The sequence below is a fragment of the Phenylobacterium sp. genome (assembly GCF_030679875.1).
Classification (GTDB): domain Bacteria; phylum Pseudomonadota; class Alphaproteobacteria; order Caulobacterales; family Caulobacteraceae; genus Phenylobacterium.
The window spans coordinates 1-55833 of the sequence record NZ_JAUXSP010000032.1; the positions used below are offsets into that span (position 1 = coordinate 1).

Annotated in this window: 52 protein-coding genes; 23 read left to right on the plus strand and 29 right to left on the minus strand. The window is 66.9% G+C overall.

The window, feature by feature from the left end; all coding sequences use genetic code 11:
• Together Q8K84_RS16965 and Q8K84_RS16970 are read left to right on the plus strand one after the other, a co-directional pair.
• Positions 1–341 (plus strand): hypothetical protein (locus tag Q8K84_RS16965; RefSeq protein WP_305283931.1); only part of this gene is annotated, 341 nt, incomplete at its 5' end.
• A gap of 128 nt (positions 342–469) precedes the next feature.
• The gene (locus tag Q8K84_RS16970) at positions 470–910 is read left to right on the plus strand and encodes an Rrf2 family transcriptional regulator (RefSeq protein ID WP_305283932.1); all 441 of its coding nucleotides are present in this window, start codon (positions 470–472) and stop codon (positions 908–910) included.
• Here Q8K84_RS16970 and Q8K84_RS16975 read toward each other — a convergent pair.
• The 3 genes from Q8K84_RS16975 to Q8K84_RS16985 form a co-directional block, all read right to left on the minus strand.
• Positions 850–1449, minus strand: coding sequence for a GNAT family N-acetyltransferase (locus Q8K84_RS16975; protein WP_305283933.1), 600 nt, complete (start codon positions 1447–1449; stop codon positions 850–852). The genes Q8K84_RS16970 and Q8K84_RS16975 overlap by 61 nt on opposite strands.
• A 34-nt stretch (positions 1450–1483) precedes the next feature.
• A complete protein-coding gene (locus tag Q8K84_RS16980; protein ID WP_305283934.1) occupies positions 1484–1912 on the minus strand; it encodes a CBS domain-containing protein in 429 nt (142 codons plus the stop codon).
• A gap of 65 nt (positions 1913–1977) precedes the next feature.
• Positions 1978–2661, minus strand: a complete 684-nt coding sequence (locus tag Q8K84_RS16985; RefSeq protein ID WP_305283935.1) for a rhomboid family intramembrane serine protease — start codon at positions 2659–2661, stop codon at positions 1978–1980.
• 148 nt (positions 2662–2809) lie between these two features.
• Here Q8K84_RS16985 and hfaA point away from each other — a divergent pair, with 148 nt between their 5' ends.
• The 4 genes from hfaA (at position 2810) to Q8K84_RS17005 (ending at position 8392) form a co-directional block, all read left to right on the plus strand.
• On the plus strand, positions 2810–3247 hold the full coding sequence (gene hfaA, locus Q8K84_RS16990; RefSeq protein WP_305283936.1) for a holdfast anchoring protein HfaA: 438 nt from the start codon (positions 2810–2812) through the stop codon (positions 3245–3247).
• Entirely contained in the window at positions 3237–4241 is a 1005-nt protein-coding gene (gene hfaB, locus Q8K84_RS16995; protein WP_305283938.1) for a holdfast anchoring protein HfaB, read from the plus strand. The genes hfaA and hfaB overlap by 11 nt, the downstream gene beginning before the upstream one ends.
• The gene (hfaD, locus tag Q8K84_RS17000) at positions 4171–5409 is read left to right on the plus strand and encodes a holdfast anchor protein HfaD (protein ID WP_305283939.1); all 1239 of its coding nucleotides are present in this window, start codon (positions 4171–4173) and stop codon (positions 5407–5409) included. Before hfaB ends, hfaD begins: the two co-directional genes overlap by 71 nt.
• Before the next feature lie 97 nt (positions 5410–5506).
• Positions 5507–8392: a pitrilysin family protein gene (locus tag Q8K84_RS17005; RefSeq protein ID WP_305283940.1), complete on the plus strand. Its 2886-nt coding sequence runs from the start codon at positions 5507–5509 to the stop codon at positions 8390–8392.
• An 11-nt stretch (positions 8393–8403) separates the two neighbouring features.
• On the opposite strand, the gene Q8K84_RS17010 is transcribed toward Q8K84_RS17005, so the two are convergent.
• The gene (locus Q8K84_RS17010) at positions 8404–9291 is read right to left on the minus strand and encodes a hypothetical protein (RefSeq protein ID WP_305283941.1); all 888 of its coding nucleotides are present in this window, start codon (positions 9289–9291) and stop codon (positions 8404–8406) included.
• Between the two features lie 174 nt (positions 9292–9465).
• Here Q8K84_RS17010 and Q8K84_RS17015 point away from each other — a divergent pair, with 174 nt between their 5' ends.
• Entirely contained in the window at positions 9466–10011 is a 546-nt protein-coding gene (locus Q8K84_RS17015; protein ID WP_305284014.1) for a PAS domain-containing protein, read from the plus strand.
• An 18-nt stretch (positions 10012–10029) separates the two neighbouring features.
• Here the strand turns inward: Q8K84_RS17015 and Q8K84_RS17020 are convergent, their stop codons facing one another.
• From Q8K84_RS17020 to Q8K84_RS17045, 6 genes are all read right to left on the minus strand, one after another.
• Positions 10030–10785: a sulfite exporter TauE/SafE family protein gene (locus tag Q8K84_RS17020; RefSeq protein ID WP_305283942.1), complete on the minus strand. Its 756-nt coding sequence runs from the start codon at positions 10783–10785 to the stop codon at positions 10030–10032.
• Positions 10786–10798: 13 nt separating this feature from the next.
• Positions 10799–11224 carry a nucleoside diphosphate kinase regulator gene (gene rnk / locus Q8K84_RS17025; RefSeq protein WP_305283943.1) on the minus strand — a complete coding sequence of 142 codons (426 nt, stop codon included), beginning with the start codon at positions 11222–11224 and terminating at the stop codon, positions 10799–10801.
• A gap of 224 nt (positions 11225–11448) precedes the next feature.
• Positions 11449–12399 (minus strand): aldo/keto reductase, encoded by a 951-nt coding sequence (locus tag Q8K84_RS17030; RefSeq protein ID WP_305283944.1) that lies wholly within the window; start codon positions 12397–12399, stop codon positions 11449–11451.
• A gap of 25 nt (positions 12400–12424) precedes the next feature.
• Positions 12425–14083: a choline dehydrogenase gene (locus Q8K84_RS17035; protein WP_305283945.1), complete on the minus strand. Its 1659-nt coding sequence runs from the start codon at positions 14081–14083 to the stop codon at positions 12425–12427.
• Positions 14084–14144: 61 nt separating this feature from the next.
• Positions 14145–14927, minus strand: coding sequence for an enoyl-CoA hydratase-related protein (locus Q8K84_RS17040; protein ID WP_305283947.1), 783 nt, complete (start codon positions 14925–14927; stop codon positions 14145–14147).
• Positions 14928–15009: 82 nt separating this feature from the next.
• The gene (locus Q8K84_RS17045) at positions 15010–16455 is read right to left on the minus strand and encodes a S10 family peptidase (RefSeq protein WP_305283948.1); all 1446 of its coding nucleotides are present in this window, start codon (positions 16453–16455) and stop codon (positions 15010–15012) included.
• A gap of 257 nt (positions 16456–16712) precedes the next feature.
• On the opposite strand from Q8K84_RS17045, the gene Q8K84_RS17050 reads away from it, so the two are divergent.
• Together Q8K84_RS17050 and Q8K84_RS17055 are read left to right on the plus strand one after the other, a co-directional pair.
• On the plus strand, positions 16713–18251 hold the full coding sequence (locus tag Q8K84_RS17050; protein WP_305283949.1) for a hypothetical protein: 1539 nt from the start codon (positions 16713–16715) through the stop codon (positions 18249–18251).
• Positions 18252–18260: 9 nt separating this feature from the next.
• Positions 18261–20285, plus strand: a complete 2025-nt coding sequence (locus Q8K84_RS17055) for an amidohydrolase family protein (RefSeq protein WP_305283950.1) — start codon at positions 18261–18263, stop codon at positions 20283–20285.
• Positions 20286–20330: 45 nt separating this feature from the next.
• Here the strand turns inward: Q8K84_RS17055 and Q8K84_RS17060 are convergent, their stop codons facing one another.
• The 7 genes from Q8K84_RS17060 to Q8K84_RS17090 all read right to left on the minus strand — a co-directional run bounded on the left by Q8K84_RS17060 (position 20331) and on the right by Q8K84_RS17090 (position 30463).
• Complete coding sequence (locus Q8K84_RS17060) at positions 20331–20948, minus strand: YceI family protein (RefSeq protein WP_305283951.1); 618 nt, start codon at positions 20946–20948, stop codon at positions 20331–20333.
• A gap of 105 nt (positions 20949–21053) precedes the next feature.
• Entirely contained in the window at positions 21054–22751 is a 1698-nt protein-coding gene (locus Q8K84_RS17065; RefSeq protein WP_305283952.1) for a hypothetical protein, read from the minus strand.
• 9 nt (positions 22752–22760) lie between these two features.
• Complete coding sequence (locus Q8K84_RS17070; RefSeq protein ID WP_305283953.1) at positions 22761–23699, minus strand: ornithine cyclodeaminase family protein; 939 nt, start codon at positions 23697–23699, stop codon at positions 22761–22763.
• Entirely contained in the window at positions 23699–25024 is a 1326-nt protein-coding gene (locus Q8K84_RS17075) for an APC family permease (protein ID WP_305283954.1), read from the minus strand. Before Q8K84_RS17075 ends, Q8K84_RS17070 begins: the two co-directional genes overlap by 1 nt.
• Complete coding sequence (locus tag Q8K84_RS17080; RefSeq protein WP_305283955.1) at positions 25021–25959, minus strand: ornithine cyclodeaminase family protein; 939 nt, start codon at positions 25957–25959, stop codon at positions 25021–25023. Before Q8K84_RS17080 ends, Q8K84_RS17075 begins: the two co-directional genes overlap by 4 nt.
• Positions 25960–26070: 111 nt before the next feature.
• Complete coding sequence (locus Q8K84_RS17085; RefSeq protein WP_305283956.1) at positions 26071–29016, minus strand: TonB-dependent receptor domain-containing protein; 2946 nt, start codon at positions 29014–29016, stop codon at positions 26071–26073.
• Between the two features lie 277 nt (positions 29017–29293).
• Positions 29294–30463, minus strand: coding sequence for a pyridoxal phosphate-dependent aminotransferase (locus tag Q8K84_RS17090; RefSeq protein ID WP_305283957.1), 1170 nt, complete (start codon positions 30461–30463; stop codon positions 29294–29296).
• Positions 30464–30624: 161 nt separating this feature from the next.
• Between Q8K84_RS17090 and Q8K84_RS17095 the strand changes: the two genes are divergently transcribed.
• From Q8K84_RS17095 to Q8K84_RS17115, 5 genes are all read left to right on the plus strand, one after another.
• Positions 30625–31107, plus strand: coding sequence for an Lrp/AsnC family transcriptional regulator (locus tag Q8K84_RS17095; RefSeq protein WP_305283958.1), 483 nt, complete (start codon positions 30625–30627; stop codon positions 31105–31107).
• Between the two features lie 107 nt (positions 31108–31214).
• Positions 31215–32714, plus strand: a complete 1500-nt coding sequence (locus Q8K84_RS17100) for a S10 family peptidase (protein ID WP_305283959.1) — start codon at positions 31215–31217, stop codon at positions 32712–32714.
• Complete coding sequence (locus Q8K84_RS17105; RefSeq protein WP_305283960.1) at positions 32711–34204, plus strand: S10 family peptidase; 1494 nt, start codon at positions 32711–32713, stop codon at positions 34202–34204. The genes Q8K84_RS17100 and Q8K84_RS17105 overlap by 4 nt, the downstream gene beginning before the upstream one ends.
• Before the next feature lie 96 nt (positions 34205–34300).
• Positions 34301–34543 carry a type II toxin-antitoxin system Phd/YefM family antitoxin gene (locus Q8K84_RS17110; RefSeq protein ID WP_305283961.1) on the plus strand — a complete coding sequence of 81 codons (243 nt, stop codon included), beginning with the start codon at positions 34301–34303 and terminating at the stop codon, positions 34541–34543.
• On the plus strand, positions 34540–34926 hold the full coding sequence (locus Q8K84_RS17115) for a type II toxin-antitoxin system VapC family toxin (RefSeq protein WP_305283962.1): 387 nt from the start codon (positions 34540–34542) through the stop codon (positions 34924–34926). Before Q8K84_RS17110 ends, Q8K84_RS17115 begins: the two co-directional genes overlap by 4 nt.
• Before the next feature lie 4 nt (positions 34927–34930).
• Here Q8K84_RS17115 and Q8K84_RS17120 read toward each other — a convergent pair whose 3' ends face one another.
• Together Q8K84_RS17120 and Q8K84_RS17125 are read right to left on the minus strand one after the other, a co-directional pair.
• Entirely contained in the window at positions 34931–35362 is a 432-nt protein-coding gene (locus Q8K84_RS17120; RefSeq protein WP_305283963.1) for a hypothetical protein, read from the minus strand.
• Positions 35359–36201 carry a TIGR02587 family membrane protein gene (locus Q8K84_RS17125; protein ID WP_305283964.1) on the minus strand — a complete coding sequence of 281 codons (843 nt, stop codon included), beginning with the start codon at positions 36199–36201 and terminating at the stop codon, positions 35359–35361. The genes Q8K84_RS17120 and Q8K84_RS17125 overlap by 4 nt, the downstream gene beginning before the upstream one ends.
• Positions 36202–36421: 220 nt before the next feature.
• Here Q8K84_RS17125 and Q8K84_RS17130 point away from each other — a divergent pair, with 220 nt between their 5' ends.
• From Q8K84_RS17130 to Q8K84_RS17140, 3 genes are all read left to right on the plus strand, one after another.
• Positions 36422–36904 (plus strand): Lrp/AsnC family transcriptional regulator, encoded by a 483-nt coding sequence (locus Q8K84_RS17130; RefSeq protein WP_305283966.1) that lies wholly within the window; start codon positions 36422–36424, stop codon positions 36902–36904.
• Positions 36905–37025: 121 nt separating this feature from the next.
• Positions 37026–38276 carry an aminotransferase class V-fold PLP-dependent enzyme gene (locus tag Q8K84_RS17135; protein ID WP_305283967.1) on the plus strand — a complete coding sequence of 417 codons (1251 nt, stop codon included), beginning with the start codon at positions 37026–37028 and terminating at the stop codon, positions 38274–38276.
• Between the two features lie 103 nt (positions 38277–38379).
• Positions 38380–39183, plus strand: a complete 804-nt coding sequence (locus tag Q8K84_RS17140; RefSeq protein ID WP_305283968.1) for an acyl-CoA thioesterase II — start codon at positions 38380–38382, stop codon at positions 39181–39183.
• An 11-nt stretch (positions 39184–39194) separates the two neighbouring features.
• Here Q8K84_RS17140 and Q8K84_RS17145 read toward each other — a convergent pair whose 3' ends face one another.
• A complete protein-coding gene (locus Q8K84_RS17145) occupies positions 39195–39725 on the minus strand; it encodes a gamma carbonic anhydrase family protein (protein ID WP_305283970.1) in 531 nt (176 codons plus the stop codon).
• A gap of 312 nt (positions 39726–40037) precedes the next feature.
• Here Q8K84_RS17145 and Q8K84_RS17150 point away from each other — a divergent pair, with 312 nt between their 5' ends.
• Complete coding sequence (locus tag Q8K84_RS17150; RefSeq protein WP_305283971.1) at positions 40038–40811, plus strand: PhoH family protein; 774 nt, start codon at positions 40038–40040, stop codon at positions 40809–40811.
• Positions 40812–40848: 37 nt separating this feature from the next.
• Here the strand turns inward: Q8K84_RS17150 and Q8K84_RS17155 are convergent, their stop codons facing one another.
• Positions 40849–41421, minus strand: coding sequence for a TetR/AcrR family transcriptional regulator (locus tag Q8K84_RS17155; RefSeq protein ID WP_305283972.1), 573 nt, complete (start codon positions 41419–41421; stop codon positions 40849–40851).
• Positions 41422–41516: 95 nt separating this feature from the next.
• On the opposite strand from Q8K84_RS17155, the gene Q8K84_RS17160 reads away from it, so the two are divergent.
• Positions 41517–42371 carry a metal-dependent hydrolase gene (locus Q8K84_RS17160; protein ID WP_305283973.1) on the plus strand — a complete coding sequence of 285 codons (855 nt, stop codon included), beginning with the start codon at positions 41517–41519 and terminating at the stop codon, positions 42369–42371.
• Here the strand turns inward: Q8K84_RS17160 and Q8K84_RS17165 are convergent.
• From Q8K84_RS17165 to Q8K84_RS17185, 5 genes are all read right to left on the minus strand, one after another.
• Positions 42368–43333 (minus strand): alpha/beta fold hydrolase, encoded by a 966-nt coding sequence (locus Q8K84_RS17165; RefSeq protein ID WP_305283974.1) that lies wholly within the window; start codon positions 43331–43333, stop codon positions 42368–42370. The genes Q8K84_RS17160 and Q8K84_RS17165 overlap by 4 nt on opposite strands.
• A gap of 44 nt (positions 43334–43377) precedes the next feature.
• Positions 43378–46254 (minus strand): response regulator, encoded by a 2877-nt coding sequence (locus Q8K84_RS17170; RefSeq protein WP_305283976.1) that lies wholly within the window; start codon positions 46252–46254, stop codon positions 43378–43380.
• A gap of 108 nt (positions 46255–46362) precedes the next feature.
• Entirely contained in the window at positions 46363–46554 is a 192-nt protein-coding gene (locus Q8K84_RS17175) for a DUF3126 family protein (protein ID WP_370867887.1), read from the minus strand.
• 98 nt (positions 46555–46652) lie between these two features.
• Positions 46653–47495 (minus strand): serine O-acetyltransferase, encoded by an 843-nt coding sequence (gene cysE, locus Q8K84_RS17180; protein WP_305283977.1) that lies wholly within the window; start codon positions 47493–47495, stop codon positions 46653–46655.
• A gap of 11 nt (positions 47496–47506) precedes the next feature.
• Positions 47507–48115 carry an NUDIX hydrolase gene (locus Q8K84_RS17185; RefSeq protein WP_305283978.1) on the minus strand — a complete coding sequence of 203 codons (609 nt, stop codon included), beginning with the start codon at positions 48113–48115 and terminating at the stop codon, positions 47507–47509.
• Between the two features lie 116 nt (positions 48116–48231).
• Here Q8K84_RS17185 and Q8K84_RS17190 point away from each other — a divergent pair, with 116 nt between their 5' ends.
• A complete protein-coding gene (locus Q8K84_RS17190; protein WP_305283979.1) occupies positions 48232–48801 on the plus strand; it encodes a nitroreductase family protein in 570 nt (189 codons plus the stop codon).
• Between the two features lie 249 nt (positions 48802–49050).
• Here the strand turns inward: Q8K84_RS17190 and queF are convergent, their stop codons facing one another.
• Positions 49051–49506 carry a preQ(1) synthase gene (gene queF, locus Q8K84_RS17195; RefSeq protein ID WP_305283980.1) on the minus strand — a complete coding sequence of 152 codons (456 nt, stop codon included), beginning with the start codon at positions 49504–49506 and terminating at the stop codon, positions 49051–49053.
• Between the two features lie 126 nt (positions 49507–49632).
• Here queF and Q8K84_RS17200 point away from each other — a divergent pair, with 126 nt between their 5' ends.
• From Q8K84_RS17200 to Q8K84_RS17210, 3 genes are all read left to right on the plus strand, one after another.
• The gene (locus Q8K84_RS17200; protein WP_305283981.1) at positions 49633–50436 is read left to right on the plus strand and encodes an SDR family NAD(P)-dependent oxidoreductase; all 804 of its coding nucleotides are present in this window, start codon (positions 49633–49635) and stop codon (positions 50434–50436) included.
• A 188-nt stretch (positions 50437–50624) separates the two neighbouring features.
• Positions 50625–51311 carry a TorF family putative porin gene (locus Q8K84_RS17205; RefSeq protein WP_305283982.1) on the plus strand — a complete coding sequence of 229 codons (687 nt, stop codon included), beginning with the start codon at positions 50625–50627 and terminating at the stop codon, positions 51309–51311.
• 213 nt (positions 51312–51524) lie between these two features.
• Positions 51525–53462 (plus strand): nucleoside-diphosphate sugar epimerase/dehydratase, encoded by a 1938-nt coding sequence (locus tag Q8K84_RS17210; protein WP_305283984.1) that lies wholly within the window; start codon positions 51525–51527, stop codon positions 53460–53462.
• A gap of 114 nt (positions 53463–53576) precedes the next feature.
• On the opposite strand, the gene Q8K84_RS17215 is transcribed toward Q8K84_RS17210, so the two are convergent.
• The gene (locus Q8K84_RS17215; RefSeq protein ID WP_305283985.1) at positions 53577–53786 is read right to left on the minus strand and encodes a hypothetical protein; all 210 of its coding nucleotides are present in this window, start codon (positions 53784–53786) and stop codon (positions 53577–53579) included.
• 129 nt (positions 53787–53915) lie between these two features.
• On the minus strand, positions 53916–55772 hold the full coding sequence (locus tag Q8K84_RS17220; RefSeq protein ID WP_305283986.1) for a phosphoenolpyruvate carboxykinase (GTP): 1857 nt from the start codon (positions 55770–55772) through the stop codon (positions 53916–53918).
• Positions 55773–55833 lie beyond the last annotated feature (61 nt).

Here is a 55833-nt window from a genome sequence, read left to right on the forward strand (position 1 = left end):
ATCGCCAGAACACCGCCGCCTGCGTTTCTCTTTCCAATTCAACAATGTCAAAGACCAAAACCGGCTTCCGCCAGCCCCGCCAACCAATCCGTCGGCGGCGAGGAGCGGCGTATCTAGTCGCCACCCCGAAGTGTGTCAATCGATCCTTTCGGACTTTTCTGCGTTACTTTCCCGAGGGAATTTGGCGCAAAAATCACTTCGGGCCGCCGAGGGGCTGCCCTCATTTGTCCGCAGCGATTCGATTGAAGGACCGGAACCTAGCCACCGGTGAAGAAAAGGTCAAGAGCCTTTCGGCCATCACCTGTTTCCGCCCGGCGCTGTGTCCAGAGGTCGTTATCTAGGTGGCAGGACCGGCGGAGTCAATGCACGCCTCCCCTGCCCTCGCCGCTCGCCAAGCATCACAGCGGCTTGCCCCACAGGCTTCCTACTCCCTATGAGGGAGAGGCGCACGGGGAGGCGCGGGTCCTAGATGCTGTCGCAGAAGACAAGATACGCCCTTCGGGCCCTGGTGGAGTTAGCCCGGGTTGAAGGCGCTCAGCTGACCTCCGGCGAACTCGCCCTGCGCGCCGACGCCCCGCGAAAGTTCCTGGAAGCCATCCTTCTTGAGCTCTCGCGCCATCGCCTCGTGGTGAGCCGGCGGGGAAAGTTCGGGGGCTATACCTTGGCCAGGCCCGCCAGCGACATCGCCTTCGCCGAGGTGATTCGGGTGATCGAGGGCCCCCTCGCCCTTGCCCCCTGCGTCAGCCGGACGGCGTTTCGCAAGTGCGATGACTGTACAGATCTCGCCACCTGCACCCTGCGCGAGGCCCTCCTGCGGGCCCGGGACGCCACCGCCAGCGTCCTTGAAGGCTATAGTCTGGCTGACGCAGCCGCCGGCTCCGGGGGCGAAGTGTTCCGGCCCGCGCCCTGAGGCGCGTCGAGGACTCCGGTGATCTGGAGCCAGGGGGGCTCGGGGCTGGAATTGCGGACGATGCGCATCCCCAGGCGGCGCATCACGGCGATCGAGGCGACATTGTCGTACTCGGTCCCCGCCAGGATTCGCTGCAGTTCCAGGGCTTCGAACATCCAGGCGCTGAGGAGCCGGGCGGCGCCGGTGGCCAGTCCACGCCCCTGCCAGGCCGGCCTCAGGGCCCAGAACATGCCGACCTCGGCGCTCCGCCGCGCCAGGGGGTCATCTCCCAAGCCGGGCAGACGGCCAAAGGGCTCCAGCCGCGGGACAATGCCGATCAGACCGGCGAACTGACCCTGCGCATCACAGATGACGCGATCGCCATAGGGGGGTTGGTGAAGGGCCGCCAGTTGCTGGTCATTGCGCACTGACCAGTCCAGCCAGTCTCGGCGCAGCGCCAGATTTTCGGCCTCATTCCGGGCCGGGTCGTTCCACGCGATCTCCTGATAGAGGCGGTGGCAACATTCCAGGTCGCCTGGCTGCAGAGGGCGAATACTCACCCCCTGCCCCGTCAGAGGCGGCCCGGTCACGACATCACCCGGCGGCGATATAGGCCTTCAGGCCGTCGGCTTCGGCCACGACCTCAGAGATCTTATGCTTCACCAGGTCGCCGATGGAGACAATGCCGAGCAGCTTGTCGTCCTGGCAGACTGGCAGGTGGCGCACCCGCCGATCGGTCATTCGCTCCAGGAGCGCATCGACCGTTTCCCCCGGCGCCGCAAACAGAACGTCACACGTCATGCAACCGGAGGTCGGCTTGTCCAGGGCCGAAGCCCCCTGCTCAGCAACGATTCGCACCACGTCACGCTCAGAGACGATTCCTACCACCCGGCCGCCATCCACGACCACGAGCGCGCCAACCCGGCGGGAATGCAACAGGGCTGACACCGCACTGACGGTATCGGAGGGCGTCACGGTGAAGACCAGGTCACCCTTGGTCTTCAGGATCTGGGACACAAGCATAGGTCGTTTTCTCCCTCATCCCCTAGGCGAGCAGCCTGTCGCATAACGCGGGTCCTGGCAATCGCTCACATCGGGGGATCAGAAGGTGGCGCGTCCTGCGGCGCGCTCACAGGCGGCTCTGGGGAAACACGACGGGCGAGGCCCGCCGCCGGGCCAGCCAGGAGAAGCCCCGCCAGGAAGCCGGCGATGTGGGCCTCCCAGGCCACGGCGCCCTCCAGGCCTGGCGCAAACCCCAGTACGGCGACCACCAGGTTCAACCCGATCCAGGCCGCGCTCATGAACAGGACGCGGGAGTCCAGCAGGGGCGCCAGGCGGCCAGCCCCGGCCAGTATCCGGGTCGCTCCGCCGATGAGGCCGAACACCGCCCCCGAGGCGCCGACCAGCAGGATCTCTTCGCCGGGGTGCAGCTTGGCGAAGGCGAGGTTGGCCAGGACCCCACAGGCGAGATAGTAGCCCAGGAAGATCAGGGCCCCCTGCGGCCTGAGGCCAAACAGCCGCGCGACCGGGCTGCCAAAGGCCAGGGCGCCGGCGGCGTTCATCGCCGCATGGACCCAGCCCCCATGCACAAAGAGCGCGGTGACCAGGCCGATGCGCGCGCCGGCCTCATAGCCAGCCGGCGAGAAACCAAACCGGCGATAGGCCTCATCTCCGATCAGGAGCGCCTGCAGAATGTAGGCGCCCAAGATGGCGCCGACCATGACCATGGCTGGCCAGGGAGCCTTGAAGATCGGCTCGCGGTGATCCGACAAAAAAACGTCCTCCTGCGGCGTTCAGGGCAATACGGCCTCAGCCTTAACGAAATCGCGAGGGTTAGGCCTCTTAGATGGCGCTGCGTCCAAGTCTGGCGCGTGGTTTGCTTAACGAACCCCGCGCCCTGTCCCCGGAGTTCGCCAACAAATGGCTCTCGTCACCCCCGCACAGCCCGCCGCCTGGCTCGCCGCCATCCTCGTCGGAGCCTTCTGCGCGAGCGCCGCCCAAGCGCAGCAGATGACCACCAACTCAGCAGATTTCAACGCCGGGTGGGGCCGTTACGCCGGCAGCGAGAACCAGCCTGTCAATATTTCGACCCGCGACGCGAACGGCAATCGGGTCATTGTTGACGGCCTGATCCTCACCGGAGAGGACCAGTCCTCCTTCAGCCGATCCTCGGGATCGGCCGACGCCTATGCCGGGGTCGGCGCAAGCGCTGGCGGCGCCAGCGCCATCGGCAATAACCTCGTGGTGGTGACCCAGGGCAATTACAATACGGTCATCGTCAATTCGAGCCAGGTGAACAACGGCGCCGTCTCAGCCGGAACCCAGATGACGTCCGGCGGGGTGGGTGATGCCCAGTAAATCCGCCCTGCGGCTCAGCGGCGCGGTAAGCGCCATCGCCCTGACGCTCTCGGCCTGCGCCACCCCCGTGGCCGGACCCGGCGGCAACTACAGCCGACCGATCGGCAGCGCGCCGGTGACAGCCAATCCGACCCCCTATTCAACCGCCTTGGTCTGCCTTGCCGGCTATGCCCGCACCTCGAACCTGACGGCGCCGCGGATCGCCGTCGGCCGCATCGCCGACTACACCGGCAAGACCGAGTCGGACGGGAGCGGGCGCAAGATCACCCAGGGCGCCTCACTGATGGCGATGTCGGCCTTCGCCAAGGCGGGCATGCCGCTGGTCGAGCGGTTCGACACCTCAGTGTCGGAGCTGGAGCTGAAATACGCCAACAACAAGCTGATCTCCGACCAGCCCAACGCCGCGCCCAACATGCCCGCGGAGTACCGCAGGATTCTGTCGGGTCAGGTGCCCGGGTCGGACTTCTATGTGGCCGGCGGTCTGACGGAGCTGAACTTCAACATCCGCTCGTCAGGGTTCGACGTCGGCGCGGGCGATCCTGACCCTCAGGATCTGAAGGGGAATATCCGCGGTCGGCTGTTCATCATGAACATCGGCCTCGACCTGCGGCTGATCAACACCCGCACGCTGGAGGTGGTCGATGTCATCTCCTACCAGAAGCAGGTCATTGGCCGTGAAGTCGGCGTCGGTCTGTTCGACTTCCTGGGGGGCAACGTGTTCGACGTCTCCGCAGGCACCGGCGCGCTTGAGCCAATGCAGCTGGCGGTCCGTTCGCTGGTGGAGCGGGCGGTGATCGAGATGAGCGCCAACCTCTACGGCATGCCCGGTCCTCAGGCCTGTCTGACCTCCGACCCCCTGGGCGGGAGCACGGTGGGGACCACCGGAGCCTATGTCCCGGCCTACAACAATCTGGGGACCAACAATGCGCAGACTCGCCAAGATCCTAATCGCTGGAACGTCAACCGCGATCCTGACGTCCGCGGTCGCTACTAGCCAGACCTACGACAGCGTCATCGTCAGCGACCAGGTGCAGACCGGCGACATTTTCGCCGGCCAGACCCTCGACGTCGTCGAAATCACCGAAGCGACCACGGCGGTCACAACGGCGACCGGCGCGGCGTTCAATGGTTCGGCTGACAGCGTGACGCTGGACGTGCGCGCCAACCAGAACCTTCAGGCCAATGTCACGGCCGACACCCGCCTCAATGCGGCGGTCAGCTCGGGCGCATCAACCAGCCTGACGACGACGGCCACCGGGGTCACCAGCGAGTCCAACATCTATGGGGGCACGCTGACCGGCGTCTACAACCAGCAGACCGGGCCGGGGCGGATCTACAGCCATAGCCATGTGGAGGCCCCGGACGCCGAGACGGGCGATGTCACCGCCTCGACTGAGGCCATCGGGATCCACCAGGGCTTTGGCGCGAGTTACAGCGTCATTGGCGCCCGGGTGAACCAGACCAACCAGGCTGACGTGGTCGCCGACGGCGGTGGCACCTACGGCTATGTGGAAGGTGCGGCGACCTTTGTCGGCGCGGCCACCGGCGCGAACGTCACCAGCTCCGGCGCTGGGGGTTCTGGCGAGCGCTACATCATCAACCAGACCAATGCCGCAGCGCTGACCCAGGCGAGCCAGTTCACCGCGCACGGCAACGCCTATCTCAGCACCACAAGCGCCACGGCCAGCGGCGGAAACATCAACCTCTACAATGAGGGCGGTTTGCTGGACGTGACCAGCGACCAGAGCAACCAGGCCTATGTGCGGGCCCAGACTGGGGCGTCGGCCTACCAGTTCGGTTCGGCCGCCAGCATCGCCTACGGGGTCGGCAACTCGTTCCTGGCCGGCAATTTTGGATCCGAAACTCTCATTGACGCCGTGCAGCTGAATGACGGCGGCGGGGTCGAGGTCATCGCCGATTTCACCGGCGCCGAGGGCTATGACGCCACGGCCAACGCCACAGCTATCGGCAATGCGGCCACCGGCTATGTCTGCAGCGATTGCGAGGGGCGACTGGTGGCCACGAGCCAGCAGGTGAACAACGCCGATGTGGGCGCCTCGACCTCGGTCACCGTGACCGGGTACGCCCGCTCGGCCACCGGCGTGGCCACCGCGGTAGGCAACACCGCCACCTACTATGTGAGCCGTCCCACCGGACACTAGCCGCCGCCCCTGTCGGGCGACCGCCGCCATCGCGCCTTGCCCTCGCCTCATCACGCGGCGATGGTGACGCCTGTTCTGGTGTTCTGCGGACGTCTCAATGATCGGTTTCTCCCGGGCGGCGCTTGCCCTCTCCGCCGCCCTCGCCCTTGCTGGGTTCGCCGGCGCAGCGCCCCTAGACTCCCAGCCCGCCCCCCTATCAAGCGCGGACGCGTCCCAGCTCAGTCGAGCCCCAGCCCTGGCTCCAGGGCAGTGGCCGCAGGCCCTGGTCGATGTCGCGCCGGACCCTGAGGTCCGATTCGGAGCCCTGCCCAACGGCATGCGCTACGCGCTCCGCCGCCAGACCATCCCCGAGGGCCAGGCCGCCCTGCGTCTGCGGATCGACGCCGGCTCCCTGATGGAGGCGGATGACCAGCTGGGCCTGGCCCATTTCCTCGAGCACATGGCGTTCAACGGCTCGAAGGCCGTTCCGGAAGGGGAGATGGTCAAGATTCTCGAGCGGCTGGGGCTGGCCTTCGGCGCCGACACCAATGCGTCCACGGGGTTTGATGAGACCATCTACAAGCTCGACCTGCCCCGAACCGACGCCGAGACCGTGTCCACCAGCCTGATGCTGCTGCGCGAAACGGCGATGAATCTGCTGATCGAGCAGGCCGCCGTCGACCGCGAGCGCGGCATCATCCTGTCCGAAGAGCGGGCCCGGGACACGCCCCCCTACCGCATCTACCAGAACCGCTTGGCCTTCCTGCTGAAGGATCAGCGCCTGAACGACCGCTATCCTATCGGCGAGGTGGAGATACTCCGCACCGCCCCGGCCACGCGGATTCGTGACTTCTACGAGACCTATTACCGGCCCGAACGGACCCTGCTGGTGGCCGCGGGCGACTTTGACCTCGACGCTATGGAAGCGCAGATCATCGAGGCCTTCGGCGCCTGGAGCGTCACTGGCGACGGCGAACAGGACCCTGACCTTGGGGCGGTGCGCCCCCGGGGCCTGGAGGCCAAGGTGGCCGTGGAGCCTGGCGTGCAGGCGGCCCTGCAGATGGCCTGGATCCGCCCCCCGGATCTCAGCGCAGACTCAGAGGCCCGTCGCCAGGCCGACCTGATCGAGCAGCTGGGCTTTTCGGTCCTGAACCGCCGCCTGTCTGCCCTGTCGCGGGCGGCCGACCCGCCCTTCCTGGGCGCCGGCGCCTTCGTGAATGATGAGTTTGGCGCGGCCGAGACCACCAGCATTCTGGCCAACGCCCAGGAGGGACGCTGGCGCGAAGCGCTGAGCGCCATTGAGGCTGAGCAGCGTCGCGCCGTGCAGCATGGTGTGAGGCAGGACGAGCTAGATCGGGAAATCGCCGAATATCGCGCTCGCCTGCAGGCCAGCGTCGCCGGCGCCGCCACGCGGCGGCCCTCGACCCTGGCTCAGCAGATTCTTGGAGCCACAGCCGAGGACAGGGTCGTGACCAGTCCTGCTCAGGATCTTGCCCTGTTCGACGCCGCCGTGGATGGGCTGGAGGCGGCCACGGTCTCGCGCGCCCTCGCCGAAGCGTTCGAGGGCCAGGGCCCGTTGATCTTCCAGGCCAGCCCGTCGCCGGTCGAAGGGGGCGAAGCTGCGGTGATCGCCGCCTATGAAGCCGCCCGCGAGCGTCCTGTCGGCGCACCGGCCGCCCTGACCCAACTGGAATGGCCCTACAGAACCTTTGGGACGCCCGGAAAGGTGGCTGAGACCCGTGAGATCGCTGACCTGGACACCGTCTTTGTGCGCTTCGAAAACGGCGTGCGGCTGACGGTCAAGCCGACACGGTTCCAGGACGACCAGATCCTGGTCTCCATCAATGTGGGCGATGGCCTGCAAAGCCTTCCCAGGGACACACAAAGTCTGGCCTGGGCCGCCCAGGCCTTCGCCGAGGGCGGACTTGGCCAGATCACGGCCGAGGATATGGAGCGTGTCCTGGCCTCGCGGGTCTATGGCGCGCGCCTTCGGGTGAGCGACGAGGCCTTCACACTCTCAGGATCGACCCGTCCCGAGGACCTGGACGTTCAGTTGGAAGTGCTTAGCGCCTATCTCACCGACCCGGCCTGGCGCGGGGAAGCCTTCGCCAGAATTCAGGCGGCCGGCGCCACCATTCACGAACAGTATGAGGCCACCGCCAGCGGCGTTCTGTCCCGCGATCTGGCGGGGCTGCTGCACTCTGGCGACCGCCGATGGACGTTTCCGACCAAGGCGGAAATCGCTGAGGCCCGTCTCGCCGATCTTCAAGGGCAACTGGCCGCTCCGCTGGACGAGGCCCCCATTGAGGTGGTCATCGTCGGAGACACCACGGTGGAAAAGGCGACCGAGGCCGTCGCCCGGACCCTGGGCGCCCTCCCCCCGCGCCCTGATTCCGCCACGCCCTCAAACGTCGCCGGCGTCGAGTTCCCAGCGGCCTCGTCCCAACCGCTCCGCCGCACCCACAAGGGCCGCGCGGACCAGTCCATTGGCTATGTGGCCTGGCCCAGCACCGACTTCTTCGCGGACCCGCAGGGCGCTCGCGAGGCCGCCATCCTGGGAGAGATCCTGCGACTGCGGCTGACCGAAGAACTCCGCGAGAGCCAGGGCGCCACCTACTCGCCCTCGGTCAACTACAACCATTCCTATGTGTGGGCAGGCTGGGGCTACATGTCGGCCAGCGTCGAAATCCCGCCTGCCGGGCTGGACGCCTTTTTCGCCGACGTGGCGAAGATCGCGGACGATCTTCGCACCACGCTGGTTGAGACCGATGAGTTGGAACGGGCCCGGCAGCCGCGGCTGGAGCGGATCGCCCGCGCCCGCGTCACCAACGACTACTGGCTCAGCGAGCTATCAGGGGGTCAGGCAGATCCCCGTCGCCTGGAGGCGATCCGCGCCGCGATCCCGGGCGCCGAACGCGTCACCGCCCAGGACGTGCAGAGGGCCGCCCAGCGCATCCTGCGCGCCGAGGCGGGGTGGAAGATCGAGGTCGTGCCGGAGGAGTGAGGTCCTTCGGCCTAGTAGACCGTGCCGCCGACGCCACCATCGAGGCTGAGCGCCATGGAGGATGACGACTCGCTGATTTCTTCTTCCTCGCGATAGGCGGTGTAGGTTTCAGTGGTCACCATGGTCAGGATCTTCACCCCGGCGCCGAAGCGACGCAGCAAAGACCGCTCGTGACAGTCGCGGGCCGCCTTCTGGGGCCGGCAGGTCACCTGGCCGCCAGGGGCGTGATAGAGCGCCTCGCCCTTGGCGCAGACCAGGGTCTTGCCGCCGGAAAAATCCACCTGGCCGGAGAACTCGGCGATGGTCACCTGCAGCCGCGCCCCGGCCACACAGCGATAGAGTTCGCCGTCGAAGATGTCGCGAACGTCGCGCTCAGGAAACAGCTGGGCGGCCGGATGGGGGGTCTGGCGGTCGTCAATGCAGACAGCCTGGATCACGACCCGGCGGGTGGCTGAGCGGCTCGCCTCATAGGCGGTGCGCTTCATGCGGCGCGCGCCTTCGACGTTGAGCCCCTGGATCAGGCCAGTGGCGACCGGGGGCGAATAGTAGCCGCCGCCTCCACCACCGCCATAATAGACCGCCGCGCCGCCGCCAGCTCCGGCCGCAGCTCCAGCCCGGGCCGAGGCGTTCACCGTCGCGCTGGCGTTGACCACCACGGTCGGCGCGACCACGACATTGACGCTCGGGACCTTCACCCCGTGTCCGGGGGGCGCACAGCAGGGCGGTTTCGATGGGGGCGGAGGGGGCGGGGGCGGCTTGCAGCAGGGCGGTGGCGGCGGCGTGCAGCAGGGCGGCGGCGGCGGCGTACAGCACGCTTCAGCGCGCTCCGGGGCCGCACCGGCCAACAGGAACAGGCCAAGCCCGAGGGTCAAGCCAAGCAGGGTCTTTTGCGGCGCCATTCCGGCCTCCAACTCAATACTGACGAGCCCTGCAACTTCTGGGCCGCAAAATCCCGTCTCAGGGGTCCCGCGACCCGCCTGTCCCGGATGGAGACAGAGGCGGCCTAGCCCGAATCCTTCTGCAAGCCCCATGCGGTCAATCTCGGCCGCATTGGGAGCCGCGCAGCGATGTCGATGTGCCATCCAAACACAGAACGGTTGATAGACTATTGGCGAACGCGGGCTCGTCCTGGCGCGCCGCCGCCACGTACGTCGATCAGCCCGGCTGATTTCGCCGACCTGTTGCCCCAGGTCGTCATGCTCGGCCGCGTCTGCTCAGGCATCTATCCGATCCGTCTGGCGGGCGGTCTGGTGACCGAACTGCATCAGCGCGACCTGCGCCAGCAGAACGCGCTCTCATTGTTCGGGGCCAAGGACCGCATGGATCTCCAGACCGCCCTGGAGATGGCGCGGCGCCGTCCGGAGCCCATCGTGGTCACGGCCAAGGCCCATGCCGAGGGCGTGGCCATCGGCATGGAAATGCTGTTCGCGCCCCTGGCTGGCCCCGAAGATGGGCCGGACCGGTTCCTCGGCCTCTATCAGCCCCTGGCCATGGTGGCCCGACTGCGGGAGAAGCCGGTGCTCAGCTTCTCACTTGAGGATATCCGTAAGGGCGGCCCGGCCAATGAGGAGGCCCCACGCCTGCGGCTGGCGGCCATCGACGGCCGTCGCATCGCCTGATCCCGAGACCTGGGGGCCTCAGCCAGGCCCGAGGGCCTTCCAAACCAGTTGCACGCCCACCAGGATCATCAGCACATAGATGGCGGTGTAAAAGCGCTCCGCTTTGATCCGGCGCACCATCCACACTCCGGCGAAGGTGGAGGCGATGGCCAGCGGGGCCAGCACTGCGGCCGTCATCAGATTTTGAGCCGTGAACTGGCCGAGCGCCAGATAGGCCGGGACCTTGATCCAGTTGATCACGGCAAAGAAGATCGCCGTCGTGCCCACCAGCACCGGCGGCGACAGATTTTTGGGCAGCACCCACATCTGGAAGGGCGGCTGGCCCGCATGGGCGATCTGGCTGGTGAAACCCGACGCCGCCCCCAACAGCGCGCCCAAGGCCAGCGGCGCATCCTTGGGCGCCTGCATCCCGCCACCCCTCGCCAACCACAGGCGATGAAGGGCGAAAACGATGCTGATCGCGCCCAGGGTCGCCAGGACTGCGGTGGTCGAGACCCGGGCGGCCAGCAGATAGCCCAGGACGATGCCCACCACCGCCGAGGGGATCATCAGGACCAGGATCGCCCGGTCCCAGCTGCGGCGGAACGCCCATACCCCCACCACGTCCTGCAGGATCAGGACGGGCAGCAGGATGGCGGCGGCCTGGACCGGCGAGATGGCCAGCGCCAGCAGCGGCAGGGAGATCGCCCCCACCCCGGCGAACCCGCCCTTGGCCAGGCCCAGCAGGATCACCGCCGGAATGGCCAGGGCATAGAAGACGGGATCGGTCAGCACGGGTGGTTCACCCTCAAACCGCGAGTTCCGGGGTGTCGGCCCGCCGCACGCTGACGACGCGCAGTTCGCGCTCATGGCCTTCCCGGTCAGGCCACTGGATTGACTGGCCCGGCTGCAGGCCGAGCAGGCCCGCGCCCACGGGGGTCAGGATCGAAATCCTCCCGGCGGAGATGTCCGCCTCGGCCGGATAAACCAAGGTTACGACGCGGGACTCCGCATGGGCCTGATCCACAAATTCAACCCGCGCGCCCATGCCGACGATGTCTCCGGGCGTCTCATCGTCGGGGCGGACCTCGGCGCGTTCTACCTCTTCCAGCAAGAGGCGGGAAACCTCAGGCGACCTCTGCTGGGCGCTCAGCGCCAGGTCGGTGATGCGGTCTGCATCGGTTTCGCTCAGGATGATGTTGGGCCGCGAGGGGGCCGGGGACGAAGCTGACATTGAGGATATCCGGAAACGACGAATGGAGCGGGAGGCCGGAACGGCCTGACGCTCGTCCCGGAATTCAGAGGTGCGGAAATGACCCCGGACTTGGCTGACGCGCAGCACAAGCCCGGGGCTGGAAGCCTGCCGCGAGGTCCTTCCCCCGGATCCGGATCCGATCTGCACGTACGCTCAACATGGGGTCAGCAAGCCCACCAAGCCCCGATGAAGTCAACAGAGGCTCAGTCCGCCGCGCTCGCGGCGTCCAGCGCCTTGTGATCCTCGGCGTTCAGCGAGAGTTCGGCCGCGCCCATCAGCTCCTGCAGCTGGACCACGCTGGTGGCGCTGGCGATGGGAGCGGTCAGCCCCGGCTGGGCCATGACCCAGGCCAAAGCCACCTGAGCCGGGGTTGCGCCGTGGCCGCCGGCCACCTCGTCCAAGGCGGCCAGAATCCGCATGCCCCGGGGGGTCATGTACTTCTTGGCCCCGCCGCCGCGGGGACTTTTGCCCAGATCGGCTTCAGAGCGGTACTTGCCCGTCAGGAAGCCGCTGGCCAGACCATAGAAGGGGATCACACCGATCTGCTCGTCGATGCAGAGCTGTTGCAGCGCGCCCTCAAATCCCGCCCGGTCATAGAGGTTGTAAAGCGGCTGCTCGCTTTCGTAGCGCGGCGCGCCCACGCCCTTTGCAGCATCGACGGCCGATTTCAGCCGTTCGGCGGTGAAGTTGGACGAGCCCACCACCCGAACCTTGCCCGCCTTGATCAGTCGGCCATAGGCCTCCGCCGTTTCAGCCAACGGCGTATCAGCGTCGTCCCGGTGGGATTGATAGAGGTCGATATAGTCGGTCTTCAGGCGCTTGAGCGAGGCCTCCACCGCCTGCTCGATATAGGCCGCCGACAGGCCCTTCATCCCCTCGCCCATCTCCATGCCGACCTTGGTGGCGAGCACGATCTTGTCGCGCTGGCCGCCCTGGGCGAGCCAGTTTCCGATCACCGTCTCCGAAGCTCCCGCCCCGGCCGGCGACCAGCGCGAATAGACATCGGCGGTGTCGACGGCGTTGAACCCGGCGTCCACAAAGGCGTCGAGGATCGAGAAGGAGGTCTTCTCATCGGCCGTCCAGCCAAAGACGTTGGTCCCCAGCATCAGCGGGGCGATCTTCAGGTCCGAACGTCCCAGTCTGCGCAGCTGCATGAGCGGCCTCCTTCTCGATGTCTGATCAGGCGGCTTGCTGGCCGTCTGCGTAAACCGGCGCGTCTTCCGCCGGCAGGGCCGCGCGCCCAAGGATCATATCCGAAGCCTTCTCGGCGATCATGATGGTCGGCGCATTTGTGTTTCCGCCAACCAGGGTCGGCATGACCGAGGCGTCAATGACCCGCAGGCCGCTCAGGCCCCGGACCTTCAGCTCGGCGTCGACCACCGCCATGGCGTCCCCGTCGGCGCCCATCTTACAGGTGCCCACCGGATGGTAGATGGTTTCAGACGTGCGGCGGATCCAGGCGTCGATCTCCTCGTCGCTCTGGACGGACTCGCCCGGCGAGAACTCTGCGCCGCGGTAGGCGTCCAGCGCGCTCTGGCGGGCGACCTCGCGCATCATCTTGACCCCTTCGCGGATCGCGCGGCGATCCTCCTCGGTGGCCAGGTAGTTGGCGAAGATGGCCGGATGATCCATCGGGTCGGCCGAGCGCAGGCCCACGCGGCCGCGGCTCTCAGGCCGCAGCTGGCAGACGTGGAAGGTGAAGCCGTCCTTGGCCACGGACACCTTGCCGTGGTCCTGCATGATGGCCAGCACGCAGTGGATCTGCAGATCCGGCCGATCGAGATCCGGCCGCGAGCGCAGGAAGGCGCCCGATTCCAGGAACTGCTGGCGGCCCGGACCCTTGTTGAAGAACATGTAGTTCATGCCCACGCCCAGGGTCTTGATCAGGCCCTTGCGCATGGAATAGGCGGTGATCGGCAGCGGACATTCCCAGGACAGGGTCACGTCCAGATGGTCCTGCAGATTGGCGCCGACCCCTTTCAGCTCATGCACCGTGGCGATGCCATGAGCGGCCAGCTCTTCGGAGTCGCCAATGCCCGAGAGCTGCAGGATCTGTGGCGACTGGACCGCGCCGGCGCAGAGCAGGACCTCGGCATTGGCGTGGACGATGGTCTTGGCCTTGGTCTTGTCGTCCATGTACTCGACGCCGACGGCCCGTCCGTCCTCGATGACGATGCGAGTGGTCCGGGCCCCGGTGAGGCAGGTCAGGTTCGGCCGCTTCAGGGCCGGATGAAGGTAGCCGCGTGCGGCGCTCCAGCGCTGGCCGTCATGGACGGTAAGCTGATAGGGGCCCCAGCCTTCCTGTTGGAAGCCGTTGAAATCCTTGGTGATCGGATGGCCTGCCTGACGGCCGGCCTCGATGGTGGCGGCATAGATCGGATTGGGCGACGAGGCCTTGGAGACCTTCAGCGGGCCTTCACCCCCGTGCCAGGCGTCGCCGCCGCCCTCCAGGGCCTCCGAACGTTTGAAGTAGGGCAGCACCTCGGCGTAGGACCAGCCCGTCAGGCCCATCTGGCGCCACTGGTCATAGTCCCGGGCGTGGCCGCGGATATAGATCATGCCATTGATCGAAGACGAACCACCCCAGCCACGGCCCCTGGGCCACCAGAGCTTGCGGTCGTTCAGGTTCGGCTCGGCCTCGGTCCAGAAGCCCCAGTTGTGCGGCCCCTCCTTGCCGATCAGCCCGCCGACCCCGGCCGGCATCTTGACCATGATGGAGTTGTCGCGCCCGCCCGCCTCCAGCAGCAGCACCTTGGTGGCCGGGTTCTCGCTGAGCCGGTTGGCGAGCACGCAGCCCGCCGAGCCCGCGCCGATGATGATGTAGTCGTACCGGTCCATGTGACCGCCCTCCCCTGAACGCGTCTTATTTGAGCTTTCGCCCGACCTTGAACTTGTGGGCCTAGCGGCCCTTCCACTGCGGCGGACGCTTCTGGGCGAAGGCCATCGGCCCTTCCTTGAAGTCCTCGGACCGCAGCATGGCTGAAATGGCCGGATAGCGCATCTGCGCGGCCATGGCCGCCTGCAGGGTGGGCTCATCCAGTCCCTTGAACACGGCCTCCTTGGAGGCCCGGATCGACATGGGCGACAGTTCGCAGATCTGCGCGGCCCAGCGGCGGGCCGCAGTCATCAGGTCTGCGGCCGGAACCACCTCATTGACGAAACCCAGCTCGCGGCCCTCGGCGGCGCTCACCCGCCGGCCGGTGAGGATCATGCCCATGGCCTGCTTCTGGCCGATCTGGCGGGGCAGCCGGTGCAGGCCGCCAGCCAGGGCGGCCAGGCCCACCCGGGGCTCGGGCAGGGCGAAGGTGGCGGTCTCGGCGGCGATGATCAGGTCGCAGGCCAGGGCGATCTCGAAGCCCCCGCCCATGGCCACCCCATTGACCGCCGCGATCAGAGGTTTCGCCAGGTCGAACCGCTCGGTGAGGCCGGCGAAACCCGAGGCCGGCAGGCCCATGCCGCCGCCTGTCGCCTGGTGCTTGAGGTCGTTGCCGGCGGAAAAGGCGCGCTCGCCCGCTCCGGTGACAATCGCCACCCACTGGTCGGGATCGGCGGCGAAGGCGTCAAAGGCGTCGTGCAGCTCGTGATGGGCCGGCGAATGCAGGGCGTTCATCACCTCTGGCCGGTTCAGCGTGACCACCGTCACCGGTCCGTCCCGCTCCACTGCGATGAATTCGTAGGCCATGGCGTCCTCCCGTCGTCTTTGGAAGAACCTTCCCCAGGGCGCCCCTGCGTCCGTCAAGCCAAACGACGCAAAGCCGCAGTCCTCAGGGCCTGACGAAGTCCCGCACCGCCGCGCTCAACGCCGTCAGCCCTTCGGGATCGACAAAGACCGAGTGGCCGCTGGCGAACAGGACGGCGGTGAGCCGGTCGGCCGGCACGCCGGCCTGATCGAGCATGTAGCGACCGGAATAGGCTGGCGTGCTGAGGTCAAACAGGCCGGCCGCCCAGAAGACCCGCAGCTTGGGATTGGCCGCCATGGCCTCGGCCAGACGCTGATTGGCCTCATCCTCCCCCTGCCCCCATCGCCACGCGGCGTTGACCTCCAGGTTCAGGGACTCGTAGGTCTCCGGCGTGGCGAAGCCCAGATGCTCCTTGAAGTAGGACTCCACCGCGCTCAGACCGGCGGCGGACGCGGGCAGCTGGCCCGTGACCTCGCCGGCAGGACGCGGCGGCGTATAATTCAGGCCGGGATCGTCATAGGGTGGCCGCTGGGCCGGCGCGTCCAGGGGCCGGGTGGCGCGGGCGTCCAACTGGCCGGTGCGCAGGCCCTGGTCCTTCAACAGGTTGAGATAGAAGTCGGCGCGGCTGAGCCGCAGGTCCTTCTCCAGGATCAGGTCCGCCGGCAGGCCGATCAGGTCCGACATGGCCTGCGCCACGGCGCGCTTCTCACCTTCAGGCAGACTGGCCCCGGCGATCAGGGCGCTCACATAGTCTGTGCGCGCGAAGCTGACGGCGGCCTCATAGACGTCCTGGGCGGTGCGGCCCTCCCGGGGAATGCGACCGTGGCTCCAGGCGCTGGCGGCGAAGCTGGGCAAGGTGGTCACATAGGGCATCTCAAAGCCCGGCGGCCGGGCCACCAGGGCGAACAGCAGCACCCCGTCCAGGTTCAGATCCGCGCCATGATGGGCGACCAGCGCCGCCCGGGTCGTGCCATAGCTCTGGCCGAGCACGTAGCGCGGCGAGGCCTCGCGACCATGGACCTTCAGCCAGTCGGCGATCACCGCCTTGACCGACAGGGCGTCGCCGGTCGGCGTCCAGAAGGCCTGGCCCTCACCCTCGGTGAGCGGGCGGCTATACCCGGTACCCACCGGATCGATGAACACCAGGTCGGCGGCGTCCAGCAGGCTATCGGGATTGTCGACCATCTGCTGGTCAGCCCCCTCCCCCATGCGCCGCTTGGGTCCGAAGGCCCCGAAGTGCAAGGGCGTGGTCGAGGCGCCGGGCCCGCCATTGAACAAAAAGATCACCGGCCGCCGGCTGGCGGGCGGATCGGTACGGATATAGCTGGTGGTGATGATCTGGCCGCTCGCCGCCCCCTCGCCGGGACTGACGCGCCAAGCCTCGACGACGGCCCGATAGGCCACCGGCTGGCCATTGAAGACCCCACTGTGGGGGGTGATCGCCGCAGCAGGCGCCGTCAGCGCCTGCGCCTGCGCTGCGCCGGCCAAGCTGGCCGCAAGCGCGAGGGTGACCAGGAGATGTCGCAGCATGCAGGCCTCGCCTCGGTTGATGTCCAGAACTCGCGCTCTTGGGACCAGCCTATGCGTTGGCCTGAAGAAAAGCATTTCGTTGTGCGGGCGATCAGGGGGAGATCGACGGAAGCCTGTCGAAACCTCCGCGTTGCAGCGCATGAACTATGCGCCGGCCGCCGGGCTCAAGGGGACAACGCAAGCACTATGCGGGGGCTTGCCGCTACAGTCACTCACCAGGACCTGAGGCTGACGCGCGCGGCGCAACGGAGGGGCGGTTGAACACCTTGCACGCCTGGGGCCGCCTCGGAGCGGCCGCCCTCCTGGCGATCCTGATGATGGGCGCCGGCGTCCCGGATGCCGGCGCCTCGGAACCCGCACCTTTCAAGATCACGCTCAAGCCGTTGACCGGGGGCGACCAAGAGGTTGACGCCCTGGACGTCCGCTGGACGCTCGACATGCCGGCGGGATCAACCTTCGACCTGACGGCGCCGATCACCTATGCCGGGGTCGAGGGCGTGGCCGACCGCATCGAGATCATCTCAGCCCGCGACGCCTCCGGCCCGATCCCGTTCACGACCTCCGATGACCCGCCTCATCCCGGCGGCTTTCCCCATTTCCGACACTGGAAGGCCGAGCGACCTGTCGCCGGCCAGATCGAAGTCACCTATCTGGCCCGGGTCCGAAGCCCCGGCGGCCGGGGCGGCCCGCCCTTCGATCTGCGCGCCTCAGGCGGCGGCGTAAGCGGCGCCGGCTCCGGCTTCCTTCTGCTGCCCAGGGGCGCGGAAACGACACGCTCCCGGCTGATCTGGGACCTCACAGATCTGCCCGCCGGTTCAGGCGCCCGCACCACCTTTGGCGAAGGCGGGGTGGATATCGAAGGTCCGCCGTCGCGCTTGATGCAGGGCTGGTACATGGCCGGCCCCTTTGGACACTATGAGGGCGCCCGGGCCAGCGCAGGCTTCAACGCCGCCTGGCTTGGCCGCGCGCCCTTTGACGCCGCAGCTGAGATGGCCTGGGCGGCGGACGCCTACGCCTATCTGGGGGAGGCCTTCGGCTACCTCGATCCCGTTCCGCCCTATCGGGTCTTCATGCGGTTTGTGGACGGCGCGCCCTGCGGCGGCGGCACGGCGCTCGGCGCCTCCTTCATGTACGCCCGCTGCGCCCTGACGACGGGTGAGACCGCGCCCTCCCCGCGGGAGACCCTGGTTCACGAGATGGTCCATATGTGGGTCGGCGGCGTCGAGGGCCCGCAAGGGGTCACCAGCTGGTTCAGCGAGGGCCTGACCACCCACTACACACGGCTGATGATGCTGCGCGGCGGTCTGGATTCGGTTGAGGCCTATGGGGGCCATATAAACCGGTCGGCCCAGGCCCTCTATGGCCTGGCGGCCCAGGACATGAGCGCCCAGGCGATCGTCGATGTCGGCTTCGCCGATGGAGACATCCGCCACATCCCCTATCACCGCGGCGCCTTCTATTTCGCCGACCTCGACGCGCGCATCCGCGAGCGCTCAGGCGGGACCCGCACCCTGGACACGGTGCTGCGGCCCATGTTCGAAGCCCGCCAAGCCGGCCAGACCTTCGACCACGCCGCCTGGATCGCCCTGGTCAGCGCCGAGATCGGGCCGCAGGCGAAGGATGAGTTCGAGGCCCGCATCCTGCGCGGCGAGGCCTTCGCCCCCCATCGGGGCGCCTTTGGTCCCTGTTTCACCCGCCGTGACAAGACCTATGAGATCGCGGGCCACGGCCCCGTCGAACGCTATGAATGGGTGCGCCAGACAGGCGCGTCCGACGACCTCTGCCGCAACTGGTAGGACTACAAGATGAAGCTTGTTCGCCCCCTCCTCCTGGCCGCCCTGATGGCCTTCGCTGGCGCCGCTGAGGCCGCGACCCACCGGTTTGTCGCCATGGCGGGCGGCGAAAAGGTGGGCCACCTGATCGCCGAGGTGGACGGCCGCACCGCGTCGATCGACTTCGCCATCAACAACAATGGCCGGGGCCCCAAGGCCCGCGAGCAGATCACGGTGGACGCATCCGGCGCGCCGGTGACCTGGACCATCGAGGGCTCCTCCCTGTTCGGCAGCCCAGTACAAGAAGAGTTCAGCCGTCAGGGCGCTACGGCGCGATGGGTCAGCCAGGCCGATGAGGGCCAGGCCCAGGTCTCAGGCCCCACCCTCTATGTCCCCAATGACGGCAGCCCCTGGATCCTCGGCCAATACGTCAAGGCCCTGCTCAAGGCGCCGGGCCAAACCTTGCCGGCCCTGCCGTCCGGGACCATGCGCCTGCAGGAGGTCCGCAAGATCACCCTGGGCGAAGGCGCCAAGGCGGTGAAGCTGACCGTCTATGAGCTGTCCGGCGTCGACCTGAACCCCAGCTATGTGATGGTCGACGGGCGCGGCGACATGTTCGGCATACTGGGCGGCGGCCTGATCCGTGAGGGCTATGAAGGCCACCTCGAAGAACTCAGCGCCCTGGCCCAGGAGATCTCCCTTTCTCAGGCCAAGGCCGCCCAGGCCAAGCTCGCCCACCGGTTCGACACCCCTGTGCGCATCCGCAATGTCCGGGTGTTCGATCCGGAGACCATGATGCGCACCGGCCCTTCAACCGTCGTCGTTTTCCGCGACCGGATCACCAGCATCCAGCCTGAGACCGACGCTCCGGCGCCGGAAGGCCAGGTGGTGATCGATGGTCAGGGCGGGACCCTGATGCCGGGCCTGCATGACATGCATTCCCATACCTCGCTCTCCTCCAACCTCTTCTACCTGGCCGCCGGCGTCACCGGGACGCGGGACCAGGGCAATGACAATGACCGGCTGATGGGCATGGTCGAGGGGCTGGAGACCGGCGAGCTGGCCGGCCCACGCATCGTGCGCAATGGCTTCCTGGAAGGCCGCAGCCCCTATTCGGCCCGCCACGGCTTCATCCCCGAGACCCTGGAAGAGGGTCTGGAAAACGTCCGTTGGTACGCCGAGCGCGGCTACTGGCAGATCAAGATCTACAACTCGATGAACCCCGACTGGGTGGCCCCTCTGGCGGCCGAGGCGCGTCGTCTGGGCATGGGGGTCACTGGCCATGTGCCGGCCTTTTCCAGCCCCGACCGGGTCCTGATGGATGGCTATGACGATATCGCCCACATCAATCAGCTGATGCTGGGCTGGATCCTGGGTCCTGAGGAAGACACCCGCACGCCGCTCCGCCTGACCGGCATGGCCCGGGGCGGCGACCTCGACCTGAACTCAGAGCGGGTCGCCTCAACGGTCCGTCACATGCGCGAGAACGGCAAGGCGCTGGACACCACGGCCATGATCCTGGAGCGGCTGATGCTCAGCCGCTCGGGCCAGGTCCATCCCGCCGACGCCCCCTATTTCGACCATGTGCCGGTGGCCTATCAGCGCTATCGCAAGCGCTCCTTCGTGACCCTGGGCGAAGGCCGCTACGACACCGACGCCGCCTATCAGGCCGGCTTCGCCAAGGTGCTGGAGGTGCTCAAATTGCTGGATGACAATGACGTCCAGCTGCTGCCCGGCACCGATGACGGCACGGGCTTCTCGGTCCATCGGGAGCTGGAAGTCTATGTGATGGCGGGAATTTCACCGGCCAAGACCCTGCGTCTGGCCACCCTGGACGCCGAGCGCTATTTCGGCCGCGATCACGAGCTGGGCTCCATCGCCCGGGGCAAGCTCGCCGACCTGATCCTGGTGGACGGCGATCCCACCACCAATATCAGCGACATCCGCAAGGTGCGCATGACCATGGTGGGCGGGGTGGTCTACTACCCGGCCGAGATCTACGACCACCTGAACGTCAAGCCGTTCGCGGCCCCGCCGCCGGTGACGCCGGCCCGGTAGGCGGATGACCTGGCTCCCTCGCAAAGGGAGCCAGGCGATGTATCCCTAGGAAGCGGCCAGTTCGAAGGCCGCGGTGATCTTCAGCTCCACCTCGTCGGAGACGACGGGGGCGGCGTAGCCCAGGCCGAAATCACTGCGCTTGAGCGTCGACGTGGCCGTAAAGCCCACGGTCTGGGCCTTGTTCATCGGATTGGCGCCGGCCCCCATCAGCTCAGCCTCCAGCACCACCGGCTTGGTGACGCCGTGCAGGGTGAGGTCGCCGGTGATGGTCGCCTGATTGCCGTCGGCGACCACCGAGGTCGAGACGAACTTGGCGCTCGGGAACGTCTCCACCTCGAAGAAGTCGGCCGAGGCCAGGTGCTTGGCGAAGCCCTGCGAGGTCACGGTCAGGCCCGACAGGGGAATGTCGATCGACAGGCTGGCGGCCGACAGGTTGGCGGGATCCAGGGTCAGGGTCCCGGTCATCTCGCCGACCATGCCGTAGAGGGTCGAGAAGCCCATATGGTCCACTGACCAGACCACCTGGGTGTGGTTGGTGTCGACCTTGTAGCTGCCGGCCACGACGCGGGCGGCTTCGGGCTGGCCGGGCATGGCCGGGGCCTGGGCCATGACGGGGGAGGCCAGGACAATCGCCGCGACGGCGGCCAGTAGGTGGGATTTCATGATCGACCTCTCAGTGATGCCTTGGCCAGCGCCTTCGGCGGCTAGCCTGCGCAGGTAAGCATAGAGGTCGCCTGCGCCAAGGTCGAAGCCCTTGGCGCCACCGTCTCACGGACGGCAGGTGGACTCGGGAACCCCAGCCCTGCGGGCCCACTGGTAGGCGTCGACCCATTCTCCGCGCGGGAGATAGGTGACGGGAAAGGTCGCGCCCTCCCGGGTCACCTGCAGGGTCAGGGTCCGTTCGGGATCGCCCTGCACGGAGTCCATCGCCACCGCATAGGTCACCACATCGCCCTCGCGAAGACCGGCCTTTTCCGCCTCTGACCCGGGGATCAGCCCGGAGATGGTTTTGACATGGCCCACCAGGGACGTCGGTTCAAACCCCAGCTCAAAGCGACGAAAAGGGCGGGTTATGCGTGCAAAACAGGGGCCAAATGCGTCGGATTCCGGCAGCATCAGACCGCCTGCCAGCATGTCGGCGGTGATCTGGCCGCCGGCCTCTCCCAGCTCCGCGACCACAAGGTCCTGCCAGTCGGCCTCAGTCACCGGCAGACCGCCCCGACGCCGTGCGATCATGGCCAGGATCAGGCCATCCACCGATCGCTCGCCGCCGGAAGCCTTTCGAATGCGATCGTTCAGCACCGCGAAGTACAGGCCGCCGCGGTCGTAAGGCAGGGTGCGGACCCGGGTGTCCTCCCAGAAACGGGCGGCGATCTGGTCGTTCGGCGTGTCGTTCAGGGCGTTGGTGTAGTAGCGCCGGGCGGTGTCGTTGATGTCCTGCAGATAGTCCTCGGTGGAGAGCAGGCCCGCCCGCCAGGGCAGCTGCGCCTGATAGAAGACCGCATTGCCCTCCGAGTACCACTGGCCAGGGCCCAGGGATGTCCAGGTGTGGATCATCTCGTGGGCCAGGGTGCCTTTGATGCTCTCCGCCGTGGTGGCCTGGCCGTAGGTGGTCAGGAAGGAGTTGGTGAGCGCAGCCCCGCCGCCGGCGTTGATCGGGTTGAACCGCAGGAAGACCCGATAGGGGGGCGCCTCGGTCTCCCGGAAGAAGTCGCTCATCCAGGTATGAAGGGTCTCGGTCCAGGCCATGAGCGGCGCCGGATCAAAGGGCGGCTCCCCCAGCCAGGCGGCGGAAAAGCCATTGTTTTGTGGCTCTGCGGGATAGCGCTTCATCGGTCCGGCCATGAAGACCCCCGACCACAGACGGTCGGCCGATCCGACGCCTGGCAGGGCCGCGTCCCCCTCCCCCCAGCTTGAGGTGGCGTTGGCGCCGGGCCCCATGGCGCTCAGATCCCAGTCGATGGAGACCTGATAGTCGCGGCCGTCGGGCGGCGTCAGGATGAAGGTGTTGCCCACGGCCGAGAAGCCGCCGCCCTCGGTGCGAAGCTGATAGGGCGGCCCTGATCCCCGCCTCGGGGGGGTGTTGTCGATGGGGGCGCGGTAGCTGACCACCAGGTCGCCGCTGACGGGGCGGCCGGCCAGCCAGTGGCGCGAATAGACCAGGGCCTCGGGATCATCCCGCACCTGCAGGGGAAGGCTCCCCTGATCGTCCCGGGCGGTCAGCCCGATCAGGTGTTCGGCCACCGTCTCGGTATTGGCGATGACGATGGGCAGGCTGACCAGGACTTCGCCCGCCGCGGCGTCGACGTCCGACAGCGTCAGGGTGATGTCCACATGACCCAGGCCACGGGCCTCATCCATCTGACCGGGCGCGATGCGAACATTGAGCGCCGCAGGGTCGGCGGCCAGTGCGTGCGAAGCGCCCAGGGAGAGCGCGGCGGCGAGGATCAGGGACTTGGCGTTCATGCGAGGCGTCTAGAGCTCCATCAGGGCCTGGGCGCTGGCCAGGTCCTGAACGATATGTCCCAGGGACTTGTAGACGGTGATCTGGTCAGGGGACTGGCGGCCGGTCAGGCGTCCGTCGAGCGCCTCGCCGATCTCGCCGACCACATGACTGTCATCGATGAGGCCTGCAGCCTTGGCGGCCAGGACCTCTGCGCCCTGGGCCAGCACGCCCTCGCGGCTGTCAGCGATCAGCCGGGCGCGGACCACCAGGTCGTGGTCCACCTCGACGGGGCCGGCATAGCTCGACCCCACCAGATTGACGTGGGCGCCGGCGCCGACCCAGGCGCCGTGAAGGACGGGCGTCTTCGAACTGGTGAGGGTGCAGATGATGTCGGCGGCTTCAACCGCGGCTCGCGCACCTGCGAAGGGGCGCACGGCCAGACCGGTCTCTGCGGACATCTCCGCAGCGAAGGCTTGCGCCCGGGCATAGTCGCGCCCCCAGACCCGGATATCGTTCAACTGTCGCACCTGAGAGATGGCCCGCAGATGGGTCCTGGCCTGTTCACCATAGCCGAGGATCGCCAGTCGATGGGCCTCAGGCCGGGCCAGGGCGTCGGTGGCCACGGCGCTGGCCGCCGCCGTGCGGATGGCCGTAATCTCTCCGGCATGGGCGACGCAGATGGGCGCCCCGCTCTCTCCATCAAACAGCACCACCACGCCCTGGTGCGACTGGCGCCCCAGGGCGAAGTTCTCGGGAAAGACACTGACCAGCTTGGCGCCGAAGCAGGCCCGCGTCCCCAGAGCTCCGGGCATGACCCCGAACATGCGCCCCTCCGCCAGCGGGATGATGCTGCGCAGCAACTGGCGGGTCTCGCCCCGGGAAAGGGCGATCATGGCTTGTCGCACGATGGGGATGGCGACCTCATAGGTCAGGCGCGCACGGACCTCGTCCTGGCCGATCACCCGCATCAGCCAGCCTCGCGCTTGCGGAGGAAGGCGAGGTAGTAGCCGGTTCCCAGGGCGGCCCAGACGGCCAGCGCCGCATAGGGCGTCCAGTCGGCGCTCAGGCCCAGCAGGGCGACGATCAGGGCCATGACCGCGCCGGCATAGGCCCAGAAGACGGTCGCCCGCTTCGACAGCCGGAAGGTGGCCGCCTCGTAGATCTCGGGATGCTGGCGGGCCACGACTGCGGCCGACAAGCTAACCCCGGCATACTTGAGCAGGGTCGGTATGTTCACCGCCAGGAACAGCGCCGTCAGGTTCATCGGCGCGGCCAGGCCAAGCGTCGCCCCGACCAGGATGACGCTCAGGGCGACATAGGGGGCGCCCGTGCGCGGATGCACCTTCATGAGCGCCTTGGGCAGCATGCCCGCCCGGGCCATGGCGAAGAGATTGCGGGAAAAGCCCAGGAACAGGGAGTTGATCGAGGTGCCGATGGCGACGACCGCGGCGGTGACGATGAGCGGCTTGGCGAGCGGTCCCATGAAGACCTCGGCGGCGTCCAGCAGGGGCGTGTCGCTGGTCCCCAGGGCGCTGGCCCCCAGCACGCCCACCGTTACGCCGGCCACCATCAGATAGAGCGCGACGGCGGCGAGGATCGAGAGGGCCAGGCCAAGCGGGATCACCCGGCGGGCGTCCTTCACCTCGTCGCCGATTTCAGTCGAGGATTCGAGTCCGAAGAAGAGGCCGATCAGCAGCGGAATGGCGGCGAAGACACCCGCCCAGCCCTGGGGCAACAGAGGCTCATAGGCCTGCGGCGTGATCGACGGCGCGCCCCAGGCGGCGAAGACGGCGAACAGCCCGACCATGGCGGCGATCATCAGCACCTGCAGGCGTCCCGCCAGGCCGACGCCGATCATGTTCACCGCCCAGAAGATGACGAAGACCACGAACATGGCCGGCTTGGTGGGGATCGGAACCACCATGTTCAGATAGCGGATCAGCACCAGGGCCAGGACGAGGATGGCGCCGAGGTTGGAGACGATCCTCAGCCAGGCGATCATGAAACCGGCGAACGGGCTGACGAACCGCCGGGACCATTCGAAAGACGCCCCGGAGGTCGGCAGGGCTGACCCCATGAAGGCGTAGGTGACGGCGATCACGAACATGGGGACCGCCGCGATCAGCACCGCCAGCAGCATGCCTGGGCCCGCCAGCGCCGTGGCCGGCGCGATCACCGAGAAGATGGCGACGCCGACGGCCGTGCCCAGGCCCAGCGAGATGACCGCCCAGAGGTCGACCCCCCTGTGCAGCATCCCCGTCGTATCGGCGCCGGGCGGCGAGGGCTCGCTCATGGTCGCGTGTCCTTCTGGCGATAGAGCCAGTCTGTGACGGCCAGGTCCTGGGCCGCATGTCCCAGGGACTTATAGACGGTGATCTGGTCAGGCGCCGTGCGGCCAGGCTTTGCGCCGGCCAACACCTCGCCGATCTCTGCGGCGATGTGATCTGGGGGGAGACCCGAACGCAGGAACTCGCCCCCGTGGGCCAAGACGTGCTCGCGGTGGTCGACGATGAAACGGGCGCGGGTCACCAGGTCGGTGTCGATCTCAGCCTGGCCAGGACCGCTGGACCCAACGGCGTTGACGTGGGCGCCAGGGGCGACCCAGCGCCCCGCAAGGATCGGATCGACCGCCCCGGTCACGGTGCAGATGATCTCCGCGCCCTCCACCGCCTGCGCCACGGTTTCACAGGCGCGCAGGCCATGGTGTTCGGCGAAGGTTCGCGCGCGCCCAGCGTCCCGACCCCAGACCCGGATATCGTCGAGCGACGTCACGAGGCGAAGCGCCTCCAGGTGAGCGAGCGCCTGTTTGCCCAGGCCCAGAATGGCGAGGCTGCGGGCGCCGGGCGCGGCCAGGGCGGCGGTTGCTACGGCGCTGGCCGCGGCGGTGCGGATGGCCGTGACCTCGGCGGCGTCGGCCAGGCAGACGGGCGCGCCGGTGGCGCCGTCGAAGATCACCACGAGGCCTTCATGGGCTTTGCGGCCAGCCCCGTCATGGAAGACGCTGACCAGCTTGGCGCCGAAGACGCCCTCGGCCGACATTGCAGCAGGCATGATGGCGAAGGTGCGGCCCTCCCCCAGGCCAATGAAGCTGCGCAGGTGCTGGCGGACGCGACCGTCGGACAGGGCGATCATCGCCTCGCGGACGACCGGGATCGCGGCGTCATAGGAAAGACCGCGTCGAACGGCGGCGGCGTCGAAGACGACGGGATCGGCGGCCTGCGCGGCCATGCGGCGAGCCTCCCTGGCCGGTGGGGTCGGAGGCGGGCGATGGTGGGGCCACCGCGCCGCCCCCGCAGAACGCCGAGCCTGAAAGGCCCGGCGCCTTGTCTGGTCCGCCCCTTAGAAGCGGGCGTTCAGGCCGACATAGTACTGGCGGCCCAGGATGTCGCCATAGTTGCGGGTCGGATAGGACGGCTCTTCGTCCGTCAGATTGATCACCCCGGCGCGCACCCTGTACTTGCCGAAATCGTACTGCCCCGAGACGCTGTGGCGGATGTTGCGCTCGACGATGGGATTGGGGTTGTTCTCGATGGTGGCCGTCGGGGTGGCCTTCACCTCGGGCAGATAGATCATCGAATAGGTCAGGCGCACCGGCCCACGCACATGGCGGGCGTCAAAGCGCGTTGTCCAATCGGGGTTGGCGACGGCGCCATCCAGTCGGCTGCGGTCGAAGCCGGTGACCGAGGTCTCGTGCTTGGCCGTGTGGGTGGCCTCGATCGACAGGTCGAGATCGCCCCAGTCCGCGTCGCCGAAGAAGCGACCCGGCGCGAAGGTGTAGCCAGCGAAATAGGTCTCGCCGCGGAAGATGACCTCACCCGCATTGAAGGTGGTCGTCTGGGCCGTCGCCGTGGCGCCGGTGGCGTCGCGGGTGAAGCGGCTGCAGATGTCGGCCGGCTGCGGGCTGGAGTCGTAGCAGGTCTCCATGAAGTTCTGCGGCGTGAACGGCGACAGACCGTCGGTCAGATCCACCTCGATGCGGTCGACCGAGATGGTCAGTCCCGGCGCAAAGGTCGGCTGGAAGATGAAGCCATAGGTCGTGGTGTCGGAAATCTCGTTGCGCAGGTCGGGGTTGCCGCCCGTGGTGACGAGGGCCGCGGCGAAATTCTCCGCCGGATTCTGGAAGATCGACAGGGGGCCATAGCTCGGATTGGCGGCGAACAGAGCCTGGCAGTTGGCCAGGCGCGTGGCCGGCGCCGGGCCGGCGCTGATGCGATCGGCGTCACAGGGGTCCTGGCCTATGCTCGCCAGGGCCGTCCGGGAGGGGGCCAAGAGTTGTTCCAGGGTCGGGGCGCGGAAGTTGCGGCTGCGGGAGCCGCGCAGGGTCAGGCCCTCGAAGACCTCCCAGCGCAGGCCGGCGCCCCAGACGTCCTCGCTGCCGGCCAGGGAGTTCTTGACCCGTCGGAAGGCGCCTTCGAAGTCCACCGACTGGGCGAAGGGCAGCGTCACGTCCCCGCCGATGATGGGGATCAGCAGTTCCGCCGAATACTCGTTGGTGTCGTATTCGCCGCGGGTGGCGACGGTTGGGACCCGCGAGCCGACAAGACCGCGCTGCAAGGCCTCGAGCGGCACGAACTTGGCGCTCTCGCGACGATATTCGTAGGCCAGGGAGAACTTGGCGGGGCCCGCCGGCAGGTTGAACAGGTCCCCGCCGATCGTCGCCAGGAAGTTGTCCTGGACGTTGTAGAATTCCTGACCGGTCTGGACCGTGGCGTAGGCCCGGGCCTCGGGCGAGACATTGCCATCGCCAAACGGATTGATCGGCGCGCAGGCGGCGTCGTCATTGGCGGTGGTGGCGTCGGCGTTGATGGCGCAGACGATGGTCCCCGCCCCATTTCGCACGGCGTTGATCGCATTGTTGAAGCGCGCGGTGTCGACGCCCCAGGCCTCCTGGCGACCATCAGTGACGCCGCGGCTGGCGGTCACGCTCCAGTAGAAGTTCCGCTCAGCGGCGTCGAAGTCGCCTTCCAGGCCGGCCAGGACCCGGTAACTTTCGGTGACCTGGCTGCCTTCGCGGGTCGGCAGCAGATCATCGAACCACTTGGACAGGAACAGCGGCGCACCGGCCCCGAAGGCCGGACGCAGCGCGGTGAGCTGTGCCACCGTGGCCGGGGAGAGGAAGGGATTGTTGCGGTTGAAGGCGATGACGCCGGCGCCCGAGGCGGCATTGTTGAGCACGGTGTTGTTCGCCTGGGCCGCATAGGGATCGGTCCCCTCGGTGCGGCCATAGAGCAGTTCGCCGGTCAGGCGGACGCGGTCGGTGAGGTCAAAGTGGCCGATGGCGTTGGCGCTGAACCGCTCCACACCCGTGCGCAGGGCGGCCAGCTCCCGGTAGGTCAGGCCCTCGCCGCCACTGGCGAAAGGCACGCCCTGGATCGAGCCGGGGTTGTAGGCCGCGATTCCGCCGGCCGAGGTGAACTGTTGGCCGAGCAGGAACATCGGCACGGGCGCAGGGGTCGTGAAGATGACGCCATTGGGATTGAACTCCCAGAAGCGGGCGTCAAAGATCTCCTTGACCGAGGGGATGCCGTCTGTGCTCGAGGTATTGGCCGAGTTGGCCACCGTGAGCCGGCCCAGATTGCTGCGCGGACGATCATAGTCGAGCAGGGAGTCGTTCTGCGACCATTCCAGGTTCAGGGCCACATTGCCCCGTTCATCCATGAAGTTTTTGCCGAAGGTCCCGCGCAGGCTGTGAACCGGGTAGTCGCTGCGCGATGAGATGCCCGTCTGAGCGTCGAGTTCGATCCCTTCGAAATTGGTCTTCAGCACATAGTTGATCACGCCGGCGATGGCGTCGGAGCCATAGACCGCCGCACCGCCGCCCTGGACCACCTCAACCCGGTCCAGCAAGCCGAGCGGGATCATGTTGGTGTCCACCGACGAGCCGGCCAGACCGTTGGACGAGGCCACAAAGCGCCGGCCATTGACCAGGGTCAGGGTACGGCCAGGGCCAAGGCCAAAGAGGTTGGGGAACTGCTGGCCCGCGCCCGCCGCCGTGCCGGAGCCCGCGGCGATCGGATAGTTGGGGATGTTTGAACTGATCTGGTTCATCAGATCGCCGACCTGCACCACCCCTCGGTCGGTGAAGGACTGCTGGTCCACGGTCAGGACCGGCGCGGCCGTATCGAGATCGACGCGACGGATCCGCGAGCCGGTGACGACGATCTCCTGGAGCTGCGTCTCGTCGCTCGACTGCGCCGCGGCAGGCGCGGCGGTCAGGGCGGCGGCCATGGCGGCGCCCAGCATGGTGGTGGCGAGCAGGCGCCCGCGGATCGATTGGTCGTTCATTGCATCCCCCATTGGCCGAAGCGGCCCCCAAAACCCCAAGCCCCTCAAACCGGCGCGCCCCATCTTCTGTGTGCTGGGTGCGGTCGCCTTGGCCTGAGGCCAGCGATTGCAGTCAAACTCAGACTAGTGAGCCAACGCCGGTTTTTCTTTTCGAAAGCCCGGGCGTCACCGGCCTGTCGCAAATCGTTTATGCAGCCCGGCGGCGCCCTTCGCATGCGCAATGCGACGTCGGGCCGGAGACAGACTGTCGCATTCAAGCCAAGCGTCATCTGCTGGGTCACCCCGGCCGCCGACGGCGAAGCAGCGCGTCATGCAGGCGGCCAAGCCCGTCGTCCAGGGCTGCGGCGTCGCCACCGAACCCGATGCGGACGTGGCCGGGCTGTCCGAAGAACTCGCCAGGGGCCACGACAATCTGCTCGGTCGTCCACAGCCAGGACGCCAACTCCAAGGTGTCGTCGACCCCGACCACCTGCGGAAAGTACATGCAGCCATAGGGCGGCGGCGCGCCCAGGATCAGGCCATCGTCGATCATCCGCTGGGCATGGGCGCCAAGCACCGGGCGCGCAGCCGACAGCACGCCGCGCCAGTGGGCCTCGAAAGGCGCCATGTTCTCCAGCACCAGGGCGCCAATGGCATGGGCCAGTTTTGAAACCCCCTGATCGCCTTGGGGGTTGGCGGCCTGGATGGTGGCGATGTTGGCTGCGGAGCCCACCGCCCAGCCGCATTTCAGCGCGAAGAGGCCCTGAACCTTGGTCAGGCTGCCCGCGCTGACAAAGACCTCCGAAACGCGCACCGCCGACCCTTCGTCGGCGAAATCGGCATAGACCTCATCGATCAGCACCCGCGCGCCGACCTTCGCTGCGATCTCACCGATGGCGCGCAGGGTCTCGACATCCAGCACGGCGCCTGACGGGTTGTGCACCTGAGTCAGCATGATGAGCCGGGTGTCGCGGCGCACCATGGCGCTCAACGCCTCGACATCGATGGCGAAGTCCGGGGCGCGGCGCGGCAGGGGCGTCACCTTAGCCTGAGCCTCATGAGCCAGCGCCGGAAGCAGATCGAAGGCCGGAGCCTCGACGATCACATGGTCCCCGGGCTTCACAAAGGCCGACACGGCCATGGCCATGGCGCTGGTGGCGCCAGTGGTGCAGATGACCTGGTCGGCCTCTACGCCGTAGCGCTCAGCCACAGCGGCGGCGACGTAGCGGTTGCCGCCGGCGAAGGTGCTCTCGTAGCGATCGGTGATCCCGTCGCGAAAGGCCTCGCCGACGACGCGGGCGAGAAGCTCGGTCGGCTCCTTGATCGTGGAGTCAAACAACACCGCGGCCCGAGGTTCGGCCGCCACCGCGCGCAGCACTTCCCGGACCCAGGCGGTGTAGCCACCCTCCAGGCCTGAGCTAATGCCGCCTCCGGTGGCGAGGCTCGGCCACGCAACCCCTGAACTCAAGGCCTGATCCCCATGGCCCGCACTCCTCTACCCGCCAAAAAGCGGCAGGCGCCCAGGAACTGATCCTAGTTACGAGCCTTGGTTTTTCTTGCCTTTGTGTTCCTTGACAGGGCCGCTCTCCGCATCCGCTATGCTCGGGGTGAGATGGGGAGACATAAGATATGCCGTCAGCTTTGGACGCGATCGACCTCAAGATTCTCGACCTGATGCAGAGGGACGCCTCCCTCTCGACCGCCGAGATGGCCGAGCGTGTGGGCCTGTCACAGTCTCCCTGCTGGCGGCGCATCCAGCGCCTGAAGGACGAGGGCTACATCAAGGCCACCGTCGCCATCGTTGATCGCCAGTTGCTGGGCTTCAAGTTGCAGGTCTTCGCCCAGGTGAAGATGACCACCCTCACCGATCAGGAGCGGGAGGGCTTCTTCAAGGCCATCCACGACATTCCTGAGATCCTGGAATGCTACGCCGTCTTCGGGGAGATGGACTGCATGATGAAGGTGCTGGCGCCCGACGTGAACTGGTACCAGGACTTCATCTTCTCCACGATCCTGAAGCTGCCGGGCGTGGTCGATGTCCGCTCCATCGTGACCCTCTCAGAGTCCAAGTCGACGACGGCGGTCCCCCTGCGCCATCGCACCTTCCGCTGAGCCTCGCCGCATAGCCTATCCAAGGCGCCTCGGAGGCCCCGGCGACAACGGCAAGATAATCCCAGGGTCCGGCGCTAGGCTGTCGCGACAACGGGGAGGATCAGGGCATGACCACCATCGGACGGGGACTGGCGCAGATCTGCGCGTGCCTGGCCCTGAGCCTGGGCGCCGCACACGCCCAACCCGCCCCGCCGCCGCCGCTGGCCCCCGTCACCCTGGACACCCCCGTGGTGACCCAGCACCGGGGCGTGTTCAACGGCAAGCGGGTGTCCTACCAGGCCCGCGTCGAGGCCATCGACCTGCCCGGCCAAGGGGGCGGTCCCGGCGTGCGCCTGGTGACCACCGCCTATGTGGCGACCGGTCCGCTGGCCGGGCCAGGGCGCCCGGTCATGTTCGTCTTCAACGGCGGGCCGATCTCGCCCTCACCCTATCTGCACATGGGCGCATTCGGGCCCAAACGCCTGGCCGTGCCCGACGATCTCGGCGCCGATCCCGCCAGCTTCCAGATCGTCGACAACCCCTACACGATCCTCGATGTGGCCGATCTGGTCTTCTTCGACCCCGCCGGCACCGGTTTCAGCCGGTTCGCCGAGGGGGTGGACCCGCAGACCTACTTCTCGGTGGAGGCCGACGCCCGCCAGCTGACCGATTTCGTGGTCGCCTGGTCGAAGGCCCATGGCCGCGAGGCCTCACCCAAATACCTGTTCGGCGAGAGCTACGGCACCATCCGGGCCGCCGTCGCGGCCGCCCAGATTCAGAAGCTGCCGCAGGACCAGAATCTCCAGGGCGCGGTGTTCATGGGCCAGGCGATGAACATCGTTGAGTACGTCCAGCGACCGCAGAACATCATCAGCTATGTGGTCTCCCTGCCGACGCTCGCGGCCACCGCCTGGTGGCACGGCAAGGCCGATCTGAAGGGCCAGGACTTCGAGGCCTGGATGGATGAGATGCGGCTGTTCGCCCGCACAGAATACCTGACCGCCCTGGCCCAGGGTGACGATATCGACCCTGCAACCCGCGAGGCCGTCGCCAGGAAGCTGGAGGCCTATAGCGGCATCCCGGCGGCCTTCTATGTCGAGAACAATCTGCGCATCACCAAGGAGCGATACCGGGTCGAGCTGCTCAAGGACCAGGGCCTCACCCTGGGCATGGCCGACGCCCGCTATACGGGACCTTCGGCGCAGCCCGGCCAACGGGCGGTCGATCCCTCCCGGGTCCTGCCTGAGGCCCTGATCTCAGCCTTCGAGGTCTATGCCCGCGACACCCTCAAGGTGGGGGATATCGGCGACTACAGCACCCGCAGCCCTGTCACCGCGGGCTGGCGCTACGCCGAAGGCGCGGCCTCGCCCTTCACCGACTATCCCTTCATGCGTCCGGTCAGCGAAGTGTTTGCGCTGAACCCGACCTTCCGGGTCCTCATGGCCAACGGACATCAGGACACCCAGACCACCACCGGAGCCATGGACTATGGCCTGGCCCTGGCCGGCTGGCCGAAGGACCGGGCCAGCGCCCGAAGCTATCAGGGCGGGCACATGGCCTATTCGGTGGAGGCGAGCCTGGCGCAGATGATGGCTGATGTCCGCGCCTTTGTGACGGCCGCCCCATGAGGGTCGCCGTCCGCCTGCTGGCCGCCCTCTTCGCCGCCGCCCTGCTCAGCGCCAACCCGGCCACGAGCCAGGCCGAAGCCTCGGCCAAGCGCTTCGTGACGCAGCATGCCGGCGTCTTTGGCGGCCGCGCGCTCACCTACGAGGCCACCGCCAGCGAGACGGTGCTGCAAGACGCCAAGGGCGTCGCCGCCGCGACCCTGTTTTCCTTCAGCTATGTGGAGAAGGCAGCCCAGCCGAACCGGCCGGTGGTCTTCATCTTCAACGGTGGTCCGGGGTCGTCCTCGGTCTGGCTGCACCTTGGCATGGCCGGTCCCAGGCAGGTGGACTTCGCTGACGAGGTCAATCCGCCCACCGTCCCGCCCTTCGCCCTGAAGGATAATCCCAACGCCCTCCTGGACGTCGCCGACCTCGTCTTCATCGACCCGCCGGGCACGGGCTATAGCCGGGTGCTGCCCGAGGGCCGGACCGAAGACTATTACGGGGTCAACCAGGACGCCCTGGCGGTGGCCAAGTTCATTTCCGAGTGGCTGAGCCGGAACGACCGCTGGAACTCGCCGAAGTTCGTCATGGGCGAGAGCTATGGGACCACCCGGGCCGCAGCCCTGGCCACAACCCTGATGGGCGGGCCAACCTCGCCGTCCGGAGAGCTTGGCGCCATCACCCTGAACGGCGTGCTGGTGCTGGGTCCATCCATGGGCGGGCCCGGGGGCGACCACCTCCATGGCGCCAATCTCGCCGCCATGGCCGCCACCGCCTGGTATCACCGCCCCGAACTGCGGCAAGGGCGCAGCCTGGACGCGGCCGTCGAGGCGGCGCGAAGCCTGGCGTCTGGCCCCTATATGCGCGCCCTCTATCTCGGAAACGCCCTGCCGGCTGCGGACCAACAGACGCTGGCCGAACAGCTTGGCGCCCTCACCGGCCTACCGGCGCAGACCTGGCTGACCCATCGCCTGCGGATCAGCCTCAGCGCCTTTTCCCGGGAGCTTTTGAAGGACAAGGGCCTCCAGGTCGGGGCCTATGACAGTCGCTATGTCCTGCCCCTGAAGGCGGCGGGCGCCGACCCGGTGGCCGATGATCCGGCCATGGGCCAGTACACCCCGGCCTTTGTCGGCGCGATGAGCACCTACATGGCCCGTGAGCTGAAGGTGCGCATGGAGACGCCCTACATCCCCATCGCCTTCGCCCAGGTGAATTCGAAATGGGACTACGGCCCGGGCGGGCCCCGCGGCCGCGACGCGGCGGCCGAGCTGGCCCAGGCCCTGCGGCGCAATCCGTCCATGCGGCTGTTCGTGGCGGCCGGGCACTATGACCTGGTGACCACGGTCGGCGCGGCCGAGTACGCCCTCAATCAGGCCGACCTGCCGCCGGGTCGCGTGACGATGAAGGCCTATCCTTCAGGCCATATGCCCTATCTCGGCGCCGACAGCGCCCAGGCGCTGGCCACCGATGTCCGCGCCTTCATCCGACAGGCCGCTCAGGGCTCGGAATAGACGCCTGGCGCGCGCGCAACCCGGGCGCGCCACCGATCCCTTGGCAGCGCCACTCATCTAGACTAAGTTTGATAGACTAAGTCTGTGAGGTGACCTGTGCCGACCGTCAACATTCATGAAGCCAAGACCCATCTCTCAAGGCTCATCGAGGGCGCCGTACAGGGCGAGTCCTTTATCATCGCCAAGGCTGGCAAGCCGCTGGTGCGGGTCACGGCGATATCGGCGACCGATGGGCTGAAGTCGCCGATTGGCTTCATGAAAGGGCGGATCAGCGTACCAGACGACTTTGACGAGCTGGGCCGCGAGGAGATCGCAGGGCTGTTCCTCGGCGCCTCATGAAACTGTTGCTCGACACCCACCTGCTGCTTTGGGCTGCGGCAGGACGCGGGCTCTCCCCTCGCGCCACGGCCTTGATCTGCGACCCCGACAACAGCCTCTTCTTCAGCGCCGCGAGCATCTGGGAAATCGCCATCAAGAGTTCGCTCGGAAAGCCGCAATTCAAGCTCGACGCCGGCGTCTTCCGCCGCGAGCTACTGGAAAATGGCTACGAGGAGGTGGTCATCACGGGGGCGCACGCTGCGGCGGTTTCCAGATTGCCCGACCTGCACCGGGACCCGTTTGACCGAATTCTTGTGGCTCAAGCCGCAGTCGAGAACATCACGCTGTTTTCGGCCGACCCGGCCGTGCTGGCCTATCCCGGTCCAATTCAATCGGCGACATGAAGCGCTAGGGCTCGGAATAGCCGTGGGCGCGAAGGCTGAGCTCGTGATCTGCCGGGTTGGCCGAGAAGAACAACCCGCCCCGACGCTCCGAATGCTGGGGCAGGTAGTCGATGGTTGAGGTGCTGGTCTCGACCACCGCCTCGCCCTGGAGAAGCTCGCCACTGACCTGCAGGCCCGCCGCCGTGGCCCCGCCCGCATTGGCCGCCGTGAACGATACGAGATATCCGCCCGGAGTCGTGCTGATCGCGTTGACTGACAGGGTCACCGCAGGCGGGCGCTCTGGCTCCATGATCGCGAAGACCACCATATAGACCAGGGCCGCGGCGACCAGCAGGCCGCCGAGGGCGGCGATCAGCCACTCCAGGGGCGAGGTGCTCTCCAGGGCCGGTTGGGGTCCAACCGGGGGCTTGCTCTGGTTGTCGCTGGCGGGGGTCATAGCAGCAGCCTCGCTGCAGCCGCGCCGATGGCCCCGGGAAAGCCGAGGACAATGCTGGCGCTGACCATCTCCTGAAGCCCCGCGCCGTCCGTGCGGCTGAAAACCCAGAGGGTGAACAGGCTGACGCTCAGGACGATGGCGTAGCCCACCAGGCTGAAGCGGGCGAAGATGCTCCAGGCCGGAATGTCCTGTGGCCGGGCCGAGCCGCCCCGAAAGTTGAGCGCGTAGACGAAGGCGTGCATCAGTCCCAGGGACACCAGGGCCAAGGCGACCGCCTGCCAGGCCGACATCTTGTAGGCGATCAGGACCATCTCCTCGGTCGGCGCCATGTTGAAGGCGAGGAAGAGCGCGCCGGCCCCCATGAGGAACAGCTCCCCCCAATAGGTCGGCGTATCCCGGTCGCGCTTGCTTTCCGGCTCATCACCCAACTGGCTGCGGGCCAGCATGGCCCCGAAGCTGCCCGGTACGGTCTGCAGGGCGATCTTTCCAACGACTTCACGGACCGACATGCCCGGGGTGAGAATGCCAAAGATGTAAAGGGTGACGATGGCGGCCAGGGCGGCGACCAGAAGCACCACCAGGGCGTCGGCCACGTCGTCGCGCAGACGCGCGGTGGGCCGCATGCCCCCGAAGCGCGAGAGTCCGACCAGAGTCGGGATGGTCAGGCCCAACAGCAGGGCCAGACGCAGCGGGTCCATGTAGAAGCCGAGCTGCCACATCTCCATGGTCATCAGCATCGGCAGGGCGAAGATCAGCGCTCCGGCGAAGGCGCGTCCCAAGCCCCGCAGGAAGGCGGGGTCGGCCTTGAAGGCGCCCGGTGAGGCGATCATTGTGGACATAGGGCGATCTCATCTGCCGCGCGGCGCGCTTGACCGACAGGTTAGTTCTGAACTCGCCGACCGGTTCCGTGCCCCCGCCGCCTCTCGGCTGTGTGAGCGCCTGTGTGAGCGCGTGCGCAGCGGGCGTTACGGGGTATGATCCGAAGTCTGAGGCCGACGATCTTGACTCTTGCCTGTTCGGCATCCGCTATGCGCATGCCCGCCGAACGGAGCATAAGATATGCCCAGCCCACTGGACGCCATCGACGTCAAGATCCTGGAGATCCTGCAGCGGGACGCCTCTCTGTCGACGGCGGACCTGGCTGAGCGCGTGGGTCTTTCGCAGTCGCCCTGCTGGCGTCGCATCCAGCGGCTGAAGGAAGACGGGTACATCAAGGGGACGGTGGCCCTGGTGGACCGGCACAAGCTGGGCTTCACCATGCAGATCTTCGCCCAGGTGAAAATGACCACGCTGAGCGACGAAGAACGGGCCCACTTTCACCGGGCGATCGAGAACATCCCCGAGATCCTGGAGTGCTACACGGTCTTTGGGGAGATGGACGCCATGTTGAAAATTCTGGCCCCGGACGTGAACTGGTACCAGGACTTCGTCTTCTCCACGATCCTCAAGCTCCCTGGGGTGGTGGATGTCCGCTCCATCGTCACCCTGGCCGATTCCAAGAACACCACCGCTGTGCCGCTGAAGGTCAGGCCCGTCCGCTGACCGGCCGGGCGACTAGTTTAGCCGCGCGACGGGCCAGGTGGCGGCGAGTTGGACAAGATAATGTCGGGCCACAGCCCTACCCTGCCCTGGCCCGGGCGCCGGGCCGAGTTCAGGGGATGACATGCTCACACGCCGCAGCCTGATCGCCGCCGCAGCCGCCGGACCAAGCGTGGCGGCCATCGCCCAGGACGCCGCGGGTCAGGCGCTCGCGCCACCGCAACTGCCGGCCAAGGCCGAATTCGCCGACATGGCCCTGACCTATCTGGATGCCGGCGCCACCCACCCCATGCCGCTGGGCGCCAAGAGCGCGGTGGAGGCCTATCTGCGCGAGAAGGCCCTCGACGGGTCAGCCCGGCCCATGAGAGTCGGCGCCCAGGAGGCGGAGATGATCGCCGCCTTCGGGACCCTGGTCGGCGCCGCGCCCGACGAACTCTGCATCGTCCAGTCGACCACCATGGGCGAGAACCTGGCTCTGCTGGCGCTGGGCCTGCCGCAGGCCGGCGGTCGCATCGTCATCGACGCCCTGCACTTCTTCGGCTCCTTCTACACCTATGGGGAAATGGGCCGGGCCGGGATGGATGTGGTCACCCTGCCCATGGAGGCCGATGGCAGGATCGACATGGCCAAGATGGCTCAGGCCATTGATGACAAGACCAGGCTGGTGGCGATCAGCCACGTCTCGACGGTGAATGGTTTCGAGCATGACCTGAAGGCGGTCTGCGATCTCGCCCATGCTCACGGGGCCTATGTGTTCGCCGACATCATCCACGGCGCCGGGACCACGCCGATTGACCTGCGCGCGGCGGGCGTCGATTTCGCCGCCAGCGCCTCATACAAGTGGCTGATGGGGGATTTTGGCCTGGCCTTCTTCTACGTGCGCCGCGAGGTGCAGGCGAAGCTGCGCCGGCCCTGGTGGGGCTACCACCAGCTCGCCAAGTTCCAGACCCATGTCTATCCGCACGACACGCCCGGCGACACGGTGGCGGACTACGAGGCCATTGATGGGGCGGCAGGCCTGTTCGCCATGGGCGCCGCGCCCTGGACCGGGGTCGTGCAGCTGAACTGGTCGCTGGCCTGGCTGAACCAGGTCGGAGTCGAGGCCATCCAGGCCTGGCGCCAGCCCATGGTCGACGCCGTCCAGAACGAGCTGCGCGGCCGGGGTTACGCCCCGCTGACGCCGCTGGACAGCCGCACCCCCCTGATCGCCTTTGCCCTCAAGGACGCCCGGGCCAAGCTGGCCGAGCGGCTGAACGGCGCCAATATCCGCCTGGGCCTGTCACAGAACCGCTTCCGGGTGTCGCTGGCGGTGTTCAACGACATGAACGACGTGGACCGACTACTGGCGGTCCTGCCGAGGGATCCCCCAGTCTGAACCCGCGGGGGCCAGAAAGTCGGGCAAAGACAAAGGTTCCGGTTGAGCTTCCCGACGGCCTGGGACAGGTTCCGCGCCCCACCTGCGGCTGTGAGCGACCCCGATGAGCCCGTCCCTGTTCTTCAATCTGCAAGCGACCCACAACCCGCACCGCTGGCTGCTGCCGCTGAGCCCCACGGTCTGCGTGGGACCACCGGACAACCTGTTCATGTTTGGCGGGGTCGGCATGGCCGCGGCGATTGCAGCCCTGGAACGCACCTGTGGCCGGCCAGCCATCTGGGCGACGGCCCAGTATCTCTCCTATGCCCGGCCGCCCAGCATCGTGGATCTGGACGTCTGGGTGCCGGCCTCGGGCAAGTACAATAGCCAGGCCCGGGTGATCGGGCATGTGGGGGACAAGGAGATCTTCACGGTCAACGCCGCGCTTGGCGCCCGGGAGAGCGAGCATTCCACCCAGTGGGTCCAGGCGCCATCGGCGCCGGCGCCGGAGGACTGCGTGGAGGCCGATCACTGGCGGGGCGGCGGTGATGACCTGCACAGCCGGATCGAGGTCCGCGTCGCCAAGGGCCGCTATGGCGGCGCCACCGCCGGCACCCCCGCCGATGATGGCCGCCTGCTGCTGTGGATCCGGTCGCGCGAAGGCCTGCCCATCGACTCCACCTTCCTGGCCATCGTGGCCGACTTCGTGCCCGGCGCCCTGGGCAACGCCTTGCAGATGAACGCCGGCGGCAACAGCCTGGACAACACCATCCGCTACCGCCGGATCGTCCCCACCGACTGGGTGCTCTGCGACATCGCGATCGATGGCGTACACGGCGGGTTTGGCCATGGGAGCATGGCGCTCTTCGCCCAGGATGGGCAGCTGATGGCCACCGCCAGCCAGTCGATGATCCTGCGGGTCTTCTAGGCCGCGCCTTCTCAAGCGGTCCGGACAAGCTCCCGGTGATAGCGCTTCCAGTTCTCCACATAGTGGTGGGCCGAGGCGGTGAGGATCCGCGCCTGGCCGTCGGAGACCTCGCGCACCACCTTGCCCGGCGCGCCCATGACCAGGCTGTTGTCAGGGATCTCCTTGCCCTCGGTGATCAGGCAGTTGGCGCCGATCAGGCAGTTCTTCCCGATCTTCGCCCCATTGAGGATGATCGAGCCGATGCCCACCAGGCTGTTGTCGCCGATGGTGCAGCCATGCAGCATGACCAGATGGCCGACGGTGACATCGCGGCCAATCGTCAGGGGCGACCCTGAATCGGTGTGAAGAACAGAACCGTCCTGAATATTTGAATTTTCGCCAATGATGATCGGGTCATTGTCGCCACGAAGGGTGGCGCCAAACCACACCGAGGCGTTCGTCTTGAGGATTACATTCCCCATGACGGCGGCGGTGGGAGCAATCCAGTATTCACCCTCTGGCGGCAGATCCGGAGCCACCTCGCCCAAATTAAAGACACTCATCCGAACACCCCACATCTTGTCGAAAACGTCGCACTTCAGGCCTGGTTAACCAGGCTAGCATCATAATTGCGATGCGATTCGAAGGGATCATACCCTGACGATCCGCGCCGGACCGGCTTCCGGTCTGAAGGTTCGAGTTGGACGGAGTGCATGGCGCTGCGTTTTCGATCCCGGCGGGGCTCCCTCGCCATCGATGACCCGACGATGCTCGGGAACGGGTCGCCCCCCGGCGCGCCCCCGGCCCCCCCTCCTTCTCTGTCGTCCTCCCCTCAGGGGCGGTCCTCCCAGGACTCGCCCCTTTTTCATGCCCCCATGGAGGCTTTGATGACCAAGCGTGCCCTGAAGCGACAACTGCGCGAAGGCGCCTTCGACGCCGAGCAGTTTGAAGATTCGAAAATCCGCCGGCTGCCCATCGAGCGAGGGTGGTCGCCCCTGGGGCCAGGAGAGGAAGGGCGAGATCAGAGCTATCTCAAAACCATCAAGGCCAAGTCGCCAGGACAGGAAGAGCTCATCGCGGCGATCGACGCCAAGAACCTGGTGCTGGCGCTAGGCCCCGCCGGCACCGGCAAGACCTATCTGGCGATCGCCAAGGCGGTCGAGGCCCTGGAGGCCGGCCGGGTCGGCCGCATCGTTCTGTCGCGTCCAGCGGTGGAAGCCGGGGAATCCATCGGCTTCCTGCCCGGCGAGATGGAGGACAAGCTCGCCCCCTATCTGCGCCCCCTCTATGACGCCCTGTCTGATCGCATGTCGATGAAGCGGGTCCGGTCCCTGATGGCCGAGGGCGCCATCGAGATCGCCCCGGTGGGCTTCATGCGCGGCCGCACCCTGAACAACGCCTTTGTGGTCATCGATGAGGCGCAGAACTGCACCTATGTGCAGCTGAAGATGCTGCTCACCCGCCTGGGCTGGCACTCCACCATGGTGGTCACCGGCGATCCCGCGCAATCGGACCTGCTGCCTGAACTCTCGGGCCTTGGCCCCGTGGCGGAGAAGCTGGCCACTGTGGACAATATCGCCGTGGTGCGTCTGAAGGACCGCGACATCGTTCGCCACCCCCTGGTGGCCGAGATGCTGGGCGTCCTCTAGGTCAAAGGGGCCGGGGGAATTCAGGCGCCCTCGGCCCCTACTCGTTCAGCGCCGCGGCCAGTCCGGCCTTGAGGAAGGCCAGGGCCGCCTCTCTCGTGGTCTCGGGGGGCCTGCCGACAAGCTCGGCGAGGGACCGGCCAATCAGGCCAACCCCCATGGCGAGAGAGACGGCGACCAGGATCAGGTTGGTGGCGCGCTCAGGGTTGATCCCTTTCTGGGCCATAGGCCCGGAGATCACCTCCTCCACCGCGGCGCGAACCAGGGTGAGGCGACGGGTCTCACCGGTCAGCTCAAGCCAGGCGGCGAGGCGGGCGCCGCCGGCGGACTCAAAGGCGTCGAACAAAACCTGCCCTACCCCCTCCAACTGCTCATGCGGATCATCTGGCCGCTCGGCCTCAAGCACCCGGGCGACCAGTTGGCGGATCATTGCTTCGGCCAGCGCCGTCTGCACCCCATCGATGGAGCCGAAATGGTGCAACACCGTGGCATGGGAGACGCCGGCGCCTTTGGCGACGTCCACCAGCTTCAGCGCCTGTGGCCCGTGGTCCACCAGAAGCTGCTCAGCGGCCTGCAGGATGTTCTCGCGGGCGGCCGCCGGGGAGCGACGCATACGGCGGGCGGCTTCTATTGACATTTTTGTAGATAACTCTACCTTTGAGGCAGGACAAGTATCGGGTCAGCCGACCCGTTGCACAGGATCATGCCATGACGCGCAAGACCACGCCCGCCGATGTCGATGTGACCCCTCGGGATATCCATTTCGACGCCAGCCCAACGAATTCCGGCCACTGGCTGGACGGGGACCCGGTGGCCACGGCGGTGTTCAACGCCCTGTCGCTGACCTTTCCAGACGGAGAGCGTCTGTTCATGGACGCCGTGCGCCACTATCGCGACCGGGTCTCAGGCAAGCTCGCCGAAGATGTCCGAGGCTTCATCGCGCAAGAGGCGATCCATTCGCGCGAGCATCACAGTCTCAATCAGCTGATCGACCGGGACCGCTATCCCGTGGCCGAGATCGAGGCGCAGGTGCGCGAGCGGGTGGCCTTCAGCCGCGGCCGTGGTCCCATGGCCATGCTGGTCTCCACCATCGCCCTGGAGCACTTCACCGCCATGATGGCCGAGGTGCACATCCGGCACCGGGACGAACTGTTCCAGAAGACCGATCCCGCCATCGAACGCCTGTGGCGCTGGCACGCCCTGGAGGAGACCGAGCACAAGGCGGTCGCCTACGACGTCTTCATGGCCGCCACCAAGGACTGGTCGCCCTTCCTTCGCTATCGCCGCCGTTGCATCGCCATGGCGCTGATCACCATCATGTTCACCCGCAACATCACCCGCTACGCGGCCCGCCTGCTGGAGGCCGACGGCTATACGCCTGAGGCGGCGCTCAAGGCGGCCAAGCAGTTCGTCTGGGTCAAGCCAGGGCTCTTCCGCCGGGGCTGGAAGACCTACTTCGCCTGGTACCGTCCGGGCTTCCACCCCTGGGACCAGAAGGCCACGGGGCCCGTTCTGGCGGCCTGGAAGGCGGAGTTCGACGCTGCGGCCTTGAAGGCCGCCTAGCGCGTCGGCGGAACGCTTCCTCGGCGCTCGCCGCCTGCGGCGATCACCCGCTTCACGGCGGCGACGATCTCGCTGTTGTGAGCGTGCGAGAGGATGGTGGCGTGGCCCGCGGCGGGAACGGCGGCGTAGCTGCCGTGATCAGAAGCTTCCACCGGCGCGAGGCGGGCCCGGCCCCACGCCCCGTTAGAGTCAGCCGCGGCGCCGGCCGTCACCACGGCGACCGGCCAGGCTGGATCCAACCCGCCAGCCGCCCGAGCCATGGCTGCGCTCTCCAGCCAATGGGCGGCTTCGTTGGCGGCGTTGCGAGCATGGCGGCCCGAGACAAAGGCGGCCTGCTTCTCGCGCACCGCCGGCCCTGCCAGCCCGATCCGATCACCAAGGAAGAACAATGGCTTGGCCAGGCCCAGGCTGATGGCCACGGCCGACCCCTGAGACAGACTGCCAAAGGTGGTGACGAAGCGGCGAACCAGAGGGATTTGCACCGCCTCTGGCGTGGCGGCGTCCACCAGGACGATGCCGGCGACTCGCTCTGGGTGACGGGTGGCGAAAAGGCGTACGTGCTGGCCGCCCATGGAGTGGCCCAACAGAACGACAGGCTCATTGATCCTCGCCGCCGCCATCAGGCGTTCCAGATCGGTGACGACCGCAGCGCTGTCGCGCGGGCGCGGACCAGGATCGGAATAGCCCAGGCCCGCCCGGTCATAGGCGCAACTGCGCACCCCCTCGGCCGCCAGGGCGTCTTGCAGATCAGCGAAATCAGCGGAAAACCCGAAGGCGCCGGCCTCAAGCCAGACGAGCGGAGCCTGCTCGGGTCCTGCGCAGACCAGTCGCAGGCGCCGGTCCCCGAGGTCGACCATCTGGCCGCGCACCTCCTTGGGCGAGAACAGGGCCTCGATGACGAGGCCAGTCCCGATCCACAGGACGAGCAGCGCCCCTACAGCCAGAGCGAAAACCTTCAGCATGACTCGCTCCGGGCGAAATATTCTTCCTCCCTTAGCCTCGGGCTTCAGGCGGCGGTACCCAGGAGTTTCAGCGCCGCCTCGGCCGCGCTGTCCAGATTGCGCTCAACGGTCGTCAGGAAGGTCTCGGGGTGGATGGGCTTGGAGATGAAGTCGGTCATGCCCGCGCCGTAGCAGGCGTCCTGGTCAGACTGCATGGCGTTGGCGGTCATGGCGACAATGGGGACTTGGGAGGCGGCGCCCCCCAGGGCCCGGATGCGGCGGGTGGCCTCAAGCCCATCCATGACCGGCATCTGCATGTCCATCAGGATCAGGTCGAATTCCCCCGCAGCGACGGCTTGCACAGCCAGGGCCCCGTTGACCACGCTGACGACCTCACAACCCATGCTCTCCAGCAAGGTGCAGGTCAGCAGGGTGTTAATCTCGTTGTCCTCGGCCAGCAGAATCCGCACGCTGGCCGAACCATCCGGTGCGGCAGGCTCCCCTGTCTCCAACGCGTTGGTCGGTTGAGTCTCAAAAGCCAGCCGGTCAAGACCCGACCAGGGACAGCGGCTGCCCAGTCGGCCCAGGGTATCGGTCAGCACATGCTGGCGCACCGGCTTGGTGAGAAAACCGTCGAGAGCTGGCCAGGTCTCCATATCCTTGCGCGATGGCGCGCCCATGGAGGACGCGACAACGATCCTGGGCTGATGCTCGCCGCCGGCCTCACGGATGCGCCTGGCCACCTCATCGCCGGCCATATCGGGCATCATGTGATCCAGCAGGACGATGTCGAAGGGCCGACCGGCGTCACAGGCCGCCGCTAACTGATCCAGGGCGCGCGGGCCGTTCTCCGCCTCAGCCACCATCGCCCCTTCGGATTCAAGCTGCCTGCGGAAGATGTCGCGGTTCAAGGCGATGTCGTCGACCACCAGGATGCGCGCGCCATGCAGGGCCCAGGGGGTGACCGTGAGCGCCCCCTCCTGGGTCAGCTCGGCGACCGGCAGCTCCAGCTCAAGCCAGAAGATGCATCCGCCACCTGGCCTGTCGCTGACGCCGATTTTGCCGCCCATCAGGCCAGCGAGTTGGCGACATATGGACAGGCCAAGACCTGTGCCGCCAAATTTCCGCGTGATCGAGCCGTCGGCCTGGTGGAACTTCTGGAACAGGCCAAGCTTGGCCTCCTGGCTCAGGCCAGGCCCAGTGTCAGCCACCTCGATCCTTAGCGCCCTGCCGCCCTGCGCGCCGGCGCCGGACTTGACCTCGATCGCCACGAAGCCGCGCTCCGTGAATTTCACGGCGTTGGCGACCAGGTTCAGCAGGATCTGCCGCAGGCGGGTGGGATCGCCGGTGAAACCGCCCTGCGCCCCATCATCAAGATAGCAGGCCACCTCCAGCGACTTCTCTGCGGCCCTGGGCGCCAATAGCTCGGCCACGTCCTCCACCAGGCTGGTCAGATTGAAGTCTATGGACTCCAGGTCGACCTTGCCGGCCTCAAGCTTGGACACGTCCAGGATGTCGTTGATGATGGACAACAGGCTTTCGGCCGAACTCTGCACGGCTTCAGCGTATTTGCGCTGCTCCGGCGCCAGTTCGCTGCGCAGCAGAAGAGCGTTCATGCCAATCACCCCGTTCATGGGGGTGCGGATCTCGTGGCTCATATTGGCCAGAAATTCGCTCTTGGCGCGGTTGGCGGCCTCGGCGGCGTCCCGCGCCTGGGCCATCTCCACCTCCGCGCGCTTGCGGCTGGTGATGTTCTGCAGGGCGCCGACCAGACGCAGCGGCTTCCCGGTGTCGTCGGTGATCAGCTCCGAGGTCGAATAGGCCCAGATCTCCTGGCCGTCATCGCGCGCCACGCGGTATTCGACGCGATAGGGCTCGCCCGTCGCCTGGTGATGCTCCCAAGCCGTCCGAGCCATCTCGCGATCATCAGGATGCACAGAGACCCAGATGTTGCGGAACAGATCATCGTAGGTCAGGCGCTGGTTAAAAAAGGTGTCTTCAGCCCCGATGCTGAGCAGCTGCCGGGCCTTGTAGTCCAGCTCGTAGACATGGATTTCCGAGAGCTCGGTGGCCAGGCGCATGCGACCTTCGGAGCGTTGAGCGCGGTCCAAGGCGTCCACCAGATCCGAGATGTCCTGGGAGAGCAGCATAAGCCCGCCCACCTTGCCGTCGGGAGTCCGCCAGGGCCCTACCTCGACTCGCGCCCAGATCTGCCGGCCGTCGGCCGTCTGAAACCGGACCCGTTCACCCTTCAGAACCTCCCCCTCCAGACAGGCCCGGACCCGGTCGCCCCAGCGCTGGAAGACATCGGGCAGCAGGTCGCTCAGGGCCTCCCCGTGGATTTCGCGTCCCTCAAGGCCAAACTCTTCGCGCCAGCGGGGGCTCGAGTGCATGAGCCGCAGATCACAGTCGGTCACGGCCAGGGCCACAGGCGCCGAAGCCATCAGGTTGAACATTAGTTGTTCTGCGGCGTCCGCCTCAGCCCGGGCATAGTCGCTGGCCCGTTCGGAATAGAGGCGCTCTGCGGCGGTGGCGACACCTTCGGCCAGGTCCGACAGCGCCTCGGCCAGATCCAGGTCCGCCTCGCGGGGCGCGCCCGAAACGATCGTCAGCCGACCCCTGCGGGACTGACCATCAAAAAGCATCGGGGCGCTGGCCACGAACGCGGCATCAGCAAAGCCCAGCTCGGCGTTCTTGTCTTTCGAAGCCGACCACAACGGCGCGGCAAACAGGTCCTCGGACCCAGCATCCAGCACCAGTTCCAGAACACCGTCTTCGCCACAACGGAACGCGTCATCCCCATCGTGCAGGACGATTTCGACTCGATCCGCCGCGAAGTGGGCCCGCGCCGCCCGCGCCATGCGCCGGAGCACAGGCCGCAGGGCCAGGGCGTCAAACTTCGGGGAGGCCTCGCCACCCCACAGCTGTACTGTCCCGAACATTCGAAAGATCCACCAAACCCGATTTGGGTAAGGTCAACCTGAGGGGGTTAACGGGACGTCAAATGCTGCTTTGATGAGCTAGTTCAGCCTAATCCGTCGGCGCCGCCCTCAGGGCAGATCTTCCGACAGGATCGCCATTTCGAACATGTATGAGCCGGCTTCGTCCTCGTCCTCAAAGACCACGCCAATGAACTCATCGGCGATATAGACCTCGGCGGAGTCTTTCTGCTTGGGGCGCGGAACCAGGGTGATCCTGGCGTTGGCGAAGGTGCCGCGCAGGTGGCCTTCGACTTTACGCATGGCGCGTTCGTCCACGGGGGGCTCCTTTGGAATCTGAAGAGGCCGCGAACCTAGACGTTCGCGGCCTCCTGTAAAACCTCGATCGGACTGATTTCCGTTCAGATGACGTAGTCGTACACAGCCTCGGCCAGGGTGTGGTCCATGCTCCGGGCCGGTTCCTCACAGGTCGGGCAATTGACCAGACGCGCAGGCACGCCCGCGGCGGTGCAATGGGCCGGCACCGGCTTGAGCACGACTGACCCCGACGCCACCTTGGCGTAGTCGCCTATGGTGATATTGCCCAGCACCTTGGCGCCCGCGCCCAGCAGCACACCGCGGCCGATCTTGGGGTGGCGATCGCCGCGCTCGGCGCCGGTGCCGCCCAGGGTCACACCCTGGAGCAGAGAGACGTCATCGCCGATCACGGCGGTCTCACCGATCACGATGCCCGTGCCATGGTCGATAAAGACACCGGAGCCGATGCGGGTGGCCGGGTGGATATCCACCTGGAAAACCTCGGACATGCGGCTCTGAAGATAGAAGGCCATGGTGTCGCGACCCTGGCCCCAAAGCCAGTGGGCGACCCGCTGGGTCTGGAGGGCCAGGAACCCCTTGAAGAACAGGAAGGGCTGCACATAGCCCTTGCAGGCCGGGTCGCGCTCGAAGACCGCCCGCAGGTCGGCCTCAGCCACGTCCACCAGACCAGGGGCTGCAGCATAGGCCTGTTCAGCGATATCGCGCAGGCTCATGGCCCGCAATTCCTGGTCGCCGAGCTTGCGGGCCAGCTGATAGGACAGCGCGTCGCCCAGGCTGTGATGACTGAGAATGACGGCGTTCAATAGCGAGGCCAGCGCGGCCTCGTCACGGGCGGCGCGCTCAGCCTCGTTGCGCAGAGCGGCCCAGACTGGCGGGGCGTGCCCCGGATCGATCACTTCCAGCCTTGCGGCGTCTTCCCGTCCCATGGGCTCTCTCCCTAACTTAGCAGCCGGCGCGCGAGCGCCGACGGCAAGGCCCCTTCCTTGGCCATATGGTAGGCCCGAAGCAGCATCGCTAGCGTCAGCATATCAGGCATATGGCCAGCAAGCGCGGTTTCCAGGGCTTCAGAAAAAGGAACCCGCGCCACTGCAAGGTCCTCAGTGTCGTCCGGCGCCTGATCCACAGGGCTGAGACCCAGGGCCAAAAACCCCACGGCGCGCTCGTCGGTGACGGAATTCGAAAGCTGCGCGCGCAAAACCTCCCGCCACTCGGCGGCCTCCAGCCCGACCTCTTCGCGCAATTCGCGTCGGGCATGCTCGAGGGGATCGCCATTTACGGGGCCGCCGCCTTCGGGAATCTCCCAGCTGTAGTCGGCATGGGGGAAGCGGTTCTGTCCGACCAGGGTGACGGTCCCGTCCTCATGTAGGGGCAGGATCGCCAGGGCGAGGTTCTTGAACCGGACCACCCCGTAGCGCGCCTTCGCGCCGGTGGGCGCGACGGCGTCATATTCCTCCAGGGCGATCCAGGCATTGTCAAAGACCCGGCGAGGGGGCCCTGCCCCCCAGGGACGGCCATGGGACTGGCGCCAGATCGGTTTCTGCGACATATTCTCAACTAGAGCGGCCGGTCGAACTGAAATTGAGCGCCAGATTATTCGGCGCGTCCACGAAAAGGTATCCCTTGCCCCTGTCCCTGCCTGATCCTGTCCCCTTGGGAACTCCGATGCCACAGGCCCCTCGGCCTGAGGTCCTGGACTTTCTGGCCACCCGCCGCTCGGCCTCGGCCCTGACCCTGGCGGCGCCTGGGCCCACGTCAGACGAACTGGACATCCTTGTCCGTCTGGCCAGCCGGGTCCCCGACCATGGCAAGCTCACCCCCTGGCGGATGATCCTGCTGGAGACCGCGCCCAAGGCTGAGTTCGCCGCCCGTCTTGAGGCCCTGGCCCTGGCGCGCGACGACGCCAAGGCCGCGGCCAAGCTCGCCAAACTCAAGGCGCCGCCGATGGGGGTGGCCGTGGTCGCCCGGCCGCAGCTCAGCGAAATCCCGGAGTGGGAGCAACTGCTCTCCGCCGCAGCGGTCTGCACCAACCTGCTCTATGGCGCCACGGCCATGGGCTACGGCGCCAACTGGATCACTGATTGGTACGCCTATGATCCCGACGCCCTGAAGGTTCTGGGGCTGGAGGCTGGTGAGCGCGTGGCGGGGTATATCCTGATGGGCTCAGCCAAGGAGCCCCCGCTGGAGCGGGTGCGACCCGATGCGTCGGACCTGATCAGCCGCTGGAGCGTCTGACACACCGCCCACACAGAAAGACCGGCCAGCGCAAGCGCCGGCCGGTCTCCGTGACACGCCCGAGGAGAGTTGGGCCTGCTCTATATAGCAGTTGCGACCCCCTACCACCAGATGGCGTCGGGTATTGCCGCACTCGCGCACCAGTGAGAAATGACATCGCGCCGAGATTTTCTGATCAAGCTTGACTGTAAGAAAGCGCCGTTTCTGTCCCCTGCGGGTCGAAGATTAATCGCGCCGGGCTGGGCGCGACTATCCTCGGCCGCGATAGGGCGCGACCCCCTGGTCAGGTAGCCAGAGACCCTCCGGCGCCGCCCCCGACTGCCAGAAGACGTCGATGGGAATGCCCCCACGCGGGTACCAGTAGCCGCCGATCCGCAGCCAGCGCGGCTCGGCCACAGCCATGATCCTGCGACCGATGGCGACCGTGCAGTCCTCATGGAACGCGCCGTGATTGCGGAACGAGGCCAGATAGAGCTTCAGGGACTTCGACTCGATCAGCCAGCGGTCGGGCGCATAATCAATCACCAGATGGGCGAAATCGGGCTGGGCGGTGACCGGGCACAGGGAGGTAAACTCCGGTGCGGTGAAGCGGGCCAGGTACAGGACTTCAGCCTGGGGATTGGCCACCCGCTCAAGCACGGCCGTCTCAGGGCTCTCAAAGCCACGGACGTCCTGGCCAAGCTGGGTCAGATGGGTCTCTTCCATGCCCGCGCTTTAGCCCCGCCGCGGTCAGGGGGCAACTGGCGGGCCCGCGACACATGGGTCAGGTCTGGCTATCACTGCGAACACAGAAACGCGCAGGCCTGAGCCTTGCGCCAGGAGGGACACCCCATGAGCGGACAGGATTTCAAAGACTATGTGGTGGTGGTGACCGGAGCATCCACAGGTCTTGGCCGGGCGATTGCGGTGGAAACCGCCTCCCGCGGCGCTGCGGCGATCATCATCAACTTCGCCCGCAGCCGGGAAGAAGCCGAGGAGACGGCCCGCCTGGTGCAGGCGCACGGGGCGCAGGGCGTCCTGGTGCAGGGCGATGTGGGCGAGGATGACGACTGCAAGAAGATTGCGGCGGCCGCAGCGCCATTTGGGCGGATCGACGCCCTGTTCAACAACGCCGGGGTCACCAAGTTCGCCCCCAATCACGCCGACCTGGACGCGGTACAGGCCCAGGACTTCCTGGATCTCTATCGCGTCAATGTGGTGGGCGCCTATCAGACCCTGCGCGCCTGCCGCACGCTGCTGGAATCGGCGCCCCAACCCGGCGCGGTGGTCAACACGTCCTCAATCGCCGGCGTGATGGGGATCGGCTCTTCAGTGCCCTATGCGGCCTCAAAGGGCGCCCTGACCACCATGACCCTGTCGCTGGCCCGGGCGCTGGCGCCCAAGATTCGGGTCAACGCCGTCTGCCCGGGGTTCATCGACACACCGTGGTTTGAGAAGGGATTGCCGGCCGGACGGGCTGAGAAGATGCGCCAGGGGGCCGAGGCCTCCACCCCGTTGAAGGCCGCCTCGAGCGCCGAAGACGTGGCCGGCGCCACGGTGTTTCTCGCCTCGCCCGCGGCGCGCCACATCACCGGTGAAACCCTGCTGGTGGACGCCGGGACTCACCTTGGGGCCGCACCGCTCAGTATGCGATAGACCTGTGGCGCAAGCGTGACAGTGGCGCGCCTTTTTTTTAGGCGCGGTTACTGAGGGGTGCCGAAATATTCGTCACCGTCTATGCAGGCGCTTCTGTGCGGCCAGCCCACGTTGATCTGCGCGCCTGCACCATGAGGATGCAGAACGTCGGTCGGGCAAGGCCAGATCGGGAACTCAAGGGGATAAAAATGAAAACTCTCAAGATTACGCTTCTCGCCGCCGCTGCGACTCTGGCCATGGGCGGCGCCGCCGCTGCGCAGGAATCGCCGGTCAGCTTCAACCTCGGCGTTGCGTCCGACTATGTTTACCGTGGCGTCAGCCAGACCGATGAAGGTCCGCAAGTGTTCGGCGGCGTTGACCTGGCCATCGGCGAAATGGGCTATGCGGGCATCTGGGCCTCGAACGTCGACTTCGGTGACGACACCGTGGCCGAGGTCGACTTCTACGCCGGCGTCACCCCCACCCTGGGCATCGCGTCCATGGACTTCGGCGTGATCTATTACGCCTACGTCGATGCGCCGTCGGGCTCGGACTACAACTTCTGGGAATTCTCGGCGGCGGGCTCCGTGCCGGCTGGCCCGGCTGAGATCGGCGCGGCCATCTACTATTCGCCGGAATTCTTCGGCGGCACCGGCGACGCCTTCTACTATGAAGTGAACGCCGCCGCCCCGCTGACCGAACGCCTCAGCGTCAGCGGCGCGCTTGGTCGCCAGGAGCTGGACGGTGGTGGCGACTACACCACCTGGAACATCGGCCTGGGCTTCGCCATCAACGACACCATCGGTGTGGACGTGCGCTATCACGACACCGACGAAGACAGCCTCGGCAAGATCGGCGAAGGCCGCGTGGCCGCGAGCCTCACCGCCGCGTTCTAAGCCACTTCGAGCCTAAATCTGGAAGGCCGTCGCCCTTGGCGGCGGCCTTTCTTATTTCCACCAAATTCCACATCCAAACCCTGGACTGATAAGTTGCGCGACGGTGTCGTGCGTCGTCGCTGGGGATCACTTCTTCCCTGAATTGAGTTTGGTTGGACGCGGGTCACGCCCCGTCTATGTTGTCGGCTCGCAGGGAGTCGCGGAGAGCAGCCCATGATGCGGATGGCCTTCCGAGCACAGACTGTCATCGTCGATGTCGCCATCGCAGCCCTGGCCTTCGTCTGCGCCTACCTCTTGTCGCCGTCCGCCATCCCCGACCTTGGATTTGACGGCGCCCCATCCCTGAACATCATTCAGCTGGCGGCCATCTACGCCGCCTTCGCGGCGGTCTTCACGACCCTCTTCCGCGGTGAACTGTCGCCCTGGCGCTACGCCTCCATCCCCGACGCCCTGGTCATCGCCCGGATCGCCGCCCTGACCGCAGGTCTCTTCCTGCTGACGGTGTGGATCGTCGACCGGGCCGCCACCCTCCCGCGCTCCGCCCTCGCCATGGCGGTTGTCTTCCATGTGACGGGCTGCCTGGGGCTGCGGGTTTTTCGCCGCGCCATTCACGAGCATGCCCTGGTCAAGGTCGCTCCCCTGCGCAGTTCCGCCGCGGCCCAGGCCCCGCCTCTCCTGCTGATCGGGCCCCCGGCCCTGGCCGACACCTATTTGCGCGACGCCGCCCGCGCCCATGACCGTCGCTACACGCCGGTCGGCATCATCGGCATCGATATGCGCGACGTGGGCCAGCAGGTCCGGGGCGTCTGCATCATTGAGAGCCTGGATCGACTGGAAGAGGCGTTGGACGATCTGCGCCGGTGGAACCGCTATCCCAGAGCGGTGCTGTTCCTCGACGAACCCAGCCGAATGAAGGGACTTAACCCCGACCACCTTGGCCGCTTCCGCGCCGATGGCGTGCGCATGCTTCGCCTGCCCAGCATCGTCGAGCTTCGCCACCACGAGGGCGCGGCCCTCATGCCGCTGCGCGATGTCAGTGTCGAAGAACTGCTGGCGCGCGAGCCCATCCAGCTGGATCGCACCCCTGTCGCCGCCCTGATCCGTGACCGCCGCGTGCTGATCACCGGGGCGGGCGGCAGCATCGGGGGCGAACTGGCCCGGCAGGCGGCGGGCTTTGGTTGTGCGCATCTGACCCTGGTGGACAGCTCCGAGGCGGCTCTGTTCACGATCGACCGCGAACTGGCCGAGACCTACCCTGATCTGTCGCGTTCGGCGGTGCTTTGCGATGTTCGCCACGCAGGCCGCCTGCAGGGCCATTTCGAGGCCCAGGCGCCGGACCTGGTCTTCCATGCCGCGGCCCTGAAACATGTCTCGATGGTTGAGCGACACCCCTGCGAGGGCGTCCTGACCAATGTGATCGGCACCTGGAATGTGGCGGAGGCCGCTCGACTCTGCGGGGCGGCCCAGATGGTGCTGATCTCCACCGACAAGGCCGTCGATCCCACCAACGTCATGGGCGCCACCAAGCGCCTGGCCGAGGCGGTGATCCAGGCCCAGCAGACAAATGGCGCCCGCACCCGTTTCGCCGCCGTCCGTTTCGGCAATGTGCTGGCTTCGGCGGGCTCGGTGGTGCCGATCTTCAAGTCGCAGATTGAGCGCGGCGGGCCGGTCACCCTGACCCATCCCGACATGACCCGCTTTTTCATGACCATTCCGGAAGCCGCCCAGCTGGTGATGCACGCCACCGCCGCCAGCGCCGAAGATCAGGACGCCCAGGCGCGCCTCTTCCTTCTGGAGATGGGCCAGCCGGTACGGATCATGGATCTGGCCCGCCAGATGATCGCCCTGTCGGGACGCACGCTCGGTCAGGATATCGAGATCAAGATCACCGGGCTGCGGCCGGGCGAGAAGCTCAATGAGACGCTTCTCGACGACAACGAGCATGCGACGCCGTGTGCGCCGAAGGTGATGCAGGTGGTGTCAAACTCCGCCGTCCGGATCACCCCTGGCCACCTTCAGACCCTTGAAGCCCTGGCTGAGCAGGCTGACTCCGAAGGCGTGCGCACAGCCCTATTCGATCTGGTCGGACAGATCCGCGGGCAGCGCCCAGGTGGCGCACCCAAGCTGAAGGTCGTCGTGGGCGGGAGCTAGGCTCCGTCGGGATCTGGTTTTCAGGCTGGGTGCAGTTCAGCGAATGACGCGGCGCCCCTGAGGCGACGGCGTCCCCTCGGCAGGACATCAATCAGGAAGCCCAATTTTACGAGGTCAGACGGAACCTGCGGGCGCACGGCGGCGCGCGGGACCCGACAGGCCGATCCAGGCCACATGGCGCATGGCGCGGTCGATGGCGGCCTTGGCGGTATCCTGGCAGGCGTCGAGGCCCGAGGCGACGATCTCGCCGGCCTCATCATATACGCTCCAGACCCAGCCCATGGCGTCCTGGCTCATGGAGTAGGCGAATAGTGGCTCAGACATTCCCGGCCCCTGTTGCGCTGCAACATACTCAGACATCAGACGGCTCCTGAACGCGCCCTGTCAAGTTTCGATCCCTCTCGACCTGACCGCTCTGAAGGATCGCGGCCATTTCGAGCAGGGGGTTGCACACTACTCCGCCGCTGCCACAGCCTGTCCGCGGCGCTCGGCCTGCAGCCGGGCGACCAGGGCCGCGTGCTCATCCCAGAGCGCCTTGGGGAGGCGATCACCGAACCGCTCATAGGCCGGCGGGATCAGCGCGGCTTCCTGGGTCCAGATATCGGCGTCGACGGTCAGCAGCAGGTCAAGCTGGGCGTCAGTGAGGTCGAGGCCCGCCAGATCCAGGCTCTCGCGGCTGGGCAGGCGTCCGATGGGGGTGTCGACAGCTTCCGCGCGGCCGCCGAGACGTTCGACGATCCATTTCAGAACCCGGCTGTTCTCGCCAAAGCCCGGCCATACGAACTTGCCGCGCTCGTCCTTGCGGAACCAGTTCACGAAATAGATCCGCGGCAGCTTCTCGGGATCGGCCTGCGCGCCCAGCTTCAGCCAGTGGGCGAAGTAGTCGCCCATATTGTAGCCGCAGAACGGCAACATGGCGAAGGGATCGCGGCGCAGTTCGCCGATGGCGTTCTCGGCCGCGGCCGTGCCTTCTGAGGCCACATTGGAGGCCATGAAGACCCCGTGACGCCAGTCGAAGGCCTCGGTGACCAGAGGTACGGCCGAGGCCCGGCGACCGCCGAACAGAATGGCCGAGATCGGCACGCCGGCGGGATCCTCCCACTCCGGCGCAATCACCGGGCACTGATCGGCCGGAACGGTGAAGCGGGCGTTGGGATGGGCGGCGGGCGTCTCCGACGCGGGCGTCCAGGGATTGCCGCGCCAATCGGTGAGCGCCGGCGGCGGCTGTGCGGTGAGGCCTTCCCACCAAACGTCGCCGTCAGGGGTCAGGGCGACGTTGGTGAACACGCAGTTGGCGTGCAGGGCGTCGATGGCGTTGCGGTTGGTCTCAAGGCCGGTGCCTGGCGCGACGCCAAAGAAGCCGGCCTCGGGGTTGATGGCGTAGAGGCGGCCGTCTTCGCCGAACCGCATCCAGCAGATATCGTCGCCAATGGTCTCAGCCGTCCAACCCGGCAGGGTGGGCTGCAGCATCGCCATATTGGTCTTGCCGCACGCACTGGGGAAGGCCGCGGCGATATAGCGGACGTCCTTCTCCGGCGAGGTCAGCTTGAGAATGAGCATGTGCTCGGCAAGCCAGCCCTCGTCTCTGGCCATGACCGAGGCGATCCGAAGGGCGAAGCACTTCTTGCCCAGGAGCGCGTTGCCGCCGTAGCCGGAGCCGTAGGACCAGATCTCCCGGGTCTCGGGGAAGTGGACAATGTACTTCTCTTCGTTGCACGGCCACGGCACGTCGGCCTGGCCGGCCGCCAGCGGCGCGCCGAGGGTGTGGACGGCGGGCACGAAGAAGCCGTCCTGGCCCAGTTGTTCGAGGGCCGGAGTTCCCATGCGGGTCATGACGCGCATCGAGATGGCGACATAGGCGCTGTCGGTAATCTCCACGCCGATGGCGCTGATCTTTGAGCCGAGCGGGCCCATGCAGAAGGGCACCACATACATGGTGCGCCCGCGCATGCAGCCGTCGAACAGGCCCTCGAGCTTGGCGCGCATCTCGCTGGGTTCGGCCCAGTTGTTGGTCGGACCCGCGTCCGCCTCGTCTTGCGAGCAGATGAAGGTCCGGCTCTCCACCCGCGCCACGTCGCGAGGGTCAGAGGCGGCATAGAAGGAGTTGGGGCGGAGATCGGGGTTCAGCCGGGTCAGTGTGCCGCTTTGCACCAGGTCAGCGGTCAGCTGGCTCCACTCGGCTTCAGAGCCATCACACCAGTAGACCCGCTCCGGCTTGGTCAGGGCGGCGATCTCTTTCACCCAGGCGTTGAGCCCGGCATGGCGGGTCGGCGTGGCGTCCAGGCTCTTCGTCAAGGTCGCTTCCGTCATGAGGGTCTCCATCACCTGGCCGTCAGCCCGATCAGCCATTGGCCGCCGGTGTTCGTTTATG

Excerpts from the sequence above, each read along its gene's own strand:
- Q8K84_RS17065 (WP_305283952.1), bottom strand. The coding sequence starts at position 22,751 with ATGAACGCCAAGTCCCTGATCCTCGCCGCCGCGCTCTCCCTGGGCGCT.
- Q8K84_RS17150 (WP_305283971.1), top strand. The coding sequence starts at position 40,038 with ATGGAGGCTTTGATGACCAAGCGTGCCCTGAAGCGACAACTGCGCGAA.
- Q8K84_RS17125 (WP_305283964.1), bottom strand. The coding sequence starts at position 36,201 with ATGTCCACAATGATCGCCTCACCGGGCGCCTTCAAGGCCGACCCCGCC.
- Q8K84_RS17135 (WP_305283967.1), top strand. The coding sequence starts at position 37,026 with ATGCTCACACGCCGCAGCCTGATCGCCGCCGCAGCCGCCGGACCAAGC.
- queF (WP_305283980.1), bottom strand. The coding sequence starts at position 49,506 with ATGGAAGAGACCCATCTGACCCAGCTTGGCCAGGACGTCCGTGGCTTT.
- Q8K84_RS17165 (WP_305283974.1), bottom strand. The coding sequence starts at position 43,333 with ATGCTGAAGGTTTTCGCTCTGGCTGTAGGGGCGCTGCTCGTCCTGTGG.
- Q8K84_RS17145 (WP_305283970.1), bottom strand. The coding sequence starts at position 39,725 with ATGAGTGTCTTTAATTTGGGCGAGGTGGCTCCGGATCTGCCGCCAGAG.
- Q8K84_RS16980 (WP_305283934.1), bottom strand. The coding sequence starts at position 1,912 with ATGCTTGTGTCCCAGATCCTGAAGACCAAGGGTGACCTGGTCTTCACC.
- Q8K84_RS17120 (WP_305283963.1), bottom strand. The coding sequence starts at position 35,362 with ATGACCCCCGCCAGCGACAACCAGAGCAAGCCCCCGGTTGGACCCCAA.
- Q8K84_RS16970 (WP_305283932.1), top strand. The coding sequence starts at position 470 with ATGCTGTCGCAGAAGACAAGATACGCCCTTCGGGCCCTGGTGGAGTTA.
- Q8K84_RS17170 (WP_305283976.1), bottom strand. The coding sequence starts at position 46,254 with ATGTTCGGGACAGTACAGCTGTGGGGTGGCGAGGCCTCCCCGAAGTTT.
- Q8K84_RS17105 (WP_305283960.1), top strand. The coding sequence starts at position 32,711 with ATGAGGGTCGCCGTCCGCCTGCTGGCCGCCCTCTTCGCCGCCGCCCTG.
- hfaD (WP_305283939.1), top strand. The coding sequence starts at position 4,171 with ATGCGCAGACTCGCCAAGATCCTAATCGCTGGAACGTCAACCGCGATC.
- Q8K84_RS17130 (WP_305283966.1), top strand. The coding sequence starts at position 36,422 with ATGCCCAGCCCACTGGACGCCATCGACGTCAAGATCCTGGAGATCCTG.
- Q8K84_RS17140 (WP_305283968.1), top strand. The coding sequence starts at position 38,380 with ATGAGCCCGTCCCTGTTCTTCAATCTGCAAGCGACCCACAACCCGCAC.
- Q8K84_RS17190 (WP_305283979.1), top strand. The coding sequence starts at position 48,232 with ATGCCACAGGCCCCTCGGCCTGAGGTCCTGGACTTTCTGGCCACCCGC.
- Q8K84_RS17185 (WP_305283978.1), bottom strand. The coding sequence starts at position 48,115 with ATGTCGCAGAAACCGATCTGGCGCCAGTCCCATGGCCGTCCCTGGGGG.
- Q8K84_RS17015 (WP_305284014.1), top strand. The coding sequence starts at position 9,466 with ATGTGCCATCCAAACACAGAACGGTTGATAGACTATTGGCGAACGCGG.
- Q8K84_RS17215 (WP_305283985.1), bottom strand. The coding sequence starts at position 53,786 with ATGTCTGAGCCACTATTCGCCTACTCCATGAGCCAGGACGCCATGGGC.
- Q8K84_RS17010 (WP_305283941.1), bottom strand. The coding sequence starts at position 9,291 with ATGGCGCCGCAAAAGACCCTGCTTGGCTTGACCCTCGGGCTTGGCCTG.
- Q8K84_RS17175 (WP_370867887.1), bottom strand. The coding sequence starts at position 46,554 with ATGCGTAAAGTCGAAGGCCACCTGCGCGGCACCTTCGCCAACGCCAGG.
- Q8K84_RS17080 (WP_305283955.1), bottom strand. The coding sequence starts at position 25,959 with ATGGCCGCGCAGGCCGCCGATCCCGTCGTCTTCGACGCCGCCGCCGTT.
- Q8K84_RS17055 (WP_305283950.1), top strand. The coding sequence starts at position 18,261 with ATGAAGCTTGTTCGCCCCCTCCTCCTGGCCGCCCTGATGGCCTTCGCT.
- Q8K84_RS17040 (WP_305283947.1), bottom strand. The coding sequence starts at position 14,927 with ATGGCCTACGAATTCATCGCAGTGGAGCGGGACGGACCGGTGACGGTG.
- Q8K84_RS17030 (WP_305283944.1), bottom strand. The coding sequence starts at position 12,399 with ATGCAGCTGCGCAGACTGGGACGTTCGGACCTGAAGATCGCCCCGCTG.
- Q8K84_RS17220 (WP_305283986.1), bottom strand. The coding sequence starts at position 55,772 with ATGACGGAAGCGACCTTGACGAAGAGCCTGGACGCCACGCCGACCCGC.
- Q8K84_RS17070 (WP_305283953.1), bottom strand. The coding sequence starts at position 23,699 with ATGCGGGTGATCGGCCAGGACGAGGTCCGTGCGCGCCTGACCTATGAG.
- hfaA (WP_305283936.1), top strand. The coding sequence starts at position 2,810 with ATGGCTCTCGTCACCCCCGCACAGCCCGCCGCCTGGCTCGCCGCCATC.
- Q8K84_RS17155 (WP_305283972.1), bottom strand. The coding sequence starts at position 41,421 with ATGCGTCGCTCCCCGGCGGCCGCCCGCGAGAACATCCTGCAGGCCGCT.
- hfaB (WP_305283938.1), top strand. The coding sequence starts at position 3,237 with ATGCCCAGTAAATCCGCCCTGCGGCTCAGCGGCGCGGTAAGCGCCATC.
- Q8K84_RS17075 (WP_305283954.1), bottom strand. The coding sequence starts at position 25,024 with ATGAGCGAGCCCTCGCCGCCCGGCGCCGATACGACGGGGATGCTGCAC.
- Q8K84_RS17100 (WP_305283959.1), top strand. The coding sequence starts at position 31,215 with ATGACCACCATCGGACGGGGACTGGCGCAGATCTGCGCGTGCCTGGCC.
- Q8K84_RS17095 (WP_305283958.1), top strand. The coding sequence starts at position 30,625 with ATGCCGTCAGCTTTGGACGCGATCGACCTCAAGATTCTCGACCTGATG.
- rnk (WP_305283943.1), bottom strand. The coding sequence starts at position 11,224 with ATGTCAGCTTCGTCCCCGGCCCCCTCGCGGCCCAACATCATCCTGAGC.
- Q8K84_RS17200 (WP_305283981.1), top strand. The coding sequence starts at position 49,633 with ATGAGCGGACAGGATTTCAAAGACTATGTGGTGGTGGTGACCGGAGCA.
- Q8K84_RS17210 (WP_305283984.1), top strand. The coding sequence starts at position 51,525 with ATGATGCGGATGGCCTTCCGAGCACAGACTGTCATCGTCGATGTCGCC.
- Q8K84_RS17035 (WP_305283945.1), bottom strand. The coding sequence starts at position 14,083 with ATGGACCGGTACGACTACATCATCATCGGCGCGGGCTCGGCGGGCTGC.
- Q8K84_RS17060 (WP_305283951.1), bottom strand. The coding sequence starts at position 20,948 with ATGAAATCCCACCTACTGGCCGCCGTCGCGGCGATTGTCCTGGCCTCC.
- Q8K84_RS17085 (WP_305283956.1), bottom strand. The coding sequence starts at position 29,016 with ATGAACGACCAATCGATCCGCGGGCGCCTGCTCGCCACCACCATGCTG.
- Q8K84_RS17005 (WP_305283940.1), top strand. The coding sequence starts at position 5,507 with ATGATCGGTTTCTCCCGGGCGGCGCTTGCCCTCTCCGCCGCCCTCGCC.
- Q8K84_RS17115 (WP_305283962.1), top strand. The coding sequence starts at position 34,540 with ATGAAACTGTTGCTCGACACCCACCTGCTGCTTTGGGCTGCGGCAGGA.
- Q8K84_RS17160 (WP_305283973.1), top strand. The coding sequence starts at position 41,517 with ATGACGCGCAAGACCACGCCCGCCGATGTCGATGTGACCCCTCGGGAT.
- cysE (WP_305283977.1), bottom strand. The coding sequence starts at position 47,495 with ATGGGACGGGAAGACGCCGCAAGGCTGGAAGTGATCGATCCGGGGCAC.
- Q8K84_RS17045 (WP_305283948.1), bottom strand. The coding sequence starts at position 16,455 with ATGCTGCGACATCTCCTGGTCACCCTCGCGCTTGCGGCCAGCTTGGCC.
- Q8K84_RS17205 (WP_305283982.1), top strand. The coding sequence starts at position 50,625 with ATGAAAACTCTCAAGATTACGCTTCTCGCCGCCGCTGCGACTCTGGCC.